We start from the raw sequence: 57,671 nt of genomic DNA on the forward strand, positions 1-57,671 counted from the left end.
CGGTTGCAGTTGGACGTCTCGTTGATGATAGTATCGTTGTCATCGAGAACATTTTCCGTCGTTTACAAAAAGAATCTTTCTCTAAAAATATTATTCTCGATGCAACGAAAGAGGTCTCCGTTGCAATTACTTCTTCTACTTTAACAACGGTCGCTGTTTTCTTACCTATCGGCCTCGTATCAGGAGTAATCGGAAAATTAATGTTACCTATGGTATTAGCAGTTGTATATTCTATACTATCATCCTTAATCGTTGCACTAACAGTTGTTCCACTTATGGCTTTTTTACTACTCAAAAAAACAAAACACAAAAAGCCAAGTTCTTCACCACGATATGTCGCTACATTAAAGTGGGCTCTTTCGCATAAATTCATTATTCTAATTACCGCCTTTTTATTATTCGCAGGATCGATTGCAGCCTATATATTACTACCGAAAGCGAACATAAAATCTGAAGACGACACAATGTTATCTATTAATATGACCTTCCCAGCTGATTACGCTCCTGAAACACAAAAACAAAAAGCCTTCGATTTCGAAAAGAAATTACTTTCTAATTCGGATGTAACGGATGTTATTTTACGAATTGGATCTAGCGCAGAAGATGCACAATGGGGGCAAACGACAAAAAATAATCTTGCCAGTATATTTGTAGTCTTCAAGAAAGGCTCTGATATTGATCAATATATTAAAGAGTTAAAGAAAGAACATAAAGCTTTCGAGCCTGCTGAACTAGATTATATAAAAACGAGTTATTCAAGCTCTGGTGGCGGCAACAATTTACAATTTAACGTAACAGCTACTAACGAAACGAATTTAAAAGCGGCTGCTACTATCGTCGAAACAAAACTAAAAGATATGGCTGCCCTTTCTAAAGTAAAAACAAATTTAGAAGACTCTAAGAAAGAATGGCAAATCCATGTTGATCAAACAAAGGCCGAACAACTAGGATTAACACCAGAATTAGCAGCACAACAAGTAGCATTCCTTATGAAGAAATCACCTATTGGTGAAGTTTCAATCAATAATGAAAAAACAACTATGCTAATAGAACACAAAAAAGAAAACATTGCTAAACAAGCAGACATTTTAAACACAAACATACTATCACCTATCAATGGACCAATCCCTTTAAAAGACATTGCAACTATTTCAGAAAAGCAACTTCAAACAGAAGTCTTCCATAAAGATGGAAAAGAAACGATTCAAATTACTGCCGAGGCCTCAAATGAAGATTTAAGTAAAGTAAGCGCAGAAGTAAACAAAACGATAGCTAACTTAGACTTACCTAGCGGCGCAAAAGTAACCATTGCAGGTGCAACCGAATCTATGCAAGAGAACTTTACAGACCTATTCAAAATTATGGGGATTGCAATCGGGATTGTATATTTAATTATGGTTATCACCTTCGGACAGGCGCGCGCCCCTTTTGCAATTTTGTTCTCCCTGCCATTAGCTGCTGTTGGCGGTATTTTAGGGTTAATCATTTCAGGAACACCTGTTGATGTAAATTCCTTAATCGGAGCATTAATGTTAATCGGGATTGTCGTTACAAACGCTATTGTATTAATAGAAAGAGTGCAACAAAATCGGGAACACGGTATGGAAACAAGAGATGCCTTACTAGAAGCGGGTTCCACTAGATTACGCCCAATTATTATGACGGCTATAACAACGATCGTCGCGATGCTTCCTCTCCTATTTGGTCAATCACAAGCAGGAAGCATGGTATCAAAAAGTTTGGCAGTCGTTGTTATCGGTGGTTTAGCGGTCTCAACCGTTCTTACATTAGTAGTCGTTCCAGTTATGTATGAATTATTAGATAAAATCGGGAGAAAAAGACGCTCTCGTAGAAAAATAAGCACTTCCACAGAAACACCTGATATTTAAAAGAAAAAGCGTTATCTTCATGAATGAAGATAACGCTTTTTCTCTATCTACTCATATAATCCATCATTTTTTCCACATACCGCTCTAGAGGTTCACTAGAATCCACAATAAGATATTCACTATTTAAAGGTCTTTCACTACCATCTAACCATTTTTTAAAAGCTACTTCCGAATCTACTCGTCCAATCTGACTGACCATACGCTTACGTATTTGCAGCCTATTATTAATCTCTTCCATATCATTAAGGTAACATTCGATATATTTATATTTTACACCATGTTTATCAGACAGTTTCATTCCCTTTTCAACCATCCCTTCATATAAACATGGACTATCCAATATCACACTATGCCCTTGTTCTAAATAAGAATCAATCAATACCCATTCAATATCGTATGATACTCCTCCAACAATCGTCGATTCAATCCCTTTCATTTCTAATGATTGTAACAATGCTGATTTCAAAACGTCATGATCTACAATTACAGCACCTGTTAACTTCCCTATATACTTAGAAACTGTGGATTTTCCCGATCCTGGAAATCCTGACATTTGTAGAAAAAACAAATTAACTTCCCCTCTCATCCGCACCTATTCATCTATATAATCAATTACAAATTCAACAACCCTTACATCCATTCCTTCTATATTAAAATACAAAAAGAACTCCCTACTTATAAATTGGGAGTTCCTCTTTATCATTTATGCCGCTTTTACTTTCTTCGTCGTTTTACTTTTTCTTTTCGTTCCTGTAAAACGTTTGTGCAATACAGATGCTACTAAGCGTGAAACAACGTTGAATAGTAATACCATAATAATTAATACAGCTGCAGATTTTGTCGCAATCAACTTTGCATCCGGAATAACTCCTTCAGAATTTAACTTCCAAATGTGAACCGCTAACGTTTCAGCTGGTCTAAATGGATTTAAAGGATGCGCAGGACTTGAGAAGTCCGCTGCTGAATTTAAAATCGGGGATGTTAAACCCGCTGTGTAAATCAACGCTGCCGCTTCACCAAATATACGACCCGCCGCTAAAATAATACCTGTAATAATTTGCGGTAATGACGACGGAATAATAATACGAGCAATTGTTTGCCACTTCGTTGCACCTAATCCAAGACTTGCCTCTTTTACATTATGAGGCACTTCTGAAATCGCATTTTCACAAACACGTGTTAAACCTGGTAAGTTTAAAATAGTTAAAGCAAGAGCACCACCCATTACCGTGTATCCCCAGCCTGTCATTGTAACGAACACTAACAAACCGAATAAACCAACAACAATAGAAGGTAAAGACGCCATTGTCTCAATACATAATCGAACAAAATTTAAAAAACGCCCTTGTTTTGCGTACTCTGCTAAATATATTCCAGCACCTAACCCAAGAGGAATAGATATAACAAGCGTTATAACAAGCATGTAGAAGGAATTGAATAACTGTGGACCAATCCCACCACCAGCTCTTGTATTACTTGGTTCTCCAAACAAGAAATTAGGATCCCAAAATCCCCATCCCTTTTGCAAAATTTCAAACACTAAGAATACTAGCAGAGCTACAACTAAAGCGGCAACTGCGTAAAAGATACCTGTCCAAATTTTATTTACCGTTCTTGCATTCATTATTATCGCTCACCTCTTTGCCCAATCGCTCGAATTACTAAAATAAACAGGAATGAAATAACAAGTAAAATCATCGCTAAAGTCCATAGCGCATTGTTCCAAGCAGTTCCGTTCAATGTATTTGTCATGTCCATTGTCAAAATACCAGTTAACGTTGCTGTCGGACTATATATTCCTTCTGGTAATTTAATTGTGTTCCCGATTACCATTTGAACCGCTAATGCTTCACCAAAAGCACGCGCTAAACCTAAAACAATACCTGTTAAAATCCCTTTTTTCGCAGCAGGAACAATCACTCGGCTAACCGCTTGCCATTTCGTTGATCCTAGACCGTAAGAAGCTTCTAAATAATCAAATGGAACAGAGCGTATTGCATCAGAAGCGATACTAGCAATAGTAGGTAAAATCATAATACTTAATACAACAATACCCGCAATTAAACTAAAGCCCACTCCCCCGAATGAATCACGTAATAGCGGCACTAAAATCGTAACCCCTAATAATCCGTATACAACCGAAGGAATACCAACTAATAATTCTAAAACAGGCTTCAATACTTTATTCCCAAACTTCGGCGAAATTAAATTCATGAATATAGCAAGAGCTATAGCAATTGGTGCACTAATAATAACCGCACCTAACGAAACTACTGTTGAACCTACAATGAAAATCAAAGCCCCAAAGGTTCCTTCGTCAGCATTCGGATTCCACTTTGTCGATGTTAACATCTCAGTAAATGAGATACCGCTTTGTGTAAAAGATTGAATACCTTTACCGCAAATAAACGCAATAATAGCTAATGTAATTAAAACAATAAAAATACCACAAAACGTAACAAGCGATCTTCCTATATATTCACTTTTTACGTAATTAATTTGTTTTTTCCCCTTCATCACAGGTCAGACCCCACTTCATAGATTGAAATGAACAGGACTGGCCTTGCAGCCAGCCCCATAAAATTTTATTACTTATTTAATTTAGACATTGGAATGTAGCCCATATCTTCTACTTGCTTTTCAAAGTCTTTACCTTTTACATAGTCAATGTAAGCTTTCGTTGCTTCTTTTGCCTCACCTTTTGTTACCATGTACTCGTAAGACCAGAATGGATATTTACCAGACGAAATATTTTCAACTTTCGGTTCAGAACCATCAATTTTCACTGTTTGTAGTGCACCTTTTTTATCGCCAACCATGTAAGACATTGCCAAATAACTTACTGATCCTGGCGTAGAATTGATTGCTTGCTCTACTGCACCGTTAGAATCTTGTGTAGTACCAGTTCCATCATTAATTTTCGCGTCTTTCATAACTGTCTTTTCAAATGTAGCACGTGTACCAGATGAAGCTGGACGGTTAATTACGTTGATTTTTTCATCTTTCCCGCCTACCTCTTTCCAGTTTGTTACTTTTCCAGTGAAGATATCTTGTACTTGTTGTACTGTTAAGTTATCAACTTTTACATCTTTATTTACGACAAGTGCGAATGCAATACCCGCAACCTTGTTATCTACTAATTCTTTCGCTTTTTCAGCATCTTTTATTTTATCTCCTGATGGAACATCTGAATTACCAATTTGTACTGCACCCGATGCTACTTGGTTAATCCCAGTTCCACTACCGCCACCTTGAACTTGAATAGAAACTTTCGAATTTTTTTCCATGAATTTCTTTCCAGCTTCCTCCGCAAGAGGTAGAAGAGCTGTAGAACCAGCCGCTGCAATCGTACCTGATAATTCTTGTTTTGTATTATCGCTTCCTTTAGCAGTTTCTTTACTAGCTGTATCATCTGCTTTCCCACATCCAACTAACGCTCCTGCCACCACTAAAGCCGCTAAAGAAAATTTAATACCTTTTTTCATAACCATGTCTTGTACCCCCATTTGGATTATCACTTTTCGAATTCATTTTCTTTCGAACACAAATTCATTGTAGGACAACAATATTATGTGAGTGTTAAGCAATCTTTAATTTTAAGTAAATGACGATAATAATCTTTAAAAGCTAGGAATCCCAACATTTATAGTTAAAGAACCCAACAAAATCCACACTAATTAAGCAGTAATGTAAATTTATTCTTAACAATGTAAATTCAATGTAAATGTTTTTTACTCTTTTCCCCTTTTACTTAAAAATACATTTACAAATCCATTATATTTTTTAACTTTTACACTCTTACTTCATTTACATTCAACAGAATTTCAGTAATATTTTTTAGTACAACTAAATAAATTGGAACAATTCTAAAAATAAATGAATATTTTTAAAGTACTAATTGACAGCATCATCCAATGTAGTCTACTATATTACTAACAAAAAGTTTACCTAAGGAAACTTTTTAAACTTAAACTAACAATATAGAGATGAGGTAACTTTTATGGTATCGGCTAATACAAAACCACTTTCTGAATTTAAGACAGGAGAGTTTGTACAGATTGAGAAGATACAATTAGAAGGAACTATGAAACGACGTTTATTAGATTTAGGATTTATCCCTGGGGCAACGATTAAAGTATTACAACGCAGTCCACTTGGAGATCCGGTCGCTTATCAAGTAAGCAATACAACTATTGCATTACGTAAGGAAGAAAGTTCCCTTATTTTCGGGGTATCAATAGGAGATGATTTCAGATGAGCAAACATCGCATTGCTTTAGCTGGCAACCCGAACACGGGGAAAAGTACATTATTTAATACTTTAACAGGCTTAAAACAACATACTGGAAACTGGACGGGAAAAACTGTTTTAAAAGCTGAAGGGGAATACGAACATAACGGAAGTAAATATACATTAATAGATTTACCTGGAACTTACTCACTATATTCAAATTCTGCGGATGAAGAAGTAGCAAGAGATTATATTATATTTGAAAAACCAGAAGTAACTGTCGTTGTTATAGATGCAACTGCAATGGAAAGAAATTTAAATTTAGCACTCCAAGTGATGGAAATGACGAACAACGTAGTCATTTGTATTAATTTAATTGATGAAGCGGAGAAAAAGGGCATCGTTATTGATGAAAAGAAATTAGCAAAATCGCTCGGTGTACCTGTAGTTAAGATTTCCGCTCGTAACCGAGTAGGTATTGGGCATTTGCTAAGCGTTATCGCTAAAGTAGCAAATAAAAAACTAATTCCAACACCAATTAAGGTTTCTTACAGTGAAAAAATTGAAAGTATGATTCAAGAATTAGAACCACAAATTTATAAAGTGTTCGGTGATACGTATCCAGCACGTTGGATTGCGTTACGTATATTAGATGGGGATAAAAATTTCTTAACTACACTTCAAAAACACCATAATGAACCACTTGTAAGGGAGGTCGTAATGAATGGAATCTCACTCAGCCAGTAAGGCTCTTCCATTAGACTATATTATTCAACATGCACAAGCACTCTCAAAAGAAGATATACGAGATGATATTGTCGGAGATATTTATCGAACATCTGCAAGCATATGTAAAGAGTCTGTTCAATATACAAATACTGATAAATTGTATCGTTCTGAAAAACTAGATAAAATTTTCACATCTCCCATCTGGGGATTCCCAATTATGCTCGGTATTTTATCTATTATTTTTTATCTTACAATTGCAGGCGCTAACGTACCGTCTGATATGATTGCTGAATTCTTCGGATGGGCCGAAGGATATTTAACATCTTGGTTCCAGGCAGCACATTCACCTGAATGGTTACATGGCATTTTAATCCTTGGTTTATTCCGTGGTATCGGTGCTGTTATTAGCGTTATGTTACCACCTATGGCAATCTTTTTCCCTATGTTCGCACTATTAGAAAACTACGGATACTTGCCACGTGTTGCATTTAATATGGACCGCTTATTCAAACGCTCCGGTGCACATGGCAAACAATCTTTAACAATGGCAATGGGCTTTGGTTGTAATGCAGCTGCTATTATGTCAACACGTATTATTGAATCACCACGTGAACGTATGCTTGCAATCTTAACAAACAACTTTGTTCCTTGTAACGGTCGCTGGCCTATGTTAATTTTAATGGCTTCATTATTTATGGCTGCTGGTTATACGGGTAGTATGCAAACATTAGTTACTGCTGGCGTTGTAGTTGGGATGGTTGTAATTGGTGTTATTATGACATTAACTGTTTCTTGGGTACTATCAAAAACAGCTTTAAAAGGTGTGCCAACTCACTACACTCTTGAGTTACCACCGTACCGTAAGCCAAAAGTTTGGAATACAATTGTACGTGCAACACTCGATAAATCTATTTATGTTTTAAAACGAGCTGTCGTTGTAGCTGCCCCTGCGGCTGCATTAACTTGGTTACTTGCTAACATTTTCATCGGTGACACAAGCTTACTTATGTATTTTGTAAACTTCCTAGATCCATTTGCTAAAATGTTAGGACTTGACGGGTTTATTCTAGCTGCGTTCATTCTTGGACTACCAGCTAATGAAATTGTTATCCCGATTTTATTAATGTCTTATTTATCAACTGGAGCTTTAACTGAAATAGATGATTTTAATCAAATTAAAAATCTATTCTTAGAAAATGGTTGGACTTGGTTAACAGCGTTAAACACAATGTTGTTCTCACTTCTTCATTTCCCATGTGGAACAACACTGGTTAACATATATAAAGAAACAAAAAGTGCCAAATGGACATTCTTATCGTTTGCAATCCCTACCGTTATCGCTATTGTTGTGACATTCCTCTCTACACAATTGGTACATTGGTTAGGGCTTGTATAAAAGCAAAGCATACATAGAAGGTATCCCCCTTCATATTTGCTTTGCACGAAAGAAACCTGAATTTATTCAGGTTTCTTTTTTTGTATATCAGTATTCCAAGGTTGTGCTCCATACGTTGTGATTTTTTTATGTATGTAGTATATGGCCCCCGGAAGAATTGCCATTAATATTGTGCAACTAATTCCTAATCCAGTAAACACCTTCCATCACCTTACTTTACTCTTTTTGGTAAAGCTGAACCTGAATGCTCAATTGTCGGATGAACATGAACAGTAATCTCAGCATTACTAAAGTAATTTTCACCTTGATCCCAATTCTTATCTATCTTCTTCCATTCTTTATAATTATGCCGCTTATATATTTCCCCTAACTCTAATACATCTACCTTATATTTTTTTTGAACAAGCTTAATCGATTTTTGAATGCGCTTCTCCATTTCCTCCGTGATGTTTTTCTTTAATCGCTTTTCGTTCATAATTTGTTTATGATCACTAAAATGCAACTCAGCCAATGTTCCTTCCAAAAACAAGTGAATATCGAACTTCGGTTTTGTAGCATTTTCTGTAGATACTTTAATCTTTCGACGCATTTTATGAATTTCATATGTAATAAGCTGGTCTTTTTTACGAATGGTAAAGAATCCTCCAATTTTCTTACCTATTATATAATTTATTCCAAATGTTTCTTCTCCATTCAAACTACCTACACACTTATTATCCTTCCCGCGAAACAACGCTGCCCCGTTCATTTGTACCCCTTGCTTTGTTAATTCAAGAATAGGTAATACGAAGCTTCGGTTGGAAATCATCTTTTCCTGAACTTCACCAATTCTTGCAGCCTCAATCATTTGAGCATTTTTCGGAGGATGTTCAGCTAACATATCAATATACTGCGCCGGTAAATTTTCAGGTTTAGCACTCTGCTTCAAAATAGCTTCTGCATTTTTCTTAGAAACGAACAAACGTATATTTCTTCTCATCTCATGATCACGAATATATACATCTAACGTATTTTGTAAAACATATGGATTCGACAATAAATCTTTAGAGAAAATGATCACTTGTATGTGCGGAAAGAATAGTGAGCGACTAATTTTTTTGGCAATAATTCGTATTTGCTCAAAGACACTATCTGCCTTCGCACTCACATTAATATAATTTTCGCTATCTCCACCACCTTGTCCACCTTGTTGCGACAATTTACTGGGGAGTACCATCTGATACGTCCCTTTCATAATTGGATTCGCTCTCTTTTTTTTCACAATATCATAGGCTGCACCTACTACAAATCCTCTTTCTTCTATTTCTTCTAACTCAGAGCACCCACTTATAGATCCAACTAAAACTATAAGCATTATGATTTTAAGAAGGTGTTTCATTTCTACCATTCCTTCTTTTTATTTTATATACAATAAAAACGAGCAAAGGCGCTAACACGACAAAGCCCATATCTATCCAAGCTAAATAAGTTCCGTAATTTGACAAGTCCTTCAAACTACTAGGTATCATATTCAGCATAAAAATAATCGGGGCACTTACGAAAATAAAAATATGTTTCTTCACTTTCGGAAACATAGCACAAAACAATAAAGATGCGACGTCATAATACATTGCTGTCGTGTTATAAATAGTAATAATCCAAGTAGTGAAAAAAATTGCATCAAATCTTTCTAAAAACCCTCCTCCAATTTCAATTTCTTTCCCTAATTCAATTGTTGGATACGTCAATCCACGGGTTGTCATATAAGTAAAAACACTAATACAAGTTACATAAATTAAAATGTATGACAACACGTTTACCATCACCGCTTTTGCAACTGCCATCGGTGCCTTTTTCACTGACTTATCGTTCAACATCACAGCATAAAACAGAGCTACCTCAAATCCGATAAATGTGAAAATAGAGTTTTTAACTCCTACAGCATATTGACTGACGTCCGTTTGAAAAGCTGGTAGTAAATTATTTATCTCCATTAAATTTATATTCAATAAAGAAAGCAGCACTATCGCAATTAAAACTATAGGTAAAAACAAAACGTTTAGCCTTACTAAAGCTGCTCTCGATCCTGCTATTCCATAAATAACAACTAATAGGAAAAAGAAAGACAATAGTTGCACTGGTGTATCACTAAACAAATACGTTTGTGAAATAATTGCAATCATTCGTGACTCATATGCTGTCAAAGCAGCAAACGTTAATACTAAAACGCTACTAATTGTGTATGCAACAGGCTTTGTTAAATGCGCACTCGTATATTGAACAAAGTTTTGTTTCGGGAATAAAATAGCTACCCTCGTTACAAACCAACCTAAAACTGCACATATCAATCCACCCAGAAGCAAAATAATCCAACCGTCTGAAAATAAAGTTTGCGTAGCAATATCTCGCGGCATAGATAATGCACCTATACCGATAATTGTTGACGATACCGCAAAACCAAGTTCCCGAGATCCAATTTCTTCATCCCCATATTCAAATGGTTTCAATTACTCTCGCTCCTTTGGACGTATTGTAGAATCTTTCGTTTGTAAGTACTCTGGTCTTTCTTTCAACATTGATTTTGGCAAGCGGATCATTTCTTCTTCCCAATCTTTATAAAATGCAGGAGCAATAGGCGTTGTATATGGCACCCCAACACTCTTTAAATTCGTAATATGAATCGCAAGTGCAATAAGAGCTAAAATGATTCCGTACAACCCAAAAGCAGTCGCTGCTAATACAAAGACAAAAAGTAAAATTCGAAACGTAATTGTTATGCTATATACAGGAAGTGAAAATGTAGCAATTGCAGTAACTGCAATAATAATTACTAAAAACGGATTTACAATCCCTGCGTTCACCGCAGCTTCTCCAATTACAAGACCACCTACAATCCCAATTGTTTGCCCCATCGGTTTTGGCAACCTAATTCCCGCTTCTCGTATTAACTCCATCGTTAATGCCATCATTAACGTTTCTATATATGCAGGAAACGGTACCCCTTCTCTCGCTCCCGCAATAGAATAAGCTAGTTTAGATGGAATAAGCCCTTGGTGGTATGAAACTAGCGCTACATACGTCGCTGGTAATAAAACCGCCATAATACCAGAGACCATTCGCAAAATCCTCAATAACGTCCCAATCACCCAGCGCTCGTAATGATCCTCTACAGATTGAAAAATATCAACAAATACTAGCGGAGCTATAAGGGCAAACGGTGATCCGTCCACCAAAATAGCTGCCTTTCCTTTCGCTAACGAGGCCACAATATTATCAGGCCTTTCTGTATTCAAAAACTGCGGAAACGGTGACAAATTATTATCTTGAATTAATTGCTCAATCGTACCCGTCTCAAAAACGACATCTGTCACTATGGATTGAAGACGCCGATCCAGCTCTTTCACAATATAAGGGTTAATAATATCTTCTATATATACTAGGGTTACTTCTTTCTGCGATCGCTTCCCCATAATATAAGATTGAAACCGTAAATTCGGATCACGTAAACCACGGCGAATTAACATTTTATTCACATTAATATCTTCATTTAATCCAACCCTCGGTCCACGTATTAAATCTTCTGTTACCGGCGGTTCTAAACTTCTTTTTTCCCAAGCTCTACTATTAATCACGATAGCAGTTTGAATATTATCAATTAATATAACCGTATCTCCTGCTAAAATCGCATTTATTATATCCGGAAATGTTGTCTTCTTACCGACTTCCGCAATAGAAATCAAACGATCCAATAATGTTTGAACAACATCTGCTTCTTTTTGTACTTCTTCATATTGAAGTGTACGAACTACATATTTATAAACATTATCCTTATCTGTTAGCCCACATAAAAAAATAACAGCACAGCGTGTAAAACTACCAGCAAGAGCAACCTCCCTAATTGTTAAATCATTAGGCGAACCTAACTCGTCCCTAATTTCTTTCATAACTTCAAATAAGTTACCTTTTAACTCTAACAATTCCCCCACCTAACTTCCTTTTCAACAAGTTTTTAGTTAGATTCCGCTAATAGAAGAAAATATATACAAAAAAGAGCTATCTCTTTTCAAAGATAGCTCTAGCACACGGATTACTTTTCTACTATTATATTGTCTGTCTTTATAGACACATTTTTCGTGAACCCACTAACGATAAACATCACAATCATATTCATTAACAATGCAACTATACCTACATTTAAATCTTTTATATATTGAGGGAACCCTGGAAACATCGTAGCTATAGTTGAACCAGATAAAGTAATATATGCAACCACTAACAATCCAATCCCCATGCCTGCAATTGCCCCTTGCTTCGTAATAACTTGCCGCGGAAACAAACTACATACAAGTGCAGGGAAAAGTTGTGTCACTATGCTATATCCCATTAAAAGAAGTGCTCCTATTGTTTCTCCACCTTTAAAAGTGAACAAAACAGCTACAAGAGTTACTACAGGAACAAATAACTTCGCCACTTTAGCAACTTGTCTGTCTGAAGCAGATGGGACCATTGTTCGGTAAATATTTTTTGCTAATAATGTAGAAGCGGCCATGACAAGCATAGAACCTGGAACTAATGCGGTTAAAACCCCAGCACTACCAATAATCCCAATAAACCACGGATCAAAAGTTTGAAGAGCCAGACGGAATAACGAAAGGTCTACATCCCCTCCCTTTAATCCAGGAACTTGCAAGATAGCTGCAAAGCCTGCAAAGAATACGAAAAGTAATACTAAAGAATACAGTGGCATAATTGCTGCATTTTTACGAAATACTTTTTCATTTTTTGCAGAAAAAGCAGAAGCGAATGTATGGGGCCACATATAGAAACCGAGAGCTGTTAATACAATAGTAGAAACAAACCAAGAAATACTCATTCCTTCATCAGGTAAAGATAAAAATCCTGGTTTCGCTGCTTCTACTGCTTCAAACATCGGCTGAAATCCTCCGTAATAATGGTACGGTAAATATATACCTAAAAACATAACGATAAACAGAATCATAATATCCTTCAAAGCGGCCGTCCAAGCAGAACCGTGTATACCTGAAACCATTACATATATCGTTATGACAATTGCACCAATCCAAACTGCAATAACCGGTGATACCCTTCCGTAAGATGCTTCCGAAACGATAATCCCCAACCCTTTTAACTGTAATACAAGGTAGGGGATTATCGAAATAACCCCAATGATAGAAACGATTATGCCAAGTGTCTGACTCTTGTATTTTTTCACAAAAAAATCTGGCTGTGAAACAAGATTATGCTCTTTCGCATACTTCCAAACTGGCGGCAATAAAAAGTAAGATAAAATATAAGCTAATGCCCCATAACCTAAAATATAGAAAGTAGGCGCTCCTTTACTATACGCCCATCCACTTCCGCCTAAAAATGTGAAAGTCGTATAAATTTCACCTGCCATCAGAAGAAAAACAAAAATAGTGCCAAACCCTCTTCCACCAACTGACCATTGCTCTAAATTCATATCTTTTCCGTGTTGTGCCCGAATTCCTAAAAATAGTGCGAGAAACAAAAATAATATAATGATAAGTAATGCGGTCATTTCACATCCCCCTTATTAGCAGGATCAAATACGTACACAAGTCCCATACAAAGAGACGTAATGAGCACCGATAATAATACCCAAAATAATAAAAATGGCATCCCTAATACGTAAGGAGTAACTGAATTAGCAAATACGGGGCCAACAACTAAACAAAAAACTGGAATAAGCGCTAATACGTGTATTTTCTTCATCTCATTCTCCTTTACTTATAAAATTCATAATGGATGATACAAAGACTTCCACGCCAATCGGTAATGCATCTTCATCAATCGTAAAACGAGGGTGATGGTGAGGAAATATAATTCCTTTCTCTTTATTTCCCGCTCCGATAAAAAAGAATGTCCCTGGCGCCTTTTGTAAAAACGCTGAAAAATCTTCCCCAGCCATCGTCGGCTGTAAACGAGTAACTTGTTCCCTTCCATAAAGCTGTAATGCTGTTTGTTCAATAACCTCTGTAACTTCATAATCATTTACTACCGGTCGATATCCATATTCATAAGAAAACGTATATTTCGCCCCGTAAGCTTCCGTCACATGCTTCACAATCCGTTCAATCCTTTTCTCTGTTACTTCTCGCAACTCATGTCTTAAACTCCGTACTGTCCCTTCAATCTCCGCTTGTTCAGGAATCACATTATGGGTTGTTCCCGCGTGAAATTGCGTAACAGATACTACAAGGGAATCTAACGGATCTGTGAGGCGAGATACAATTTGCTGAAGTTGCGCAACAACTTGTGTACCAATTGCAATACTATCAACCGTTTCATGAGGGATTCCAGCATGTCCACCTTTTCCTTCTATTGTAATTTTAAAAACATCTGGGGCAGCCATTGCAGGACCATAAATTACACCTATTTTACCAACCTGTAACGATGCCCAAAGGTGAGCACCAATAATATAATCCACACCTTCCATTACACCCGCTGCAACCATTTCCTCTGCACCGCCAGGAAAGTTTTCTTCTGCATGTTGGAAAAGAAAGCGAATCTCCCCTTTAACCTTCTCTCTTTCCTCTACCAACTTATGTACAACCCCAAGTAATATCGCAATATGTCCATCATGGCCACATGCATGCATCACACCTGGATATGTAGAAATAAAATCAAACTCATTTTCTTCGTGAATAGGAAGAGCATCCATGTCAGCACGAACCGCGATAGTTTTACCAGGCTGTTTACCAATTAACCTTGCCATTACACTATATTTAGTAGGTTTTGACACTTCTAAATGCTGGATTTTCCGAAGTATATCGAATACAAACTGTGATGTTTTTTCTTCTTGAAAAGATAACTCTGGATACTTATGAAAATGCCTTCTCCACTCAATCAACTGATTCTTTAATAAAACAAGTTCCTTTGCGACATCCATTTCTCTTCATCCCTTCTTCACTAAGTTAAATGTTATTATAACGTGAATTGCCCTCTTTTAAAAGAATCTTCTGAATTTTCTATTATATTGACTTAAAAAATAAAAAGCCATCAAAAAGATGACTTTTCAGTATTATAAAATAGTAATTGCTTGTTTCCCCATTTGCTCCCAAGCTTTCTCAAACTCTGCTCGCGGAACAGCAAAACGTGGATTATTTTTAAGTGGATCATTTACATATATAAAGTTTTGATCATACCCAACTATTACTACGCTATGTTCATAATATGTAATTTTCACTTCGCCAGAGCTTGTATTCCATGTTTCAAAACTACTCTCAGCTAGTGGTTTAAACGTTGTATTAATAATGACCCATACTGGCGACCCAGAACTAACTACTTTATACATATCTTGCACGTCTCTACCTGTTAAATTCACTACTTTTCCAGGAATATATTTTTCTGCTAAATTAAAAATAGGTTGATTATATACACCATATCCTGGCTCTGCCTTCGTATAAATATTTCCAACGAACCCCTCATAAGGATTTCCACGTAAACCATTTTGCTCAAATGGAACACGATGAATCTCGCTAGCAAGTTGCATCTTATCTACTTGTATACCTTTGTATTGCAGCAACATAGCCAAACTTGTAACTTCACATCCACGAGGTAATTCTGGCAACTGTTTTATAAACGGAACATTTTCAATCATAGTCGCTTCTTTCATTTCAGATAGAAACTCTAAACGGAACACTTGCGCCTTTTGCATAATTTTATCTTTCCCTATAAAAAACGCGGCAGCAAATATAATTCCAAAAACAAAAAGATATTTTAACTTTTTCATTTTAAACAAAACTCCATTAATTATTATTTGACAGACATACCTCTTATCATTGTACCTTTCTTCTTACTAGTTTGCTAGAAAGATTCTGTGAATTATTGTTCACACTTTAATCATTAAAAAATTCTAATTATTTTTAATAAAAAGAAAAAACGATATACTTTTCTGAATATTTTTGCTAAAATCGAAATAATTAACATAGTGAAGATATCACTTTGTTAACAAAAACATTCTTAGAGTATTTAGTCATAGTTCGCTTTTTACATACTCCATTCATTTCATAGTAAATAAACCGAGTATGTATCATATCCCCCACTAATGATTAAAAACTCGGAATGAAAATCAGTTCATACATACAGAAAATAACGGGGTGAGGGGTATATGAATCAACAAGTAGAACAAACAGATTTAAAACGAACAATGAAAAGTAGACACCTATTTATGATTGCACTTGGTGGTGTTATTGGAACTGGCCTATTTATGGGATCTGGCCAAATCGTCCATAACGCCGGTCCGGGTGGGGCTATTCTTGCATTTTTAGTCGGTGGATTTGTTATGTATTTAACGATGTTATGTCTTGGTGAATTATCAGTTGCTATGCCAGAAGCAGGTTCATTCCAAAGCTATGCAAGCAAATTTATTTCACCTGGTTTTGGATTTGTTGTCGGTTGGATGTATTGGTTAAATTGGGCTGTTACAGTTGGGGTAGAGTTAACAACTGTAAGTATTTTAATGAAACGCTGGTTTCCAGACGTTTCTTCGTGGATTTGGTGTGTTACATTTGCAGCAGCACTCTTTCTTGTAAACGCATTATCAGCAAAAGCATATGCAGAAGCAGAATTTTGGTTCGCAAGTGTAAAAGTCGCAACCATTGTTGTTTTCATCGTACTCGGTGGTGCAGTTATGTTCGGTCTACTAGACTTTAACGGAAAACCAGCGCCAATGCTTCACAATTTCACTGAAAATGGCGGATTATTTCCAAACGGTGCATTAGCTGTTCTTCTTACGATGATTACAGTAAATTACTCCTTCCAAGGAACAGAATTAATCGGGATTGCCTCAGGAGAAAGTGAAAACCCTGAAAAAACAATTCCAAAAGCGATTAAAAATACCATTTGGCGAACTCTCTTCTTCTTCGTCCTAGCAATATCAGTTGTTGTAGGTTTACTCCCATGGCAAGAGGCTAATCTAGTCGAAAGCCCATTTGTACTTGTATTTGATGTGGCTAGTGTTCCATATGCAGCTGACATTATGAACTTTGTTATTATTACAGCAGTATTATCCGTAGCCAACTCTGGTCTATACGCAAATTCTCGTATGCTTTGGGCGATGGCAAAACAAGGAATGGCAAGTCCAGCTTTTACGAAGTTAACGAAAAAAGGTGTGCCACTAAACGCATTAATTTTCAGTCTAATCTTTGCAAGTTTGTCTCTATTAACAAGTATATTTGCAGCAGATACTGTCTTTTTAGTTTTAACATCTATTGCAGCTATGGCCGCTGTCGTAGTGTGGATGTCAATCGCAGCTTCACAGTTTTTCTTCCGTAGAAACTTCTTAAAAAACGGCGGAGACATTAACGATTTAAAATATCGCACACCGCTTTATCCAATCGTTCCAATCTTAGCATTCTCACTCAATTTCATTACATTTGTTAGTTTAGCTTTCATCCCAGATCAGAGAATTGCTCTTTATTGCGGTATTCCATTTATGATTATTTGTTACATTTTATACCAAGTTAAATATAAAAAAGTTGTCACATTTGAACAACAAATAAGTCTAAAAAAAGAAGTAAACTAAATATACACAATATTCAGCTATCTTTCTTATCATAAGATAGCTTTTTTCTATTTATTGGATATCTTGGTATAACTTTATTTATCTTAAAATTTTCACAATCACGTTTTTCACTGGAAAATGGTTTACAATGTTATCAAGTTACAAATGATATTCACCTTAAAAAGTGTGCATTTGTGTCTATTTTTTAACAATATCACAAAAACTATTGCCATCTATAAATTAATAGGTTTATATTGTTTTATTGGCATAGTTTCAATCCAAGGAGAAAGGAGATTTTCAATCGTGCAACTAAAGAAAACGTTTTGGAAGCTGGCTTCGCTTCTTCCGTTATCATTACTTCTGTTCCTCGGCGGCTGTGATAAGAAACTCGCAGTATTAAATCCGCAAGGACCTGTTGCAAAAGCACAGTATGATTTAATTGTTTGGTCATTCTTGCTTATGTCATTAATTATCGCAATTGTATTCATCTTGTTTACAGTCATCTTGATTCGTTATCGTGAAAAACCAGAGAATATGGACTATGAGCCACCTGAACAACACGGTAACACATTATTAGAAATCATTTGGACGCTTGTTCCTGTTATTATCGTTATTGCATTATCGATTCCAACAGTAAAAGCAACTTATGCTTCGGAAGAGGTTCCGGCAGAGTCCAAACATATTAAACCAGTTGAGATTTATGTTACATCTGCAAACTGGAAATGGTTATTCAGTTACCCAGAGGAAAAAATTGAAACCGTTAACTATTTAAACATCCCTGCTGGTGTACCAATTCAATTCAAACTGACTTCTGTCGGTCCAATGAATGCTTTCTGGGTACCAGAACTTGGTGGTATGAAGTACACTATGGATGGTATGATTATGGATCTTTATTTACAAGCTGATAAGCCAGGTTCTTACCTAGGCCGTAGCGCGAATTTCTCTGGTGAAGGATTCACTCACATGGAATTCGAAGTTGAAGCAAAAACTAAAGAGAAGTATGACAAGTGGGTTAAAGAAGTACAACAAACTGCTCCTAAACTAACAGAAGATAAGTACAACGAAATTGTTAAACCTGGTGTAGTTGGTCGTATGACATTCTCTAGTCATCACTTAAGTTATGTAGATCCAAAATCACTTGAGTATTGTGATTACAACTACTACAAAAACAAAAAATAATAGCTATTATTCCAACAGATTGGAGTGAACACAGTGAAGCTTGATGAATTCTTTGTCACAGGTGATCCGATTATTTACGGTGCAGACGCTTCTATCGTTCTTGTGACATTAGCAATCATTTTCGTACTAACAAAGTATAAAAAATGGAAATGGCTTTGGGACGAATGGTTAACAACTGTTGACCATAAAAAGATTGGGGCCATGTATATAATTTCTGCGGTTATTATGTTATTCCGTGGTGGTATGGACGGTTTAATGATCCGTGCACAATTAACATTCCCAGAAACAACTTATTTAAATGCTGAACATTATAACGGAATCTTCACAACACACGGTACAGTTATGATTCTTTTCATGGCGATGCCATTCGTTATGGGATTAATGAACCTTGTAGTACCATTACAAATTGGTGCTCGTGACGTTGCATATCCGTTCTTAAATGCTTTAAGTTTCTGGTTATTCTTTGTCGGAGCAATGTTATTCAACATCGCTTTCGTAATCGGTGGTTCTCCAGACGCTGGGTGGACTTCTTACTTCCCAATGGCAGGTACAGAGTTTACTTCTGGTGTAGGAAATAACTACTACGCAATTGCATTACAGATTTCAGGTCTCGGTACGTTAATGACAGGTATTAACTTCCTTGTTACTATCTTAAAAATGCGTACACCTGGTATGACTTTAATGAGAATGCCAATGTTTACTTGGTCAATCTTAATTACAACGATTATCATTATTTTCGCTTTCCCAGTATTAACAGTTGCTCTTGCATTAATGACATTTGACCGTCTATTCGATGCTCACTTCTTTACGATGGCAAGCGGCGGTATGCCAATGTTATGGGCCAACCTATTCTGGGTATGGGGTCATCCTGAAGTATATATCGTTATTTTACCGGCATTCGGTATTTTCTCTGAAATCATTAGTACATTCTCACGTAAGCGTCTATTCGGTTACAGTGCGATGGTATACTCAATGGTTGCAATTTCTTTACTAAGTTTCGTCGTATGGCTTCACCACTTCTTCACGATGGGTGCAGGTCCAGCGGTTAACTCATTCTTCTCGATTTCGACAATGGCGATTTCGATTCCAACCGGGGTTAAGATCTTTAACTGGTTGTTTACACTGTATAAAGGACGTATCCGTTTTACAGTTCCAATGCTTTGGTCATTGGCATTTATTCCAAACTTCGTAGTCGGTGGGGTTACAGGGGTTATGCTTGGTATGGCAGCAGCTGATTATCAGTACCATAACAGCTACTTCCTAATTGCTCACTTCCACTACGTATTAATCGCAGGTACAGTATTCGCTATGCTTGCTGGATTCACATTCTGGTATCCAAAAATGACTGGTCATATGTTAAATGAACGCCTAGGTAAATGGACATTCTGGATCTTTATGAGCGGATTCAATATCTGTTTCTTCCCGATGTACTTCTTAGGTTTAGACGGTATGACTCGTCGTATGTACACTTACTCTGAAAGTCTTGGATGGGGATGGCTAAACCAAATCGCATCTGTTGGTGCCGTAATGATGGGTATTGGTTTCCTACTTCTTTGTTACAACGTAATTTGGAGTGCTCGTCACGGTGAACGTGACACAACTGGAGATCCATGGGATGGCCGTACACTTGAATGGGCAACTCAATCTCCTGTACAACATTACAACTTCGCGAAACTTCCTGAAATCAAAGAAGCTGATGCTTTCTGGTACATGAAAAAACGCGGAGAAACAGTTACACCAGCAGCAGAAGATATTAAACCAATTCACATGCCAAGTAACTCTGGCGTGCCTATTATTGCGTCTTTATTCTTCGGTCTTGCAGGTTTCGCATTAGTATTTAGCTGGTTCTGGCTTGCAGCAATCGGCGGCGTTGGTATTTTAGCTTGCTTAATCTATCGTTCATTCGATTATGATGATGGCTACTACGTAAGCGTTGATGAAATTAAAGAAACAGAACATATAGCATGAGAGGTGAAATGATATGGCGGCTTTAGATAAAAGCTTACCTTTGGAATATCAATCCGAGCAAAGCAGATTGAATATCCTAGGATTCTGGATTTTTCTTGGGGCTGAAATTATGCTGTTCGCAACACTTTTCGCCTCTTATCTAGTACTTGCTGGTCGTACGGCTGATGGCCCAACTCCAGCGCAACTGTTTGAACTTAAAACGCTTTTAATTCAAACATTACTACTTTTAACAAGTAGTTTCACATGTGGTATCGTAATTCACGAAATGCGTAAGCACAACCAAAAAGCAATGCTTGGATGGTTCATCCTTACATTACTTTTAGGTGCAGGTTTCCTATTCTTTGAAATCGAAGAGTTCATTATGTACATCGGTGAAGGCGCAACAATTCAAACAAGTGCTTTCCTATCTGCATTCTTCGTTCTTCTTGGAACGCACGGAGCCCACGTAACAGGCGGTATCATTTGGGCAACTTGTGTTATTATCCAAATTTTAAAACGAGGTTTAACACCAGTTACAGCGCGTAAAGTATTCATTATCAGCTTATACTGGCATTTCCTTGATCTAGTTTGGGTCTTTATTTACACACTAGTTTACTTGAACGGGATGGTGGCGTAAATGGATCAAAATAACAACCAAGCAAACGGGCATGCGCATAGCGGATTCCCTTGGTCACACGTTTTCGGATTTATTTTATCGCTTGCACTAACGTTTCTAGCGTTATACGTGGCACTTTATACAAACTTGCCACTTTCAACGATCTTAACAACTATTATCGTAATGGCTGTTGCGCAAGCGTTGTTACAATTAATTATGTTCATGCATTTAAAAGAAGGAGAAGGAAGAGTTCAAATTCTTACTATGATTTACAGTTTCTTCGTTGCAACTGCAACAGTTGGTTTAACTGTATGGATCTTCTTCTCAATGTAATGTACATGAAAAAGACTGCTGAGATTCCTCAGCAGTCTTTTTTTATTCCCTCCCCTATTACATCCACATTACGGAATTAACAACAGAATCATGAAAAATATACTTATTATGACAAATGTTAAGAAAACTCTTTCTTTATGAAATCGAATCCATATGCGTTGCTTTTCTACCTATTATATGGCTAAATAGGTACTATATTTATTTGAAGGGAGAGAACGCAATGGAACATCACACTTCTGTTCTATCACTTATGGTTGTCGTTGCAATCGCGTTTTTCGTTCCCCTTTTGTTACAACGCTTTAAATTAAAAGCACTTCCTGTCGTTGTTGCAGAAATCATCGCAGGAATCTTTGTAGGTAAAAGTGGGTTTAATATTATTGAGCCAGATATGTGGCTTCAAGTCTTATCGACACTAGGATTTATCTTTCTTATGTTTTTAAGCGGTTTAGAAATTGATTTTTCTATCTTTAAACAAAAAGGGAAAAAGAACACGACAAACGAACCAAACACATTCCAAGCAGCAAGTATTATCTTCTTATTTATTTTCATCTTATCTTATGCCCTATCACTACTATTCGTATGGCTAGGATTTGTGGATAATGCAATGTTTATGACTTTAATTATTTCAACTATTTCTTTAGGTGTTGTTGTACCAACATTAAAAGAAAACAACTTAGGAAAAACGGCAATCGGACAAATCATTTTATTAGTCGCTGTTATTGCAGATTTAGTTACAATGATTTTACTCGCTGTATTCGTCGGATTAAATTCCGAAAGCGGCCAAAGCATGTGGCTTCTTCTTCTTCTATTCGGCGCTGGTATTGTTATTTACTTCGTTGCAAAACGTTTTAAAAACATTCCATACTTGGATAGCTTAAAAGCTGGGAGTGTACAAATTGATACACGAGCTGTTTTTGCACTCATCTTAATATTAGTTGGGTTATCTGAATCCGTTGGAGCTGAAAATATTTTAGGCGCCTTCTTAGCAGGTGTACTCGTATCATTATTATCACCAAATGAAGATATGGTTGAAAAACTGGATTCTATCGGATACGGTTTCTTCATTCCTATTTTCTTCGTAATGGTTGGTGTAAATTTAGAGGTTTGGTCTATTTTTAAAGAGCCTTCTAGTATGCTAATGATTCCAATTCTAATTGTAGGACTCTTTATCTCAAAACTGTTACCATCACTCGTTTTACGAAAATGGTATCCACGTAATATCGTACTGGGGAGTGCCATCTTATTAACATCGACACTTTCTTTAGTTATTGCAGCTGCACAAATTGGTGAAAAGCTAGGGATCATCAGTCCAAGTTTATCTGCTTCCCTTATTTTAAGCGCAGTTATTACTTGTATTTTTGCGCCTATATTATTTAAAAAGATGTTCCCAAAAGTAGAAACGCCAAAACCAAAAGTTTCTATTATTGGTGCGAGCAGAATTACCCTTCCGTTATCACTTGATTTAAAACGAGAAGATTATGACGTAACACTTTATATGATGCGTCAAAATAAAATAAATGATGAGGAAGCGAAATCACATGACTTCCCTATCGTAAAATTAGATGACATCACAATCGCATCATTAACTGAACAAACAGCATTTATCGCAGACCGCGTTGTTGTTGCAACAAGCGATGATGAACAAAACTTATTATTAGCAGAACATGCAAAAGAACTAGGTGTTGAACATGTTATTGCAAGTGTAGAAGATCCACTTCTACAAGAAAAAGCAACGCAAGAACATATCGCCGTATTCTCAACAATTAACTCTACACGCATTCTATTACGTGCACTAATTGATAAACCGAGTCTCGTTCGCTTAATTACAACAGCAAACGAAACAGTCCGTGAAGTTGAACTACGCAGCAATACATATAACGGTGTTGCACTTCGTCGTCTTCCGTTTTTAGGCGATGTACTCGTCATTCAAATTTACCGCGGTAATAAAGCATTAATCCCGCATGGTGATACGAGACTACAACATGGTGATACATTGCTTGTCACAGGTTCAAAAGAACATATTGATACGTTGAAAAACATATTAGAATAGAAAATGCCCCTCACATAATTGAGGGGCATTTTTTTCCATTTAATATGGTAAAATGTTACTATCACATATTATGAGGATGGATCACATTATGTCTATTGTAACTTTAGCTCTTTTATTATTAGCGGAAATACTCGTTGCCATTATTCTCATCGGTGTTAGCATTGAAATTTGTAGTTACGGATGGAAAAAATCGAATGGAATAAAATACTCTTGCCTCTTACTTTCACTCCTTCTCGGAACTGCTAGCATACTCGGACTTTTCGCCGCACCTGCCTATTTCTTTATACAACTAACAGAAAACGCCTTATAAGAAAGGATGTTCATATGATTACTGTGAAAAATATTGAGGGATCTGAAACTTACGTATTACGTCAAAAAATTTTACGCCCGAATCAAACATTAGCAGATTGTAAATACTCTTCCGACTATGAAACAGACACCTTTCACTTAGGCGCATTTATAAACGATGAACTAATTAGTATCGCTTCCTTCTCAAAAGAGATATACCCTGACTTACTAGCAGGTGTTCATTATCGTCTACGAGGAATGGCCACATTACCTGAATTTCGAAACAAACGTGCTGGAAGCTCCTTAATTCAGAAGGCGGAGCAAGTCTTGCAAGAACGTAAAGCAAATATATTATGGTGTAATGGCCGAATTACTGTAGCTGACTATTACAAGCGCTTAGGCTTTCAGGAACATGGTGAAATCTTTGAAATTGAACCGATTGGTCTTCATAAAGTACTGTATAAAAGAATATAAGAAAAGCTTTCCCGCAATACGGGAAAGCTTTTCTTATATTTCAATCTTCATTTTTTATTTTTTTCATATATATGTATATAAACAAACTAGGAACTAAAAAACAAGCAAGCATAATAAGTCCTGTCATACTAATTTCCTTTATCGAAATATCTGGTGTTACAACGATACAAATAGCTAAAATCCCAATAACAATACCTACCGGAATGAATAATAGCTTCATAAAATAACTACGCGATACTCCACCCGTATGCTCATACACTTCCACCGAATTTTTTAAGTTTAAAAAGTTAATAACTATTATCCCGCACATAAATACCATTAATAAATCTGAAACACTTTCATATCCTGCACCTTGCAAAACGTAACGATAAAAAACAATACCTAGTATGACGATATTTTGTAAGATGAAAACGAGTCTAATATGTTTTAGCCCCTCAATCATTAACCGTTCATCTTTCACGATTCTCATCCCCTCACTCCTCTTCCTCCCAAAATAAATCATTCAATGTTTTGTCTACCACATAACAAATTTTCAAACATAAATCTAAAGACGGATTGTATTTCCCCTTCTCAATTAAACTAATCGTTTGCCTTGTAACCCCTACTTTTTCTGCTAATTGTTGCTGTGTTAAATCTAACTGAACACGCGCGACTTTTATTTTACTTACAGCCATTCATGTTCCTCCTCTACCTATATTGTAACATATATATTCCATTAAGTAATTTATATTTTACACGTTTAATTTGATTTCCACCTTATTATACACAAAAAAAGAGCCTCTCATAAGAAGCCCCCTTTTCTATATTATAAGAATAAATGACATCCAAATAAAATTGTAAATAAGTATAGTAACGGATGTACTTCCATCCCTTTCCCTTTCACAATTTTTAAGACTGGATACACTAAAAATCCAATTGCAATCCCATTCGCAATACTAGACGTTAACGGAATACCAATAAAAATTAAAAATGCTGGTAATGCATCTTCAAATTCATTCCAATTAATATCACGAAGACTTTGCGCCATTAAACTGCCTACAATAATTAATGAAGGAGCTGTAATAGCGGCTACACTTGATAAAGAAGCAATGACAGGGCTGAAGAATGCCGTTATAATCGTTAGACCGACAACGACAATACCTGTTAATCCTGTTTTACCACCTGCAGCAATACCAGCTGACGATTCAATCGTCGCTGCTGTTGGGCTTGTTCCAAAGATAGAGCCTGTAGTTCCACCAATTGCATCTGCAATAAACGCTTTACCAAAACGTTTCTCTGTATTATCTGTAATTAAACCTGCTTGTTTAATTAAACCAAGTAATGCACCTGTTGTATCAAATAACAGTACAAGTAAAAATGAAAATACAACACCATATAATCCGTATTCAATTACATCTGAAAAGGCGTTGATTGGGTTTGAAACAATAATACCTTCTGGTAAATGAGGCATCGCAACAATTTTATCCGTAAACTTCAGTTGCCCTGTAAAGAAGGCGATAACTCCCGTCACAATCATACTAATAAATAATGCACCGCTCACACGTAATGCCATTAATACCGCCGCTAATATTAGACCAATTAAAGTTAAAATAACGGCTGGAGAATGAAAATCACCAATCGTAACTAAATTAGATGGATGATCGACGATAATTCCAGAAAGGCGTAATCCAATAAAAGCAATAAATAGTCCAATTCCACCTGCAATTGCATGTTTTAAACTATCAGGAATTGCGACAATTAGCTTTTGCCTAAATGAAGTGAAAGATAATAAAAGAAAAATGATACCTGTTACAAATACTGCTGAAAACGCAATGACATATGTAATCCCCTCTGCCTGTTGAACAACAGAATAAGCAAAATACGCATTCATTCCCATAGCTGGAGCAATAACGATTGGATAGTTAGCTAAAAACGCCATACATAGCGTCCCTACAACCGTCGCAATAATAGTTGCTGTAAAAGCTTGATCAAATGGTACACCTGCATCAGATAATATTTTCGGATTGATGACAAGAATATACGCAAATGTAAAAAAAGTTGTGATGCCAGCTAAAAGCTCTTGCTTCACAGAAGTGTTATATTTTTGTAATTGAAACATGGTTATGTACCCTTCCTACATCTGAATTATTATCACACATTCTTTTCTTACTAGTATGTGAGAAAATATAATACTTAATCTTAACAATCAATAAAAAGAAGAGTCAATATATTCGCTAATAGTTCGAATTTTAAGTTTAAGTCTGACAAATACAGATGTAGTACAGTTAACTATGTTTATTTTTGTAGCATAACAGATAGAAATGTTTTATAATTTTAAATAGTTAAATATTTAGTAAACGCATTCAAATATCGTTCACTCTACAAGGAGGATTCTTCTTATGCAGCACACAAACAAATCTGAAACTTTAAATCGAGGTTTAAAAGAACGACATATTACTTTAATGTCGCTCGGCTCCGCTATTGGCGTTGGACTATTTTTAGGATCTGCCTCTGCTATTAAACTAGCTGGCCCTTCTATTCTACTAGGTTATATGATTGCTGGACTCGTTATTTTTTTCATTATGCGAGCACTTGGAGAAATGGCAATTGAACAACCTGTTGCCGGTTCTTTTAGTAAATATGCTTCTGATTACCTTGGACCACTAGCTGGCTATATTACGGGCTGGAACTACTGGTTCTTATGGGTTGTTACTTGTATGGCTGAAATTACAGCAGCTGGCATTTACATGCAGTACTGGTTCCCAGATATCCCGCGCTGGACTTGGGCGTTACTCGCTCTATTATTAATGAGTGCTTTCAACTTCTTATCCGTAAAAGTATTTGGAGAACTTGAATTTTGGTTTGCTCTCATCAAAATTGTCACAATTATCTGTATGATAATTATTGGAGCTGGTATTATTTTATTCGGATTCGGAAACGGTGGTATCGCTACTGGCATTTCTAATCTTTGGTCACATGGTGGCTGGTTCCCAAATGGTTTTTCTGGGTTACTACTCTCCATGCAAATGGTGTTATTCGCTTATTTAGGCGTTGAATTAATCGGTGTTACAGCGGGTGAAGCGCAAAACCCGAAAAAAACACTCGCAAAAGCAATCGATAACGTATTTTGGAGAATATTATTGTTCTACGTTGGGGCGCTATTCGTTATGATGGCAATTTATCCATGGAACGAACTTGGTGAAAAAGGAAGTCCATTCGTATTAACATTCCAGCAAATCGGTATCGCAAAAGCAGCAGGGATTATTAACTTTGTCGTATTAACAGCAGCTCTTTCTTCCTGTAATGGTGGTTTATTTAGTACAGGCCGTATGCTATATACATTAGCTCAGCAGAAGAAAGCTCCTGAAAGATTCGGTCGTTTAAATAAAAATGGGATTCCAAGTCAAGGAATTGTAGCAACAGCTATCGTTTTACTCGTTGGTGTTATATTAAACTATCTTGTGCCCGCAAAAGTATTTACATGGCTCACTAGTATTTCAACTTTCGGAGCAATTTGGACTTGGGGTATTATATTAGTCGCTCAAATTAAGTTCCGTAAAAGTTTGCCTACGCAAAACAAACAAAAGTTATCTTATAAAATGCCTTTATACCCATTAAGTTCATATTTCTCACTCGCTTTCCTTGCACTCGTATTAGGTATAATGGCGTATTCAGAAGATACAAGAATTGCATTAATTGTAGGACCAATTTGGCTTATTGGTTTAGCTGTCGTGTATTACATGAAAGGTTTTCATAAAATTGATGAAACACCTAATTCAAAAATTAGTTAAACAAAACATCCCTTCCTTATTACTTGGAAGGGATGTTTTTAAATCTCTATAAATATTTCTCAACAAAATTCACGGTATTTTTACAAATTTTTAATATTTTTTATGTTTTCCGTCTTTATTTTTACAGAAAAATAAATTACATTATTAAAGCACATATATTTATTATTAGGGGGATTCTTCTATGAAGAATAAAAAATGGATTACATTTTCTTTAGCAACAGCAATTACACTAAGTATAGGGACTTCGTTCATACCGTCTACTTATGCAGAAAGCTCTGTAGACCCAGCTCCTGAAATTGCTGCAAAAGTTGTAAATCAAAACAATGGGAAAAAAGTATTATTCGATAATACACACGGTCAAACTGCCGGAACCGCTGACTGGGTTATTGATGGCGGCTTTTCTGACTTCGGAAACGGTATTGCCCAAAACGGATATCATGTAAAAGAACTTCGTAAATCAACACCGTTTACGTATGAAGATTTAAAAGACTACAATGTGTTTATCGTTCCAGAAGCAAATATTCCTTACAAAAAATCTGAACAAGATGCTATGTTACAATACGTGAAAAATGGCGGTAGTATCTTCTTCATTGCCGATCATTATAATGCAGATCGTAATAAAAATCGTTGGGACTCTTCTGAAGTATTTAACGGATATAGACGCGGCGCTTGGGATAATCCTGCAAAAGGAATGTCTACTGAGGAAGTAAACTCACAAGCTATGCAAGGAGTAGAAAGCTCTGATTGGCTATCTGACAACTTCGGTATTCGCTTCCGTTACAATGCAATCGGTGATGTTTCTGCTAAAAATATTGTGTCACCTGAACAATCGTTTGGAATTACAAAAGGTGTTTCATCTGTAGCAATGCACGCTGGTTCAACTCTAGCAATTACAAATCCAAAACTAGCAAAAGGACTTGTTTACCTTCCAGAAAACCCGTCAAAATGGAATAACGCTGTTGATAGCGGTGTTTATAACGGCGGTGGTGTTGCAGAGGGTCCTTATGCTGCTATCGCTAAAGTAGGACTTGGAAAAGCTGCCTTTATCGGGGATTCTTCTCCTGTTGAAGATGCATCGCCAAAATACGTTCGTGAAGATTCTGGTCAAACAAAGAAAACTTACGATGGATATAAAGAAGAAAACGATGCTATCTTACTAGAAAACATCGTAAATTGGCTATCGAATAAAGAAACATTTACAAGTTTAGATCAAGTAAATGGTTTACAACTTGATTTACCTACTACTTTACAAACATTTGAACAACCAAGCTTATCAACTGAGCCACAACCTGAACCTTGGAGTGCGCCAAATGCAGGTTATCAATGGTTTAATACAAACACTTTCAAACCAGGTTCATACGGTTATAACGGTGCTGTAACAGCAAACGACTACGTAGTTACACACCCTAACACTCTACCAAACAATGAAGTGTTCCAAATAAAAATTCAAGTAAATAACTTATTACCGAACACAACATACGATAATTACTCTTTAGGTATATTCACTACTGGCGGTACACAAGTAGCAAAAGTTCAAAATACAAATGGTACTTGGCCATCTACTTTCGGATATAGTAGTACATTCTCTTTCACAACAAACAGCTTAGGTTCTGCTGAGAAAATTGTGAACGTACAAATCGATCCAAATACAACTGGACAAGCAACACTTCGTCTACGCCAAAATACAACAGCGAAATATAATGAAACTGTAACGATTAATAAGAAATAATGAAAAAGGCAATCCGGATATGGATTGCCTTCTTTTCACTTCTCTTCTTTTGAGAAAAACACTCTTGAAATAACGATACCTATACTACCTACGATTAAGAATAACACTGCCCTGATCATCATTGAAACTTCTGGTAAGTCTAGAAGGAATAGCTTTCCTATCGTTACGACTAACACGACTAATCCAGCATACAATATTTCATTCATATTTTTATTCCGTCCAAACCAAACTGCAAATAATGCATATACCATCCATAATAACGATACAGATACACTTATTATGCTTCCATCTGTAGACAAAACTTCACCAATTCTAGTAATTGTAATGAATACAATCACCATAAACCAATAGAGTATTATAGAATACACATACTTGCCAAAGCTCGCTAATACTTCTTTCGCCTGTCTCATGCAATAATAGAACGTTCCTATTAAAATAAGATGAGCAACAAATCCTGCTGAAATAAATTGATCAAATGGGCTAAAAATTGTCTGTACCATTCCAATCGCGTAAATCGTCGCACTAACATACAATTTTATTTGTTGTTTTACTTTAATAGCAGTCACCATACCGAGGAAACCTTGTAATAATAATACAATTGCTGCATTCACTAAACTATACTCATACAAAATCGCTAAACTAAATGCACCCATTGCGAAACCAAATAAAAGATTTGTAAATGTAGAGTGTCTATTCTTCCTATATTCAAACACGAACATAGTAGCGTGTACGAGTGCACTAATTATTAATCCCCATGTTGTAAATTCCGGTATTTTTGAAATGGCTAATATAAAGAAAACTGCATTCGCACTAAATATCGCCAAACGTGGCTCTAATATAAAACTTCTCTCCGTAAACATATGCCAAAATAATAGTAAGTGAATCAAACCATAAACAACCGTTAGCTGTACTTGTAAATCCTTTACTAACATTGACATAATAGCAAAGAAGACGAAAAGCACAATAGCAGCAACAGCATAAGAAATCATATATAAATACTGATAACGATTTTTCAACGCATACCATAACAAACTAAGTGTTAGTATCGTCTCATATCCAAAGAAAATATAAGGATTAGGAGTCGTACTATTTAATAAGAATGGTACGAAGAAAGCTCCTACCGCTACGAAGATAGTAAGATATTCCGATTGATATCTCCTCGCTACATAAATACCTAAAATGACCCATGCAATATTACATACAAATGCAACACTTGCTGGAATAAATCCATATAAATAATGTGCCGCAAATGTCGTTAAAACTATACCCGTTATACTTCCTCCTGCTAATACTAATCCTAACGCTTGCCGCTCTCGTTTTATTTGAATATCCCCTATATAATAAAAACCGATTGATAGGACAATACCAAACACAATTCGTATTGCTGGTGTTAATAATCCGGCATCTACCCCTGCTTTAAATAACCAGATTACTCCAAGTAACATAATGCCAACAAATATGCGTGGTAACCAAGTTTGGCAAAACTTAATAATATTAAATGGTTCTGGTTTAAAAGCAGATATATCTACTTGTTTTATCTCACGTTCTTGCACCGGCTCTTTTATTGTAACTACTTCTTCTTTTGGTTTTTCCTCTACCACCGTTTCAATATATTCTTTCTTTTCCTTCCTCACATGTTGCTGAGCATTTTCTACTTCTCTTTCTCTTTGTTTTGCTTTCAATTCAAAAAGTGCTTCTTGCATCGTTTCAATTGTCGTTTCCAGTGCTTCTATTTTCTTATTTAAATCCTCCTTCATACGCTCCCCCCTCACCATTCATTCGAAACCTATATATTACCAATTATCTTTATCATACTCTTAGTCTATTCATTTTCAATACCATTTTTCCCAAAAAAGAAAGGTGTTTTCCGAAATAGGAAAACACCTCTTACTTATTTCTTCTTATTGAAAACAATACTCACGATAACACCAATACAAGCACCTATAATAGCCGGAACAATCCATCCTACACCTTCTGTATAAAACGGAATGTATTTCAATACTAGTGTCCACTGATTCATCATCACATTTTTATTGAAAATATCGATCGCACTAAATACCGCTACAATCCCAACTGTTACTGCATATACGTATGCATACTTTCCAATATACTTATGAAATAACCCTAAAATAATAAGCGTCAATGCAACTGGATAAATAAATCCAAGAATCGGTACTGATACTTTTAAAATTTGTGTTAATCCTAAATTAGCTAAAATCATACTAACAAAACTTAATATAAATGCCCAAACTTTATAAGTTACTTTCGGAAATGCGCTTGCGAAAAATTGACTACAAGATGTAACAAGTCCAATTGAAACACATAAACACGCGATCGTAAAAATAAGACCTAATAAAACGACTCCACCTTGTCCAAATAACGTCGTCATCACTTGTGCTAATACGTTCGCCCCATTATCAAATGTACCTAACGAACCACTAATTGAACCAACATATCCAAGTATGACATAAATAATAGATAATAATAGTCCTGCACCAATTCCAGCAATACTCATATATTTCGCTAAATCTTTATCATCTTCAATACCTTTTGCACGTAAAGCATTTGCAATAACAATCCCAAAAATTAAAGCTGCTAATGCATCCATCGTTAAGTATCCATCTAAAAACCCTTGGAACATAGGAGCTTGTCCATAGTTTCCAGCAGCCTCTTTTACATTACCTACTGATGTAAACATGCTCTTTATAAAGATAAGGGCAATCATACCTAATAATAATGGTGTTAAAACCTTTCCGAACAACCCCATTAATTTAGACGGTGATAAACTTAACCAGTACACAATACTAAAGAAAATAACCGTGTAACATAATAAAACTATACTTCCTGATTCTGTGAAGAACTGACCTGGTCCCATTTCAAACGCTAAACTTCCTGCACGTGGTATACCAAGACCTGGTCCAATAAATAAATACACGATACACGGAAAAATAATGGCGAATGAAGAATGAACTCTACCCGCTAGCGTTTGAAAACTTCCTGCTTTTGCAATCGCAATAACGCCCAATATAGGAAGACCTGTTGCTGATATAATAAATCCTATTAATGAAACCCACACATGTTCTCCTGCTTCATATCCAAGGAAAGGTGGGAATATAAGATTTCCCGCTCCAAAGAACATCGAGAATAACATAAGACTAATAAGTAAAATTTCTTTTTTCTGTAACAATTTCATTTCTTTCTCCTTCTTTAATTCCATCTTTTATGAAATCAATTTCACATATAAAAAAAGTGCAATAACCCGCTTCCTTACAAAGAAAACATAGTCCATAGTCTATCACAAAAGAAATACCCATTCTATAGCTATGTCCCTTTTCCAATTTCTTCTGAAAAATCAACCTTTATTGACTTATAATAGTTAATAAGGTAAAATATTAAATATACAAAATTATTAACTTTGTTTTTGTTTGTGTCAGGAGGAAAATAACATGGAATCAGCGATACAACTAGAAAGAGAACAACAAAGAAAAAAGAAACATCCTCCAGGTTTATACTTACTCTTCTTTACAGAAATGTGGGAAAGATTTAGTTACTATGGATTACGAGGATTATTAACATTATATTTAACGACAGCTTTAGTAAGCGGTGGTCTTGGGTTTAGTCCCGCATGGGCACTCTCCATTTACGGATTTTATACTGGAGCCTGTTATTTCACACCAATGATTGGTGGATACTTAACAGACCGGTTCCTAGGTAGACGAAAAGCCATCACAATTGGTGGTATAACAATGGCAATCGGTAACCTTACACTATTTGCCATGCAAAACCAATTAGGCCTATACCTCGGATTAGCGCTTATTATTATCGGTAACGGATTCTTCAAACCGAATATCTCTACACTTGTTGGAGAATTATACGAAGAGAACGATCCAAAACGTGATAGTGCATTTACCATTTTCTATATGGGTATTAACGTCGGATCATTTTTAGCTCCACTCGTTTGCGGATTTTTATCAGAAAATTTATTCAAAACGACGGTTGATGGCGTTGTACATTACGGATTCCGTTACGGATTCTTAGCCGCTTCAATCGGAATGATCATTGGACAAATTTTATTTACAACACTATCAAATCGCTTCCTTGGTGATATCGGTAAAAAACCAACTCGCGATTTACAAACAACAGATGGACAACCATCAGTAGGAGATACACCGTTAACAAAAAAAGAAAAGCAGCGTACTGCAGTTATCGTCATTTTAACATGCTTCGTTGTCTTCTTCTGGGCTGGCTTTGAACAAGCTGGTAGCTCATTAACATTATATACAAACAAATTTGTAGACCGCTCTGTGTTCGGATGGGAAGTTCCAACATCTTGGTTCCAATCGGTCAATCCATTATTTATTATTTTACTTGCTCCAGTCATTTCAGCATTATGGGCAAAACTTGCAACTCGCAAGCGCGGGGATTTAAAAATCCCAACAAAAATGGGACTTGGTATGATCTTGCTCGGTATCGGTTATATCATTCTCGTTATCGCTACATTAAAAACAGGTAGCGATGAACATAACATTACAGAAAAAGCAAACTTACTATTTATCGTCTTTACGTATCTTTTTCATACGTTAGGTGAGCTATTCTTATCGCCTGTTGGACTATCAATGGTTAGTGCACTTGCCCCAGTAAAACTTGCTTCCTTATTAATGGGAGTATGGTTAGCAAGCTCAGGAATCGCCAACATTTTAGGTGGACAACTGGCAAGCTTCACAACTTCACTTGGATATGCTGAAGTATTTACCGTAATCGGAGCTGTAGCAATTGTATTAGGTTGTGTTTTATTACTAATTTCTAAGAAATTAGTGAAATGGATGGATTAAAAAAGATGAGGGATTTCCCTCATCTTTTTTTATGCACTCTTACCTTTTTCTATCGCTTGTACGTACAGCTCTTTATGTTCTTTATATTCACTCGGCACAAAATTCTTATAGAAGAATGCAAGCCAACTATCTCCTTTTTTATATCCTTCTTCTCTAATTTCTCCTGCTTTTTTATTTGATTTAAATCCTTCAATAAACCATTTCTTTAACGATTCATTTTTTTCATACTTAGCAGGAACTTTCCAATCATAGTTTTCAAATGCATACTTGTAGCCAGCCTTTTCTACTGCTTTTTTTGTAGACTTATAACCCTTTTCATAAGCTGTTTCATACGCCTTCACGTACACATCTTTCTCTCTATTTCCAGGGGCCTTTCCAGCTAGTTCCTTACCTGCCTTTTCCCCTAGTTCAGCTTGCTCTTTTTCAATTTTTTCTGTTCTTTCTTTATTCCCTACTTGGAAACCTTCTGCAAAGTTCGGCTTAAACTCCGGAGCAATTTGACTATCTTCCATCGTCTCTTGTGCTAAACCTTGCTCTTTTCCTTTTTCAAAATACGTTTTCTTCTGCTCTTCTAAAGACCAAGATGCAGCATAAGCAATTTTGAATGCTTCTTTATATGTATCTGATTTTCCAGCTAAATGTGATTCTGTATCATTTTTCCCTGCTTTAAAATCAGTCTCTCCACTTTTTTGTCCCTCAAGCTGCCCTTTTTCCATATCAGCTTGACGCTGTGCTTCCTCTCGCTTACGTGCCTCTTCAGCTACACGTTGTCTCTCTTCCTCTGCTTTTCTTTGTTCCTCCGCTACACGTTGTCTCTCTTCTTCAGCTTTACGCTGCGCCTCTGCGGCACGTTGTTTTTCAGCCTCAGCATTGCGCTGCGCTTCTACTTGTCTTTCAGCCTCTACAGCACCATTACTATTTGAGCTAGGAGCTGGACTCGTTGCACCACTACTAGAAGCTGGCTTATTGTGATAATGATATTCCCCGTACTGCAATCCCCATTTTTCACAATTTGTACGACACGTATGTCCCCCATTAGCATCTGTACGCCCTGGATGCGCATAGGCTGAAATTGGAGCTACCAATAACGCTACACTTGTTGTTAAAAGAAGTTTCTTCAGCTGTTGTTTCACTCTTGTTCCTCCCGAAATCTTGAATTCTAACTTTATTATACATAAATAGAAAAATACTTAAATACCAACTAAAATATTCTATTATTTCTCAACATTAGTAAAAAAGAAGGTCAACTCTTTAAAGAGTTGACCTTCTTTTTTACTTTTTCGCCTTCGTTCCTAATAAATCACCAGCAACAACGTAACGCTTAGAATTATCCTTCACAGATACACATGTAATAAGCGTTATTTCATCTTTCCCATGATCCTCAACAACTTCCCACTTATCAGGCGTTACTTCAGATACACCAGTAACCGCATATTCATATTCGTTTTCATTATCATACAAATAAATTTTGTCGCCTTTTTTTAAAGAGGCTACATCACTAAATAAAACACCTTTTTTAGACATGTTATGTCCTGCTAATGCATAATTCCCTTTTCCCATTACTTGATTTTCTTTTACTGTTGCTGCACCTGATAATAGGTTTTTCTCAGTAGAAGATTTTAAAACAGGAAGTTCTAATGAAACACTCGGGATCGAAATACGACCAATTACTTGTTTCTTATCTAATGATGCATTCGCTACTTCTGCCAAGTCTGGTTGATCAATTTTCGAAGCATCTACAAATTCCGTCTCATGTTTTTCATAATCCATTTTTTGAACAGCCTGTACATTTTCAGTCTGTTTCTTTTCAGCCTGATATCCATCATAAAATGGCTTTCCGATTAACACACCACCTACAACAAATAGAAGGATTGCTACTATACTATAAATTCTTTGCTTATTCATATACAATTCCTTTCCCTTACAAAATCTTACTCTATATAAAATGATAAGATAATATTGCTATATGTACAAGTGTAAGCTGAAAAGAAACCTTCTTGCCGATGCAAGAAGGTTTCTTTTTAAGCTAATTTATTTCTGTATAGTGATACGTGGAATACTGTCATTTGAATAAAGAAAATAGAAAATAGAATATACAATGGGTATCCAGGAAGATATTCATTAATAATAGGCGAAAAAGTTAAAAATCCAACTGCACAAGGTAACACAAACCATAACGATACAAATGTTGTTCGACAAGCTTTATCCGTAATGGCTTTTTCACGTTCATCTTCTAGTGGAAATAATAATGGATACATCCAAAAAGATAAATTCTTGTACTTTTTCTTTTGAATTCTATAAAAAATTGTAACTATAATAGCTCCAATAAATAATAAAATGAATGGCACTCCATTAAACCATACTTCAAATGGGAATCTCTCGTTTTTAATTATATCTGCCAACTCTGTAATAACACTATAAAATTCAACAAATGTCCAGCATGCTAAAGCAGTATAAAGCACATTTATAATATAAGAAAAACCAATCCTATTCATCCTCTTCCCCCTCCTTATTTAAAACAAACACATCTTCCATCTTTAACTCAAATACATCGCAAATCATAAGCGCTAATAATAATGAAGGAACATAATCCCCTTTTTCAATTGCAGCGATTGTTTGTCTCGTCACTCCAACCTTTTCTGCTAATACACTTTGCGAAAAATTAAACCGAGCTCTTAATTCCTTCACTCTATTTAAAATGGTCAAATTTACCACCTCTCGATTATATTGTATGCTAACCTTAACAAAATGTAAACTCAACTTAACATTATTTTTGTAAAAAAATCCAACTTTACGTTTTGTAAAGTTGGATTACATGTTAGTTTAAAATTGTAACTTTAACTGTTCTTCTGCCCCAGCTACTTGATGAACCTTTATCTGGCATTAAAACATCAATTCTGTGACCTTTAATAGCTCCGCCAGTGTCTGCTGCAATAGCAACTCCATACCCGTCAACCTTTACAGTAGAGCCTAATGGAATAACAGCTGGATCAACCGCAATTAATTTCATTCCTGGGTTTGCAGTTAAATTATAACCTTTACCACCTGGTCCCCATGCAGAAAATACTTGTTGACCTGGCGCATAACCATTTTCAGCTGGATCCGCTGTATAAGCTGTAGCTTCTACATAGATCTCTCTTCCACCAGCAGTTGGCTTCGAAGGCTGTTCAGGTTCTACCTTCGAATTATTATTAGCAACTGGTTCGGCTGGTTTACTAGCTTGTTCTTGCTTTTTCTTTTCAGCAATTTCTGCTTGTGCTTTTACTAAAGCTTCTTGCTCTGCTTTTGCAGCCGCTTCTGCTTTTGCACGCTCTTCCGCTGCAATTCTTGCTGCTTCTTGCTCACGAGCAATCGTTTCTTGCACTGCCTTCATGTTTGATTCGATTTTAGCTTTTTCTTCTGCAGCTAAATTAAGTTGGCTTGCAACCTGATTATATTTAGCTTGAACTGTTTGTAAGTTAGCTTGACGCTTTTTCAAGTTATCTTGCAGTTCAGCTTGTGCTTTTGCTAATTTTTGTTTGTCTACTACTAAAGATGCTTCTTTCTCGTCAATTGTTTTCTTATCTTCCTCAATTTGACGAAGGTCTTGTTCTTGTAGACGTAAAATCTCTTTATCAGCTTCTAGAATAGTAGAAACTGCGTTCATACGTTGTAGGAAATCAGCAAAGTTTTTTGACTCTACAACAACTTCTACTACTAAACTTGTATTTGAACTGTTTTGAACAGAAACCATACGTTTTCTCATAATGTCCTTGCGCGCAAGAACTTTATCTTCTAAAACGACAATCTCTTTCTTTTTTTGTTCAATCTGCTTATGTGTTTCATCAATTTTACGTTGAATAGCAGCTTGATCCTCTTTATTTTTTGCAATTGTATTATTTAAATTATGTAGTTCGTTTTCGATACCTTGAATTTCTTTATTAACAGCTTGCTTCTCTTGCTCTTTCTTTTGCATTTCTGCATCGTTTTGCTGCAATTGCTGTTGCATGTTGTTAAGTTTCTCGTCGTTTGACTCTGCTTTAACAGCGACTGTACTAGAAAGACCTATAATTCCTGCTAATACTAGACTACTGATTCGCTTAAAATAGTTCATAATCCGACTCCCTTCTTATACAGTTATACATGATTTATTTTACAGTTTGTTTACAATATCATTAAATACAGTTTATTTTTCATGACGAAAAAAAGGGAATTATGCATAAAATGTAATAGATTCTTAAATATTTAACAATTCCTATATTTAAAAATTATAAAAGATGCTAAAATCCAAATATAGAGAAAATATAACTTCTAAAGGCGGTTGAAATAAATATATGTTTACTCAAAAGAAATCACTCCAACATAAAATTGATCAATTAGAAAGTCGTATACAAGAACTAGAAGCAGAATTAAAACAAAAGGATATCGAACAACAAGAGACTATTTCTTCTATCCACGATCGTGTACAAAGCGTTGTTCAAGAACATAAACTTGTAAATAGCCAGCACCATACACTTCAAAATTTAGTTCAACAATTAAACTCATGTTTCGAAAATGTTTCAACGCGCACGACACATTCCAATGAATTGAATAACGAAATGTTACAAAAAGAACAAAGCTTAATTCAATCTATTGAAGAAATTATCGACTGTTCTAATGAAGGAAAAGAATCTGTTCACCGTTTACTTATTGTAATTAACAAATTAGGTGAACAATCTCAACGTACGTCTAATAGTATGAATCATTTAAGTGAGCGCTCAAAAGAAATTGAGCAAATTGTAGAAGTCATTCAAAACATTGCAGCACAAACAAATTTACTTGCTTTAAATGCGAGTATTGAAGCTGCGCGTGCTGGAGAGCACGGTAAAGGATTCGCTGTCGTTGCCAATGAAGTAAGAAAACTAGCGGAAAGTACCGCTGAAAGTACGAAAAACATCGGCAACTTAACGAAAAAAATTCAAGAAGAAATTGAAAAAGCATACGATAACACGAAAGATAATTTGCATTTAGTCGATGAAGGTGTAGAAATGAGTGCCGATACAAACGCTAGAATTGAAAATATTTTAATTATGATTCAAACGTTACAAAACGGTGCTACAAATGTTATTAAAGCTATCGAAAACCAAAAATCTTGTAATGATGATATATTACGAGAATTCGCTAATACACAACAAATGTTCCAAAAATTAAATACTACTATTATGAACCATATTCATGATGCTGAAAAAGTCGATGTTCAATTGACTAAAGGTCTTCAAGAAACAGCAGCTTCTCATTAATAGTAAAAACCCCTATAGCGGCGCTATAAGGGGTTTTTATTATATTTCGAATATTTATTTCTTCTCAATATTCATCCGTATCTTTGTTATAATGGACAAGTTGTTTCTTTCGACTAATAAACAAGGAGGTTATTATGGAACAATTTTACTACATTTTAAAATATTTAATTCTTGGTCTGTTCCAAGGACTAACAGAACCAATTCCCATTTCTTCAAGTGGTCACCTCGTTTTAGCACAGCATTTGCTAGGACTAAAAATAGAAGGGTTTAGCTTCGAACTACTTGTTAATTCAGCTTCATTATTAGCTGTATTACTTATTTATAGAAATGATTTAATTCGTCTAACTAAGAATGGTCTATCTTATATATTTACAAGAGCAGAAGACGCAAAATCAGATTTCTTCTTTATTATTTACCTTGTTATTGCGACTATTCCAGCAGGCGTTATTGGGGTTTTATTTAAAGACTATATCGACCAGTACTTAAAAGGCGTGAAGATGGTTGGGATTTCCCTTCTTATTACTGCTGTCGGCCTTTGGATTATTAGAAACCTGCGTGGACGTAAAAATGATGGCGATCTTTCTATGAAAGATGCAATTATCATCGGATTAGCACAAGCTTGCGCACTAATTCCTGGAATAAGCCGCTCAGGTGCAACAATCGTAGCAGCGATGTTACTTGGTATGAAGCAAGAAACAGCTCTTCGTTTCTCATTCTTATTATACATCCCCGTTAGCTTAGGTGGTTTATTACTAAGTATTACAGACATTGCAAAAGATCCAAACCTAGATACATTATTCGTACCCTATGTCGTTGCATTTATCGCAACATTTATCATGACGTATATTTCATTAAAATGGTTTATGAACATTATGGCAAAAGGAAATTTAAAATATTTCTCTTTCTATTGCATTATCGTAGGTGTACTTACTCTTATTTTCTTATAAAGTGAAACTTACAAAGCGAAAAGCGAGTCATTCTATTAAACTACTAGGATGACTCGCTTTTTTATATCTTTATAATGATAAAGCCCCTCTTACTTTTTTATACAGTAAGAGGGGCTCTCTCTTATGCGTATACTTTCTTTTCTTGACAATACAAACGAATAACATGTTTATTTTGTTGAAATACATCATGCGTTAGGCGGATAATAATAAAATTTCGTTTTGTTTGATCATCATGAACAAAAATCTGTTCTCCCTCCTGAAAATGCCATGCACTTTCAAAAGTTGTAATATGATCCCCACTTACAGAAAAAAGCTCATATCGCATATCTTGTACCCTCTCTCAACTTATAATAATCACAATATCCTTATATTAAATTTAGTATAACTTAATCCCGTTTAAATTTGAAATTTTTTCTATTTCGAAATATTTTAATTTTGTTTTCAAGTTCTTTTAACGTTATAATGATAAACGAATTTTCATTGAAAGGAGCTTCATTTTGACTGCATATTTATTTCCAATAAAAACAGCATTTATTTTATTTCCTATTTTAGCAATGTTTCTATTAATCCCTTTTTTAATATTTAATTATCGTAAATACGGTTATTTAAATAAATGGCGTTCATTTATTTTATATTCATTATTACTTTACTTATTAAATGCCTATTTTCTTGTGATTTTGCCATTACCACAAACGTATGATACTTGTAGCCTACAACCGGCTAATACGCAACATATGCAACTCTCGCCATTTTATTTCATACAAGAGATTAGTAATCATACCTCGGCAATTTTAACGAAGCCAGCTACGTACTTCTATTTATTAAAGGAATCTGCGTTTTTACAAGTCGCTTTTAACGTTCTACTAACCGTTCCATTTGGTATGTACTTACGTTATTATTTCCGACGTAGCTTCTTACAAACAGTGTGTATTTCTTTTTGCCTTTCACTGTTCTTTGAATTAACACAAGTAACTGGATTATATGGTATTTATAATTGTGCCTATCGCTTATTTGATATTGATGATTTGTTTTTAAACACACTAGGCGGCGTAATTGGTTTTATCATTGCACCAATATTTACGTACTTCCTTCCGAAAACGAGTGAGCTAGATATTCATATTGATTTAAAAACGAAACCAGTCGGATTCATTCGTCGTCTCATCGCTATGCAAATTGATTGGATTTTCTTATCTATCATTGTACCGTTCATTAAAAACAAAGGAAATTCACTATTTATCGCTAACATCCAATCTTATACAAATGTATACGAACTCCTTTTCATTACATGTTCAATCTTAATTTACTTTATTATCATTCCATACTTTACAAATGGAAGAACAATAGGAAAAGCGTTGCTTCGGATTTACATTAAAGGACAAGCAGAGCGTATTACACTAAAAGAATTATTCATTCGTTACGGTATATTCTATTTCATTCTAGGCGGAATCAATTACATTCTTTCGAGTAGCTCTATCTTAAATCATACAGAGCCTTTAGTATTACTAGTTATACTATTATTCCAATTTGTAATTAACGGTCTATTTATTATTCATGTTTTATTACATGTATTTAGCCGTGATAAATTACTATTTTACGAGCGTATTAGTCAAACAAGAAATGCGATCATACTAAAAAAAGCTGACAAGTAATAATTTGTCAGCTTTTTTTCATAATCGTAAATAATTTTTCTGTGTAAGGATTTGAAAACATTTCTGTTTCATCTAATAACTTCTTCACCTTGAGAAACGAATGTAATTCTGGATATATATTTTGTAATTTTTCGTACGTTAACGTATGCATTTTCCCCCAATGTGGGCGCCCTTCATACTTTAGAAAGATTCTCTCCACCTCACCAAAATAAGCAGCATACTTCATACCTTTATACATATGAACAGCAATATACGCTGAATCCCTTCCGTACGCTGGACTGAGCCATATATCATCACTTTTCACATAACGGCATTCAATTGGGAAGTGCACTTTATACTTTTTCTTTTCAATAAGGTTTGAAATTTCTTCTACAACGGCCCGCATATACTTTGCAGGAACACTATACTCCATTTCATAAAATGGAACCGCACGCGATGTAGCAAATACTTCATAACTCGGACCAATTATTTTTGTATTCGGTACAGCTTTAGCCGATAATCGACTTACGCCTTTACTTATAGAAGGAAACCATTTACATCCTTTAGATAACAAAGAAAACATCTTATTTTCAAGCAACTCTACCTTTAGTTTATGCCATTTCAAATCACTTTTTTTACCCGTTGTTTCATTTGTAAATTTCACTTGCACTTCATCTGAATAAGGAAAAACGAAAAATTCAAAATGGCGATTCTTCTTATATTCTTCTAGCTTGTTCATTACAGTAGATAATGACTGTTTTTCACTTTTATAAACGAGTGAATAGGCTGGAATAACCTTCAATTTTATTTTTACAATAATACCTAACATTCCAAGCGACAACTGAAAGGCTCTCCAATATTCCACATTCTCAGTTTCCGAACAAACTATGCTCTCACCTGTAGATAAAACTGCGGTAATCTCTATAACTTGTGTTGATAAACTTCCAAAGGTAATACCCGTCCCATGAGTCCCTGTACTAATCGCTCCTGCAATAGATTGTGAATCAATATCCCCTAAATTTTCTTGTGCATAACCTTTTTCTTCAAGTAATCTCCCTAAATCATGTAACTTTGTTCCTGCCCATACTTCAGCAACCATCTTCTCTTCATCGATATTCATAATACCTTTCAATTCATCTAAAGAAACTAAAATTTCTTCAGTTTGTACAAGAGGTGTAAACGAGTGCCCTGAACCAACAACACGAATTTTCTTCCCTTTTCTTCGTGCAAGTCCCACCACTTCTACTACATCTTGTATACTTTCTGGATACATCGTATAATGCGGTGTTCCTTCTACATTCCCCGTCCAATTTCTCCATTTTTGTCCCTTTATAGAAAGCATTGGCCATCCCCCCGATATGTTGAATACTCCCCAACAATCTCTCCTTCTTTCACACGATATAAAAACGGAAACCGCTCACATAACTCTCCAGCTTTACTGTGGCGAAACAAGATAGAATCTCCTATCTCTATCCGGTCCTTACCGTTATAAAAAATCGGTGTTTGTACCTCGCCAGCACCTTCTAAAGCTAATAATTCCGCACCATTTGGTCTCCAAATCTCAGGTTCTTTATCTTTACCAATTGCGCCTGAAGCAATATATCCACCACCTAGACAAGTGTAAATATACGGGGCTGGTTTACGTACAACTGGTAAAGCAAATCCGACAGCTGGATGAAATTGCACCTCTTTATAGTAATCAAACAGCTTCGGGGCATAAAAAGCAGAACCTATTGTAATCTCTGAAACTGAATTATCTTGCTCGGTTGTTTTTATACTTCCTGTTCCTCCCCCATTTACAAACCTTAGTTCAATACCCAGGTTTTGTATTTCTTTTACGATACGTCCTCTTCTTTCGTTAACTTCTAACACTGATTTCTTTTTTAAATACGAAATCACTTTACTTTTCACTCGCTGATTTGGTATGTGATCTCCTACCCCAGCAATTTGGGCTTCATATCCCATTACACCATCTAATATTAAAAATGATGATTCTTTCACCCTTTTTACTATTTTCAAAGCACCTTGCACACCTTTTACCGGTGATCTGTTTACCCCAAAATGAAATTGAAAAAAACGACTACTCATATCAATATCCAAACAAACACGAAAACACCCTTTAGACTTCTCAGCAATTTTTTCTAAATAAACAATATGGTCTTCACAATCCACCATACAAGTTATAATGAGCCCTTGCTTTGTTAGCAAACTTATTTCATGTAAAGCTCTTTCATCATAAGCAGGATATCCGAGTAATAAATCATTGAATCCTTGTGCAATTAAAAACAAAGCCTCCCTAGGTGAGAAACACATAATACCTTGAAATCGATCGTTTGCCGCTAAAATCTTTTGCATAACCGGAACAGAACGTAACGATTTACTCGCTATACGAATCTTCTTATTTCCACTTAATTCTATAATCCATTGAATATTTCTATCTAAAGCCACTTCATCCAAAAATGCACACGGTAATGGAACTTCTTTAAAAATTCCTCTATCCACATTTTTTCTCTCCTCTTCTCAACATGTCTTATACATATTGGAAAGAAAGTTAGAATTTCCTCTACAAAATAAAAAAGTTTCTTCCTATTTAAGAAGAAACTTTTTTAGGACTACTTCATAGAAATAGTTGCCTCTACTGGATAATGATCAGAATAATCATCATACGTATATTTTTTGAGCCATGATGTAACAGTCCACTGTGGAGATTTCGGTTGTAATACTTTATTCTCTATAAATGATGGATTCGCATGATCTTTACTTGCAATAATATAATCTAAATGTTCAGCAGGTGCATCTGGATAATTGTATTTCGCAATACTGTTTGTCGTCGCATCCCAAGTTGCTGTATGTCCCGTATAAGATGGAACTGACGCATGCAATGTTTTAAACATGGATGCGTACTCTGAGTCACTATTGTTCTCTGCATTTATTTTATTCACGTTCATATCGCCACCAAATAAGACGTACTCGTCATTTGGTATATTCTTATTTTTTATAAAATCTTGAATTTCTTTTAGCTGATTTGTACGTACAGATGCAGGTGAAGTTTTTCCGCACATACTATCTTCAGCCTGCAAATGCGTCCCAATTACATGAACGAAACGATCATTTTTCTTGATTTTCGTGTATACAAATCCTTTATTTGATAAATTATCTGGCCCGCATCCTTTTGCAAATACATATTGAATCTTCTCAACAATCGGCCATTTACTCACGATTGCAACGCCCCCATCTTCAGGCGTTGAAGATGAATAGCTACCTAACGTTTTATCCCATTCATTTCCGTTACTACGACCTAATACCGCTGTTTGATTTGGATATTCTTTCTTTAAATTCCCTAACAAGCGATCTGATGCGCTATTATCAAACACTTCATTTAATATAACAACGTCTTGATTCTTTATATAATCTGCCGCCCCAATTAAATCAGCACGATCACTTTGTCCCCAGTTCGGATATAAATTTGTTGATAGCATATACACGTTATGCGTCATCACTTTCAAAGTATTATTTTGATTTGTAGACGTTTCTGCTTGAGCTGAAGATCCTCCGTATAAAACTCCTAAACCAATCCCAAAGCTAAGTACACCTTTTAGCAATTTACCTTTCACGTTTCATACCTCCATGTGTATAGTGATAAAAAGGCCAAATACTCTATTATGAGATTTGACCTTTTTTAAATACTTAACGATCTCCGTACGTATCAAACCAGAGCTGAATGTATCCAGCGGTAACACGTTGTGCATCCATTAATCGCTTACCAGTCATTGGTGTAACTTCAGCGCGCCATTTATCGGCATATTCTTGTGATACAGCTGCTTTTACGAACCAATCTTTCGTATCATCATTTACAATGCCAGCGTAATCTTGTTTCGCAACTACTGCTGCTCCGTGAATCCAATCTTCTGGATTTGTACCTTTCCAGTTCCAATATCCATTTCCATCCGTTACCTTATAATTATCTTTTATCGTATCTACAAAGTTTTCATATTTAGAATGGAATCCTTGTGGGTACGAAAGATTTGTAAAGTTTGCCGCATGCATCGGTTGATTTACATCTCCTAAATAATGAAGAGATAATCCTAAATAGAAGAATGCTTGTTTCATATCTTTATTTTTATATGATTCACCAGCTAATTTAAAATATTTAGCTCCAGTTTCTTTTGCTTGCTTTGCAAATGGAATATATGTTTTTCCATTGTCTGGATCATAGAAATGTGAAGCAAATGTGCTATTATCATAATAAGGATTTTCATAGTCAGCAGCATAAATACCATTTTCTAATTCCGTACGCCATTCATTTAATTGTGCAACTCGATCTTGTTTTACAAGTGTTGTATTGCGAGACATAATATCAATGGCACGGTTTACAATCCATAAATGAGAGTTTACGCCTTCTTTATGTTTATCTTCAGCAGACCAGCGGTGAACTATTTTTATTTTACTTCCCCCATCATTTTCATGTGCAAATGCAACACTTTGTAACGGAGCTACTAATGTAATAGCTGCTGCTAAAGCAAGTACTTTCTTTTTCATCTGAAATCCTCCATTTTATAATTGAATTATTGTAAACTTTTTTGTTAGGATCCTATGATGTCGTCCGGTTAACCTATGACTAGAATATCCCACCTTTCATGAAATTTCTATTAATAAATTAAAATATGCAAATTTTCATATCATTATAACTTTATACATAGTGAATATAATGATTGAATGCACTTATATTGTAATAAAGTATTGTTAAGCTACTACAAATGATTGTCTAAACTAATGTAAAAAAAGAGTAAAGCATCCACATGCTCTACTCTTTTTTTCTACTTGATAATATACTTGGCAATTGTACATTAACTGCCAACTTATGAATAAATCCAAATACTAGTCCAATCCCAATAAATATGTATAAGATTGTAAATACCTTTCCGAAATCCGTTTGTGGACTAAAATTCCCATCACCGACAGTCGTCAACGTGACCACACTAAAATATAAAGCGTCAAGAGGACGTAATCCTTCAACTGTACTATAAAAAATTGTACCAGATGTTAATGTTAGAAATGTTAATACGAATAATACTTGAAATTCTTTATCTTTCCACGCTCGTAAACAAGCTTTTAGCATCCGTTTTAATGTCAACATAAATGAAAGCATTCGACTTCCCCTTCCAAACAAAATACCTGTAGTTAAAGGAAAGTCTATCACCTTTCTGTATAGAAAAAAAGTAGCCCTCTTCTATTTCTAGAAAAGGGCTACTTTTTACTAGTCTCTATTATTTAGGTGAAACAAGAATTTTCACTTGTGTTTTATCTTTTACAAGTGCTTCAAATCCTTCTTCAACAACTTGATCTACTGTGATTTTTTTCGTAATTAATTTCTCTGCTTGAATTTGGCCAGAGCTAATTAATTTAATAACAGCTGGGAAGATATGACGGTATCCAAGAATACCGATAACTTCTTTTTCTTTTAGTACAAGGTTGTTTGGCGTAATTGTTGCGTCTTTTTCCCATACACTAACAATTACAGTTTGTCCTTCAAAGCTTGTACTTTCAATCGCTTGACGAAGTACTACTTCAACACCTGTTACTTCAAAGCTCACATTTACACCTAAACCATTTGTTAAATTACGAATTTCTGCTAGTACATCTTGAGTAGCTGGATTTAATACGTAATCCGCACCTGCTAATTTTGCTAACTCTTGACGTTCTTTAGAAAGTTCTACTGCAATAACAGGAGTTGCTCCTGCTGCTTTAGCTGCTTGAATGACAAGAAGTCCAATTGGACCACAACCAAATACTGCTACAGCTTCACCTTCTTTTAATTTACTTTGACGTACTGCATGAACGGCTACTGCTGCTGGTTCTACAAGTGCACCTTGTTCATACGTCATTTCATCAGGAATATGGTGAACCATATCTTCTGGTACTACTGTATATTCAGAGAAACCGCCGCCTTCTCCGCCTAGACCGTGGAAAACAAGTTGTTCACAAACATTGTAATGTCCATGTTTACAAGCTTCACATTTACCACAAGAATAAATAGGTTCTACAACGACGCGATCTCCCACCTTATGAGAAGTAACGCCTTCACCGATTTCAACTACCTCACCACTAAACTCATGACCTAAAATAACCGGTGCTTTTACGTGTGTTAATGGGTGCTCTTCTGTTGGAATAAAAATAGGTCCTGCTAAATATTCATGCAAGTCTGTTCCGCAGATACCACACCATTTAACTTTAATCTTAACTGCTCCTGGTCTTACAGTTGGTTCTGGTACTTCTTCTACTCGTACATCACGTTGATTATGCCAAAGTAGTGCTTTCATTTTATACATCCCTCTCTACGTATATACTTAACCTGGTGAAGTTTATAAATCTATTATAATACTTTCATCCATATATTTCAAAAAAACAATCTCATTTCCACTAAATTTTAACAAATAACGTTCAATATTTTGTCACTTTGTACTTTTTCCCACATCTGTTAATGCTAATTTCATTGCGGTTGAAATTAGCATTATGCCATAATAGCATAGGAGAGGTGAATATCGCTTGAAATATTTTATTTACTTTATTGTTATCGTAGCGTTTCTAGATACATTTTCACAATTACCTATTATGAGTACGTTCGCTCAAAGTCTGGGAGGATCTCCTCTTATTATTGGACTAGTTGTCGGTATGTACTCATTCGCTAATATGATTGGTAATATTATTGCTGGCGCTGCTGTCGATAAATTTGGTGCAAAAAAAATACTTTATATAAGCATGGGACTTACGAGTTTCATAGTCTTGTTATACACCGTTGTTCAAAGTGGCGAACAACTATTAGTTGTTCGCTTTATGCACGGCTTTAGTGACGGATTTTTAATTCCTGCTGCCTTTACGTTTTTATCAAAACAAACAAATGCAGCAAGACAAGGTAAGGCAATGGCTCTATCTGGTGCTGCTGTTGGAACAGCGGCAATCGTAGGACCTGCGTTCAGTGGAATTATGAAAGCAACTGCTGGTATAGAGTGGGTGTTCATTACCATTTCTATTTTAATGGTCCTTGGTACAATCGTATCTCTATTCTTCTTACCAAATAACGTATCAAGAAAAGATAATTCAAGAACACAAATGATGAACAAAGAAGATATGATTGAACTATTGAAATCAGAACCTTTATTACAAGCATATATTGGTGCTTTCACGCTAATGTTTTCACAAGGAATTGTTACGTATATGCTACCAGTGAAAGTTGAGGCATTAGCACTTAAAGCATCTACAACAGGTATGATGTTAAGTGTATTCGGAATTACCGCTATCCTATTCTTCTTGCTGCCAACAAACCGTATTTACGATCGATTTAATCGTTCAAAACTAATGTTAATTGGGATTGCAGTAATGGCATTCGCGTTATCTTTACTTGGATTATTCGCAACAAAAGGCATGCTCTTTATCGTTATGATGATTTATGGCATTGGATTCGCTATCCTTTTCCCATCAATAAATGCATTACTTGTTGAAAATACAACTGATGATAAACGCGGAAAAGCATTCGGATTATTTTATGCTTTCTTCTCATTAGGAGTTGTTGCTGGATCCTTTACAGTTGGAGCAATCGGGGCATCCCCTAGCATCAGCTTCGTTATCGGAACTGCATTCTTATTAACATTCGCTGGAATGATTTATGTAAGAAGCAAAATAAAAAATAAAGCAAAAAGCAAAGTAAAAAAGACAATGATGGGTTAATTCCATCATTGTCTTTTTTTAATGATAAGCTCCTATTCAACTTTTAATTTTCAATAATCCGTATTTAATAAACAATATGGCATTATATTTTTCATAGAGATAATACAATGGGTAACAAAATAAGAAGAAAATAAGTACAGTTGGTATATCGTCTATAATAGAAAAATATTTTACTAGTAATTCCTTAATACTCTCTCCAATTATAATAAACAGTGGAATTATACAAATTGCCGCTAATATTAAGCATGGTGTGATCCTCATTTCTTTTAGCCCCACCTTACAGTGTGGACACCTGAATGAAAAAGGATGCGGGAGATCCATAATATGTTGCGCAGTAATATTCCCTTCACACTGTGGACATTCAATTATTTCTTTCATTTAACTCACTCCTTTCTATCCATAAAAAAGAGCACTATCTAATAGTGCTCTTTTTTGCCAAATATATTACTTTTGTGTGTAGCTAAGTAACAATGTAAATAAATTGAATGGTAAAGGCAATACTACATTTCTTCCTTTACAAAAAAAGTGTATAAATACCGACGATACTTCGACAATTTCCTCGGAAATATTTCCTTTCCCCACATAATTTGATACACTACATGTGAACAAACACTTGTATTACATAAGCTAAAATAATAACTTACTGTACAAATTAAAAAGCACACTCTTCATAGGAAGAATGTGCTTCTATGTTATTAACGTTTAATCCAAACAGCGCCTGCCGATTTATCCTCTGCCTGTCCAACAACTTGGAATTTAAGTCCAAGGTTTGGAACTTTTCTTCCTGCGTCTGCAATTTGTTTGTTACTATATACTTTTGAATCATCAAAAGTTGTAACACCTTGTAATCCAGAATAGTTAAACTGTCCACGTGTTAATGAATTTGCACTCCATGCTGGTGTTTGATCAAATGAAAATGCAGCGTCTGCAATTTGCATACCTGTATTACCGTAAGTTGGTCTTCCGTTTAAATTTCCAACAAATGCCTCTGGATGAGAATCTACCACGCCAAGGAATCCTTCACCTGGATGCACCCCAACCCAGTTATCTTTGAAGCTATCATCTGCATACCAAACGACAAGACCTGTATTATACACTGGACCTTTTCCTGCTTTTAATCCGTTATCTGACCCCGCATAGTTTCTCCACTCTAAGTAGTAATAATGAGCTTTCTTTTCTGTCCCATCAGAAACAACAAAACCATTTAAATTCATTTTAGATTGTCCTTCTGCATCATCAGAAAATACAACTTGTCCATCAACAGTTACATTTACATTATCCATCGCAAAACCTTTATATGTTACAGCTGGATCTGTAATATAGTCGAATTGCAGTTTCACTTTTTTCCCTTTAAATTGACTTAAATCATATGATTTATCAATCCATTTTCCACCTGTTGTATCTTTATCTTCTTGGACTATTTTTTCTCCAAGTCTATCAATTAATGTTTTCGTTCCATCTTCTGTTACTGCATGCACTTCGACAAAATCGCACTCTGCTTCTAACTCATAATTTGCTTTATAATCGAATTTCGCATTTGTTCCTTTTGTTAAATCAAAGAATGGTGTTTCTAATGTTGTATGCATATCATCACCTCTTGTACTATAATATGCATGTTTTCCCAACTCAGGTTTAATCGTTTCAACACTTTTACCTGGCAAGTTAACACGTACAACGCCTGGACGATTGGATTTCGTAACACTTTGATCGATATATGTAGGAACTCCTACACCACGCTTAATTTTATCGTAATCTACTTCTAAAATTTTTGCCCAGTTGCCACCCATATTCTTTTGTAAGAAGTCTTTATTTTGTGGTGAGAAACTAGTTGGCTCTGTTCCTGCAATTTTCCCTGTCCAACTACCTCCACTCATTAATGACCAAGCTTCGACAGGTGAACCAGTTCCAGTATATTTCGTATCATATTCATCTGGTAAGCCAAGGTCATGTCCAAATTCATGCGCAAATACACCTACTGCTCCATCTTCTGGTTCAATTGTGTAATCATGCGCCGCTACTTTTCCACCAAAGTAATCTACCTTTGATTTCGTACCTTCAACCGCTACTGGATCTATTGCTAATTTTGAACGATGTGACCAAATTGCATCATCACCTAATTTACCGCCACCAGCTTCTTGACCAACACCAGCATGGATTACCATTAAATGATCAATTACACCATCAGGTTCATTTTGATTTCCATCACCATTTGTATCATATCTATCGAATTGATCAAATTGAGATAAATCTAACCCTTTCTCAGCGGCTGCATGTAAAGCTTCTTTCACTAAATCACGTGCGCCTTTTGGTCCTTTATTATCGTGACCACTGCTACCATCAGCACCATAATCAGACGCTTTTCCTGGAACAGTTAGCCACTCCGTTACATATCCATCTGTCGTATAACTTCCACCAGACTGCTCTTCATAATATTGTTTAAATGTTTTTACTTTCGAACCATCAAATAACGTGTATGGTTCATTACCAAATAACATTTTTTGATAATGCTCTCTACTAAAGTCTTTCGAATACATATACCCTGGCGTTTGATCAATATTATTATGTTTATAATCACTAAATTCAACGAGTAATACTAATACTTTATCATTTCGAACCGGTCCATTATATGGCGCTTGCTTTGCTTTAGAAGTTGGAACTTGCCCATTCAATTGCTTTTTATTTGGTTCCGGTTTTTGTTCAGGACTAACATTTTTTTCAGGTTTCTTTACTTTCTCCTTTTCCTCCATTTTTTTCTCTTTTACTTTTTTCACAAAATCAGATGCCTCTTTAGCAGTATCCGCTGGAAGAATTTCTTTATTTGCCTGATCGCCTTGTTTCTTTTCAATATACTTTTCGACAGCTTTTTTCGTTTCTTCTTTAGATGATGCTGGATTAATTGTTCCTCTTTCTTTCAATGCTTCCGCTAAACGATCTTCTTGAATTAAATTGTAATCAATTGGTGTTGTAGATACATTTTCTTTCTCTTTTGCTGGCGTTTCTGCGTATGCTAGCGGAGTACTCATTACAGATGTACATCCGATAATTGCCGCAATTGCTAATGATGATAACACTTTAAATGGCGCTTTTCTTCTCATTCTATTTCTCTCCTTTTGTATATAAAACTTAAAATTCAGATAAATAAGTGCGTTTTTGTCAAAATCTCTGTTTACTACCCTCCCTATATAAAAAAGCATAATTCTATAAACGTTAAGCTTTCTGTTATAGAATCATGCCCTCCAGTTTTCTGGTCAGACCCTCTATCTTCTTATATCAAAATATGAAAAATAAAGAGTGATTTGTATATATTAAATAGTTTATATAACAAATTTAAAAGACAATATGCAAAATTGCATGAAAATTCTTTTAAATAAAAAAGAACCCTAGTCAATTAAACTAGGATTCTTGATTTTCTATTATTTCTCTTGTGTTTTTTCCCAATCAGCTAAGAATTTTTCAATTCCTTGGTCTGTTAATGGGTGCTTCACTAATGAAGCAATTACGTTTGCTGGGATTGTTGCAATATGTGAACCGTTTAATGCTGCTTCAGTTACGTGAACACTGTGACGTACAGATGCTGCAATGATTTCTGTTTCAATGCCATGAATTGCAAAGATCTCTGCGATTTGGCGAATTAAGTCCATACCGTTATGGCCGATATCATCTAAGCGACCTAAGAATGGTGAAACGTATGTCGCACCAGCACGAGCTGCAAGTAATGCTTGAACTGCTGAGAATACTAATGTAACGTTTGTACGAATTCCTAAGTCAGAGAATGCTTTTACTGCTTTTAAACCTTCTGTTGTCATCGGAACCTTTACAACAACGTTTGGAGCAATTTTCGCTAATTCTTTTCCTTCTTCAATCATTTTATTAGCTTCTAAGCTAATTACTTCTGCACTTACAGGACCTTCTACAACGCTGCAGATTTCACGAATACGCTCGTGGAAATCTACACCTTCTTTTGCTACAAGTGATGGGTTTGTCGTTACTCCAGCTAATACGCCTAATGCATTTGCCTCTTTAATTTCGTTAATGTTTGCTGTATCAATAAAGAATTTCATTTGTTATTCTTCCTTCCTGGTTTTCATTTTATATTTATTTGTTTTTCTTAATAAGCTCTAATTCAATCGGAATAGATTTGTCCACTTTTTTACCTTGCGTGATCTCTTTTGCTGTTTGCATCGCCTTCTCCCCGATTAATTCCGGTTTTTGAGCAACTGTTGCAGCCATACGCCCATCTTTAACCGCCTTTACAGCATCTTCTGTTGCATCAAAACCAACAACGACTACATCTGTTTTTCCAGAAGACTTCAATGCTTCAAGTGCCCCTAATGCCATTTCATCGTTATGCGCAAACACGGCTTTAATATCACCATTTGCTTGCAAAATGTTTTCCATAACAGATAATCCTTTTGCTCTATCAAAATCAGCTGCTTGTTTTGCAACTACTTTTAAAGACTTATCCGCTACGTTATGGAATCCTTTCCCACGCTCACGAGCAGCAGAAGAGCCAGGAATTCCTTCTAATTCAGCAACATTTGCTCCCTCACCAACTAATTCACGAATGTAATCACTAGCCATTTGACCACCTTCAATATTATTAGAGGCAATGTGAGAAACAACTTTACCTGAATTTGCAACGCGGTCTACAGTAATAACAGGAACATTCGCTGCATTTGCCGCACTTACTGCTGAAGCAACAGCATCTGAATCGGTTGGATTAATAACAACTACATCGACACCTTTTTGAATTAAATCTTCAACATCATTTGTTTGCTTTGCTGCATCATTTTGTGCATCAACAGCAATCAATTCAATGCCGCTTTCTTTCGCCTTCTTTTCTGCCCCTTTTTTCAAAGTCACAAAAAATGGATTGTTTAAAGTTGAAACAGAGAATCCAACTTTAATAGTTTTATTTCGACCTTTATCGCTAGAATCCTTTGCCCATTCTGGTGGTTCCATTGAACAACCAGCAGTAATGACCATAATACATGCAACGAGTATAAGTAACCATTTCTTCATAAACTATCCCTCCATTACGCTTCTTTTCGACGATCAATTAATACAGCTAGTAAGATTACAAGTCCTTTTACAACTTGTTGGAAGAAAGAAGATACACCTAATAAATTTAAACCGTTATTTAGTACACCGATAATAAGTACACCGATGAATGTACCAACGATCCAGCCTCTTCCCCCAGAAAGACTTGTTCCACCTAATACAACTGCTGCAATTGCATCTAATTCGTAAGAAGTACCTGCAGTTGGCTGTGCAGAATCTAGTCGTGATGTTAAGACAATACCTGCAAGCGCTGCCAAAATTCCGGAAAGACCATAAATCATTACTTTAATTCTCGTAACATTAATACCTGATAGTGCTGCTGCTTCTTCATTTCCACCAATTGCAAATGTACGGCGGCCAAATGTCGTTTTCTTCAAAATGAAGTACAGTACTGCGAAAGCGATCATCATTGTAACAGCTGGTACCGGAATACCGAGAAAATAACCGCGGCCAAACATTTGGAACATTAAATGATCACCAAGACCAGTGATCGGACGTCCGTCCATATAAACAAGCGTCAACCCACGAAAAATAGTCATTGTTGCTAACGTCGCAATAAATGGAGCTACTTTTCCCTTCGCAATAATGATACCGTTTACAATCCCCATTACAAGACCAGCCAATAATCCAACTGCCATTGCAAGAAACGGATCCATGCCACTTGCCATCATTCCAGCAACAAGTGCACTTGCTAATGCTAAAATAGAACCTACCGATAAGTCAATACCCCCTGTTAAAATTACAAAGGTCATTCCGAATGCAATAAGCGCATTAATCGATACTTGACGCAGTATATTAAATAAATTTGGAATTTCAATAAATGCTGGATTTAAAGCTGTAATTACGACGATAATTAATACTAAACCGATTAAAGAACCGAGTTGTTGTAATACATTCCCCTTCTTAGCCATTCTTACTCTCCCCCTGTAGCTAATGCCATAATAGACTCTTGTGATGCCGCATCTTTCTCTAAAATGCCTCCGACTTTTCCTTCATGAATGACAAGAACACGATCACTCATTCCTAAAACTTCTGGAAGCTCAGATGATACCATAATAACGGCATCGCCTTGCTCAGTAAGCTTATTCATAATAGAGTAAATTTCTTTTTTCGCTCCAACATCTACGCCCCTTGTTGGCTCATCTAAAATGAGTAACTGCGGGTGGATACCTAGCCATTTTGCAATAACAACCTTTTGCTGATTTCCACCAGAAAGAGATTTCACTGCTTGTTCTCCACTAGATGCTTTCACATTAAGTAACTTCATCATATCCGCTGTAAACTGTTGTTCTAGTTCGTTACTTAAGACACTTCCCTTTGAAAGACTCTCTAAATTCGGTAAAGCTAAATTTTCTCGAATTGAGAAATCTAACACTAACCCTTCAGATTTTCTATCCTCTGTAATGAAGGCTATTCTTTGTCTAATCGCATCTATCGGACTATCAATCTTTACTTCTTTTCCATTTATGAAAATTTGGCCAGAATCTAACGGTTCGTATCCAAATATCGCTTTCATAATATCTGTACGACCAGCTCCCATCAAGCCAGCAACACCAAGTATTTCACCTTTTCTCACTTGAAACGATACATTTTCAAACTTCCCTTTTTTCGTTCCATTACGCATTTCAAAAATAACATCACCAATTTGACTATTCCGTTCTGGGTAACGTTCACCTATGCTGCGCCCCACCATCATACTCACTACTTCATCAAACGATGTTTCCGGAATCAATCTCTTTCCAACGTATTCCCCATCACGTAAAATCGTAATCGCATCACATATTGAAAAAATTTCTTCCATTCGGTGTGAGATATAAACGAATGACACGCCTTCTTTACGTAATTTATTAATGACAGTAAACAACGTTTCAATTTCACGATCTGCTAATGCCGCTGTCGGTTCATCCATAATAATAACACTCGCGTTTGTCATTAATGCTTTCGCAATTTCGATAATTTGCTGTTGTCCGACCGATAACTCTCCTGCCAACATAGCGCCTTTTACATGTAACCCTAACTCTGCTAGTTGCTGCTGCGCAATCGCGTTCATTTGACGCGTACGCA

Annotated in this window: 53 protein-coding genes (2 of these 53 running past the window's edge); 19 read left to right on the plus strand and 34 right to left on the minus strand. The window is 35.8% G+C overall.

What is annotated here, in order from left to right:
• On the plus strand, window positions 1-1,889 hold the 3' portion of the coding sequence (locus tag AABL52_RS23455) for an efflux RND transporter permease subunit (RefSeq protein ID WP_341518535.1). 1,156 nt of this gene lie to the left of the window's left edge; only the last 1,889 of its 3,045 coding nucleotides appear in the window; its start codon lies beyond the left edge, outside the window; it ends in the stop codon at window positions 1,887-1,889.
• 43 nt (window positions 1,890-1,932) lie between these two features.
• Here the strand turns inward: AABL52_RS23455 and AABL52_RS23460 are convergent, their stop codons facing one another.
• The 4 genes from AABL52_RS23460 to AABL52_RS23475 all read right to left on the minus strand — a co-directional run bounded on the left by AABL52_RS23460 (window position 1,933) and on the right by AABL52_RS23475 (window position 5,380).
• A complete protein-coding gene (locus tag AABL52_RS23460) occupies window positions 1,933-2,457 on the minus strand; it encodes an AAA family ATPase (protein ID WP_341518536.1) in 525 nt (174 codons plus the stop codon).
• A gap of 135 nt (window positions 2,458-2,592) precedes the next feature.
• Entirely contained in the window at window positions 2,593-3,513 is a 921-nt protein-coding gene (gene pstA / locus AABL52_RS23465) for a phosphate ABC transporter permease PstA (RefSeq protein WP_000994130.1), read from the minus strand.
• A 2-nt stretch (window positions 3,514-3,515) separates the two neighbouring features.
• On the minus strand, window positions 3,516-4,406 hold the full coding sequence (gene pstC / locus AABL52_RS23470; protein ID WP_000676674.1) for a phosphate ABC transporter permease subunit PstC: 891 nt from the start codon (window positions 4,404-4,406) through the stop codon (window positions 3,516-3,518).
• 71 nt (window positions 4,407-4,477) lie between these two features.
• Complete coding sequence (locus tag AABL52_RS23475) at window positions 4,478-5,380, minus strand: phosphate ABC transporter substrate-binding protein PstS family protein (protein ID WP_000245096.1); 903 nt, start codon at window positions 5,378-5,380, stop codon at window positions 4,478-4,480.
• A gap of 509 nt (window positions 5,381-5,889) precedes the next feature.
• Here AABL52_RS23475 and AABL52_RS23480 point away from each other — a divergent pair.
• Genes AABL52_RS23480 through AABL52_RS23490 form a run of 3 tightly spaced genes read left to right on the plus strand, consistent with a single transcriptional unit; the run spans window position 5,890 to window position 8,244 of the window.
• Window positions 5,890-6,147, plus strand: coding sequence for a FeoA family protein (locus AABL52_RS23480; protein ID WP_000252990.1), 258 nt, complete (start codon window positions 5,890-5,892; stop codon window positions 6,145-6,147).
• Window positions 6,144-6,866: a FeoB small GTPase domain-containing protein gene (locus tag AABL52_RS23485; protein ID WP_000033846.1), complete on the plus strand. Its 723-nt coding sequence runs from the start codon at window positions 6,144-6,146 to the stop codon at window positions 6,864-6,866. The genes AABL52_RS23480 and AABL52_RS23485 overlap by 4 nt, the downstream gene beginning before the upstream one ends.
• Window positions 6,844-8,244: a nucleoside recognition domain-containing protein gene (locus AABL52_RS23490; protein WP_000443588.1), complete on the plus strand. Its 1,401-nt coding sequence runs from the start codon at window positions 6,844-6,846 to the stop codon at window positions 8,242-8,244. The genes AABL52_RS23485 and AABL52_RS23490 overlap by 23 nt, the downstream gene beginning before the upstream one ends.
• A gap of 211 nt (window positions 8,245-8,455) precedes the next feature.
• On the opposite strand, the gene AABL52_RS23495 is transcribed toward AABL52_RS23490, so the two are convergent.
• The 7 genes from AABL52_RS23495 to AABL52_RS23525 all read right to left on the minus strand — a co-directional run bounded on the left by AABL52_RS23495 (window position 8,456) and on the right by AABL52_RS23525 (window position 15,997).
• Window positions 8,456-9,622 (minus strand): Ger(x)C family spore germination protein, encoded by a 1,167-nt coding sequence (locus AABL52_RS23495; protein WP_341518537.1) that lies wholly within the window; start codon window positions 9,620-9,622, stop codon window positions 8,456-8,458.
• A complete protein-coding gene (gene gerLB / locus AABL52_RS23500; RefSeq protein ID WP_341518538.1) occupies window positions 9,606-10,730 on the minus strand; it encodes a spore germination protein GerLB in 1,125 nt (374 codons plus the stop codon). Before gerLB ends, AABL52_RS23495 begins: the two co-directional genes overlap by 17 nt.
• On the minus strand, window positions 10,731-12,209 hold the full coding sequence (gerLA, locus tag AABL52_RS23505; RefSeq protein ID WP_341518539.1) for a spore germination protein GerLA: 1,479 nt from the start codon (window positions 12,207-12,209) through the stop codon (window positions 10,731-10,733).
• Between the two features lie 101 nt (window positions 12,210-12,310).
• Entirely contained in the window at window positions 12,311-13,783 is a 1,473-nt protein-coding gene (locus tag AABL52_RS23510; protein ID WP_098586375.1) for a sodium:solute symporter family protein, read from the minus strand.
• Window positions 13,780-13,977: a DUF3311 domain-containing protein gene (locus tag AABL52_RS23515; protein WP_000719861.1), complete on the minus strand. Its 198-nt coding sequence runs from the start codon at window positions 13,975-13,977 to the stop codon at window positions 13,780-13,782. The genes AABL52_RS23510 and AABL52_RS23515 overlap by 4 nt, the downstream gene beginning before the upstream one ends.
• A 1-nt stretch (window position 13,978) precedes the next feature.
• Window positions 13,979-15,154: an amidohydrolase gene (locus AABL52_RS23520; protein ID WP_341518540.1), complete on the minus strand. Its 1,176-nt coding sequence runs from the start codon at window positions 15,152-15,154 to the stop codon at window positions 13,979-13,981.
• 132 nt (window positions 15,155-15,286) lie between these two features.
• Window positions 15,287-15,997: a C39 family peptidase gene (locus tag AABL52_RS23525; RefSeq protein WP_341518541.1), complete on the minus strand. Its 711-nt coding sequence runs from the start codon at window positions 15,995-15,997 to the stop codon at window positions 15,287-15,289.
• 378 nt (window positions 15,998-16,375) lie between these two features.
• Between AABL52_RS23525 and AABL52_RS23530 the strand changes: the two genes are divergently transcribed.
• The 8 genes from AABL52_RS23530 (at window position 16,376) to AABL52_RS23565 (ending at window position 24,657) form a co-directional block, all read left to right on the plus strand.
• A complete protein-coding gene (locus tag AABL52_RS23530; RefSeq protein WP_341518542.1) occupies window positions 16,376-17,791 on the plus strand; it encodes an amino acid permease in 1,416 nt (471 codons plus the stop codon).
• Between the two features lie 282 nt (window positions 17,792-18,073).
• Window positions 18,074-18,949 (plus strand): cytochrome aa3 quinol oxidase subunit II, encoded by an 876-nt coding sequence (locus tag AABL52_RS23535; RefSeq protein ID WP_046957295.1) that lies wholly within the window; start codon window positions 18,074-18,076, stop codon window positions 18,947-18,949.
• A gap of 33 nt (window positions 18,950-18,982) precedes the next feature.
• Window positions 18,983-20,917, plus strand: coding sequence for a cytochrome aa3 quinol oxidase subunit I (gene qoxB, locus AABL52_RS23540; RefSeq protein WP_000762374.1), 1,935 nt, complete (start codon window positions 18,983-18,985; stop codon window positions 20,915-20,917).
• 13 nt (window positions 20,918-20,930) lie between these two features.
• Window positions 20,931-21,533, plus strand: a complete 603-nt coding sequence (gene qoxC / locus AABL52_RS23545) for a cytochrome aa3 quinol oxidase subunit III (protein ID WP_000729314.1) — start codon at window positions 20,931-20,933, stop codon at window positions 21,531-21,533.
• On the plus strand, window positions 21,534-21,845 hold the full coding sequence (gene qoxD, locus AABL52_RS23550) for a cytochrome aa3 quinol oxidase subunit IV (protein WP_000372611.1): 312 nt from the start codon (window positions 21,534-21,536) through the stop codon (window positions 21,843-21,845).
• Window positions 21,846-22,065: 220 nt separating this feature from the next.
• Window positions 22,066-23,895: a monovalent cation:proton antiporter family protein gene (locus AABL52_RS23555; protein ID WP_071720139.1), complete on the plus strand. Its 1,830-nt coding sequence runs from the start codon at window positions 22,066-22,068 to the stop codon at window positions 23,893-23,895.
• A gap of 52 nt (window positions 23,896-23,947) precedes the next feature.
• Window positions 23,948-24,205: a DUF4022 family protein gene (locus AABL52_RS23560; protein WP_000926994.1), complete on the plus strand. Its 258-nt coding sequence runs from the start codon at window positions 23,948-23,950 to the stop codon at window positions 24,203-24,205.
• 14 nt (window positions 24,206-24,219) lie between these two features.
• Entirely contained in the window at window positions 24,220-24,657 is a 438-nt protein-coding gene (locus tag AABL52_RS23565; RefSeq protein WP_000633772.1) for a GNAT family N-acetyltransferase, read from the plus strand.
• A 40-nt stretch (window positions 24,658-24,697) separates the two neighbouring features.
• Here the strand turns inward: AABL52_RS23565 and AABL52_RS23570 are convergent, their stop codons facing one another.
• From AABL52_RS23570 to AABL52_RS23580, 3 genes are all read right to left on the minus strand, one after another.
• Window positions 24,698-25,126: a hypothetical protein gene (locus AABL52_RS23570; RefSeq protein ID WP_033665078.1), complete on the minus strand. Its 429-nt coding sequence runs from the start codon at window positions 25,124-25,126 to the stop codon at window positions 24,698-24,700.
• A gap of 4 nt (window positions 25,127-25,130) precedes the next feature.
• Window positions 25,131-25,331, minus strand: coding sequence for a helix-turn-helix transcriptional regulator (locus AABL52_RS23575; RefSeq protein WP_000301187.1), 201 nt, complete (start codon window positions 25,329-25,331; stop codon window positions 25,131-25,133).
• A 131-nt stretch (window positions 25,332-25,462) separates the two neighbouring features.
• Window positions 25,463-26,755: an NCS2 family permease gene (locus tag AABL52_RS23580; RefSeq protein ID WP_087983292.1), complete on the minus strand. Its 1,293-nt coding sequence runs from the start codon at window positions 26,753-26,755 to the stop codon at window positions 25,463-25,465.
• A 280-nt stretch (window positions 26,756-27,035) separates the two neighbouring features.
• Between AABL52_RS23580 and AABL52_RS23585 the strand changes: the two genes are divergently transcribed.
• Together AABL52_RS23585 and AABL52_RS23590 are read left to right on the plus strand one after the other, a co-directional pair.
• Entirely contained in the window at window positions 27,036-28,427 is a 1,392-nt protein-coding gene (locus AABL52_RS23585) for an amino acid permease (protein WP_341518543.1), read from the plus strand.
• Window positions 28,428-28,608: 181 nt separating this feature from the next.
• Window positions 28,609-30,156 carry a DNA-binding protein gene (locus tag AABL52_RS23590; RefSeq protein WP_341518544.1) on the plus strand — a complete coding sequence of 516 codons (1,548 nt, stop codon included), beginning with the start codon at window positions 28,609-28,611 and terminating at the stop codon, window positions 30,154-30,156.
• 35 nt (window positions 30,157-30,191) lie between these two features.
• On the opposite strand, the gene AABL52_RS23595 is transcribed toward AABL52_RS23590, so the two are convergent.
• Together AABL52_RS23595 and brnQ1 are read right to left on the minus strand one after the other, a co-directional pair.
• A complete protein-coding gene (locus AABL52_RS23595; RefSeq protein ID WP_341518545.1) occupies window positions 30,192-31,913 on the minus strand; it encodes a DUF2339 domain-containing protein in 1,722 nt (573 codons plus the stop codon).
• Window positions 31,914-32,047: 134 nt separating this feature from the next.
• Entirely contained in the window at window positions 32,048-33,349 is a 1,302-nt protein-coding gene (gene brnQ1 / locus AABL52_RS23600) for a branched-chain amino acid transport system II carrier protein BrnQ1 (protein ID WP_098258540.1), read from the minus strand.
• Between the two features lie 253 nt (window positions 33,350-33,602).
• Between brnQ1 and AABL52_RS23605 the strand changes: the two genes are divergently transcribed.
• Window positions 33,603-34,988: a peptide MFS transporter gene (locus AABL52_RS23605; protein WP_000443150.1), complete on the plus strand. Its 1,386-nt coding sequence runs from the start codon at window positions 33,603-33,605 to the stop codon at window positions 34,986-34,988.
• Window positions 34,989-35,017: 29 nt separating this feature from the next.
• On the opposite strand, the gene AABL52_RS23610 is transcribed toward AABL52_RS23605, so the two are convergent.
• The 5 genes from AABL52_RS23610 to AABL52_RS23630 form a co-directional block, all read right to left on the minus strand.
• On the minus strand, window positions 35,018-36,121 hold the full coding sequence (locus AABL52_RS23610; protein ID WP_341518546.1) for a YHYH domain-containing protein: 1,104 nt from the start codon (window positions 36,119-36,121) through the stop codon (window positions 35,018-35,020).
• 139 nt (window positions 36,122-36,260) lie between these two features.
• A complete protein-coding gene (locus AABL52_RS23615) occupies window positions 36,261-36,893 on the minus strand; it encodes a class A sortase (protein WP_001041719.1) in 633 nt (210 codons plus the stop codon).
• 116 nt (window positions 36,894-37,009) lie between these two features.
• Window positions 37,010-37,483, minus strand: coding sequence for a hypothetical protein (locus tag AABL52_RS23620; RefSeq protein ID WP_001079697.1), 474 nt, complete (start codon window positions 37,481-37,483; stop codon window positions 37,010-37,012).
• Complete coding sequence (locus AABL52_RS23625) at window positions 37,476-37,694, minus strand: helix-turn-helix transcriptional regulator (RefSeq protein WP_046197156.1); 219 nt, start codon at window positions 37,692-37,694, stop codon at window positions 37,476-37,478. Before AABL52_RS23625 ends, AABL52_RS23620 begins: the two co-directional genes overlap by 8 nt.
• A gap of 112 nt (window positions 37,695-37,806) precedes the next feature.
• Window positions 37,807-39,081 carry a 3D domain-containing protein gene (locus AABL52_RS23630; protein WP_001105806.1) on the minus strand — a complete coding sequence of 425 codons (1,275 nt, stop codon included), beginning with the start codon at window positions 39,079-39,081 and terminating at the stop codon, window positions 37,807-37,809.
• Window positions 39,082-39,565: 484 nt separating this feature from the next.
• Between AABL52_RS23630 and AABL52_RS23635 the strand changes: the two genes are divergently transcribed.
• Entirely contained in the window at window positions 39,566-40,246 is a 681-nt protein-coding gene (locus AABL52_RS23635) for a methyl-accepting chemotaxis protein (protein ID WP_370458311.1), read from the plus strand.
• 134 nt (window positions 40,247-40,380) lie between these two features.
• Window positions 40,381-41,193, plus strand: a complete 813-nt coding sequence (locus AABL52_RS23640) for an undecaprenyl-diphosphate phosphatase (RefSeq protein WP_097817871.1) — start codon at window positions 40,381-40,383, stop codon at window positions 41,191-41,193.
• A gap of 121 nt (window positions 41,194-41,314) precedes the next feature.
• Here AABL52_RS23640 and AABL52_RS23645 read toward each other — a convergent pair whose 3' ends face one another.
• A complete protein-coding gene (locus AABL52_RS23645; protein WP_001268328.1) occupies window positions 41,315-41,518 on the minus strand; it encodes a hypothetical protein in 204 nt (67 codons plus the stop codon).
• Between the two features lie 172 nt (window positions 41,519-41,690).
• On the opposite strand from AABL52_RS23645, the gene AABL52_RS23650 reads away from it, so the two are divergent.
• Entirely contained in the window at window positions 41,691-42,842 is a 1,152-nt protein-coding gene (locus AABL52_RS23650) for a VanZ family protein (RefSeq protein ID WP_341518548.1), read from the plus strand.
• 7 nt (window positions 42,843-42,849) lie between these two features.
• Here the strand turns inward: AABL52_RS23650 and AABL52_RS23655 are convergent, their stop codons facing one another.
• From AABL52_RS23655 to bdhA, 6 genes are all read right to left on the minus strand, one after another.
• Window positions 42,850-44,163: a D-arabinono-1,4-lactone oxidase gene (locus AABL52_RS23655; protein ID WP_341518549.1), complete on the minus strand. Its 1,314-nt coding sequence runs from the start codon at window positions 44,161-44,163 to the stop codon at window positions 42,850-42,852.
• The gene (locus tag AABL52_RS23660; RefSeq protein ID WP_341518550.1) at window positions 44,151-45,323 is read right to left on the minus strand and encodes an amino acid deaminase/aldolase; all 1,173 of its coding nucleotides are present in this window, start codon (window positions 45,321-45,323) and stop codon (window positions 44,151-44,153) included. The genes AABL52_RS23655 and AABL52_RS23660 overlap by 13 nt, the downstream gene beginning before the upstream one ends.
• Before the next feature lie 110 nt (window positions 45,324-45,433).
• Window positions 45,434-46,435 (minus strand): sphingomyelinase C, encoded by a 1,002-nt coding sequence (gene sph / locus AABL52_RS23665; RefSeq protein WP_341518551.1) that lies wholly within the window; start codon window positions 46,433-46,435, stop codon window positions 45,434-45,436.
• Window positions 46,436-46,508: 73 nt separating this feature from the next.
• Window positions 46,509-47,360, minus strand: a complete 852-nt coding sequence (cerA, locus tag AABL52_RS23670) for a phospholipase CerA (protein WP_341518552.1) — start codon at window positions 47,358-47,360, stop codon at window positions 46,509-46,511.
• A gap of 265 nt (window positions 47,361-47,625) precedes the next feature.
• Entirely contained in the window at window positions 47,626-47,970 is a 345-nt protein-coding gene (locus AABL52_RS23675) for a potassium channel family protein (protein WP_073517263.1), read from the minus strand.
• Between the two features lie 118 nt (window positions 47,971-48,088).
• Entirely contained in the window at window positions 48,089-49,141 is a 1,053-nt protein-coding gene (gene bdhA, locus AABL52_RS23680; RefSeq protein WP_000645834.1) for a (R,R)-butanediol dehydrogenase, read from the minus strand.
• A gap of 226 nt (window positions 49,142-49,367) precedes the next feature.
• Between bdhA and AABL52_RS23685 the strand changes: the two genes are divergently transcribed.
• On the plus strand, window positions 49,368-50,546 hold the full coding sequence (locus tag AABL52_RS23685; RefSeq protein ID WP_341518553.1) for an MFS transporter: 1,179 nt from the start codon (window positions 49,368-49,370) through the stop codon (window positions 50,544-50,546).
• Window positions 50,547-50,582: 36 nt separating this feature from the next.
• On the opposite strand, the gene AABL52_RS23690 is transcribed toward AABL52_RS23685, so the two are convergent.
• From AABL52_RS23690 to rbsA, 6 genes are all read right to left on the minus strand, one after another.
• A complete protein-coding gene (locus AABL52_RS23690; protein ID WP_341518554.1) occupies window positions 50,583-50,924 on the minus strand; it encodes a hypothetical protein in 342 nt (113 codons plus the stop codon).
• Window positions 50,925-51,241: 317 nt separating this feature from the next.
• On the minus strand, window positions 51,242-53,641 hold the full coding sequence (inhA2, locus tag AABL52_RS23695; protein ID WP_341518555.1) for a M6 family metalloprotease immune inhibitor InhA2: 2,400 nt from the start codon (window positions 53,639-53,641) through the stop codon (window positions 51,242-51,244).
• 318 nt (window positions 53,642-53,959) lie between these two features.
• On the minus strand, window positions 53,960-54,607 hold the full coding sequence (gene fsa / locus AABL52_RS23700; RefSeq protein WP_000667665.1) for a fructose-6-phosphate aldolase: 648 nt from the start codon (window positions 54,605-54,607) through the stop codon (window positions 53,960-53,962).
• Between the two features lie 34 nt (window positions 54,608-54,641).
• Window positions 54,642-55,568, minus strand: a complete 927-nt coding sequence (gene rbsB / locus AABL52_RS23705) for a ribose ABC transporter substrate-binding protein RbsB (RefSeq protein ID WP_000758988.1) — start codon at window positions 55,566-55,568, stop codon at window positions 54,642-54,644.
• A 14-nt stretch (window positions 55,569-55,582) separates the two neighbouring features.
• On the minus strand, window positions 55,583-56,518 hold the full coding sequence (locus AABL52_RS23710; protein ID WP_001074638.1) for an ABC transporter permease subunit: 936 nt from the start codon (window positions 56,516-56,518) through the stop codon (window positions 55,583-55,585).
• A 2-nt stretch (window positions 56,519-56,520) separates the two neighbouring features.
• A protein-coding gene (gene rbsA / locus AABL52_RS23715; RefSeq protein WP_341518556.1) for a ribose ABC transporter ATP-binding protein RbsA crosses the window boundary here: on the minus strand, window positions 56,521-57,671 show its 3' portion. 334 nt of this gene lie beyond the right edge of the window; 1,151 of the gene's 1,485 nt are visible here — the last part of the coding sequence; its start codon lies off the right edge, out of view; it ends in the stop codon at window positions 56,521-56,523.

Source organism: Bacillus paramobilis (assembly GCF_038096195.1).
GTDB classification, from domain to species: Bacteria; Bacillota; Bacilli; order Bacillales; family Bacillaceae_G; genus Bacillus_A; species Bacillus_A mobilis.

Excerpts from the sequence above, each read along its gene's own strand:
- pstA (WP_000994130.1), bottom strand. The coding sequence starts at position 3,513 with ATGAATGCAAGAACGGTAAATAAAATTTGGACAGGTATCTTTTACGCA.
- pstC (WP_000676674.1), bottom strand. The coding sequence starts at position 4,406 with ATGAAGGGGAAAAAACAAATTAATTACGTAAAAAGTGAATATATAGGA.
- AABL52_RS23475 (WP_000245096.1), bottom strand. The coding sequence starts at position 5,380 with ATGGTTATGAAAAAAGGTATTAAATTTTCTTTAGCGGCTTTAGTGGTG.
- AABL52_RS23480 (WP_000252990.1), top strand. The coding sequence starts at position 5,890 with ATGGTATCGGCTAATACAAAACCACTTTCTGAATTTAAGACAGGAGAG.
- AABL52_RS23485 (WP_000033846.1), top strand. The coding sequence starts at position 6,144 with ATGAGCAAACATCGCATTGCTTTAGCTGGCAACCCGAACACGGGGAAA.
- AABL52_RS23490 (WP_000443588.1), top strand. The coding sequence starts at position 6,844 with ATGGAATCTCACTCAGCCAGTAAGGCTCTTCCATTAGACTATATTATT.
- AABL52_RS23495 (WP_341518537.1), bottom strand. The coding sequence starts at position 9,622 with ATGAAACACCTTCTTAAAATCATAATGCTTATAGTTTTAGTTGGATCT.
- AABL52_RS23510 (WP_098586375.1), bottom strand. The coding sequence starts at position 13,783 with ATGACCGCATTACTTATCATTATATTATTTTTGTTTCTCGCACTATTT.
- AABL52_RS23515 (WP_000719861.1), bottom strand. The coding sequence starts at position 13,977 with ATGAAGAAAATACACGTATTAGCGCTTATTCCAGTTTTTTGTTTAGTT.
- AABL52_RS23520 (WP_341518540.1), bottom strand. The coding sequence starts at position 15,154 with ATGGATGTCGCAAAGGAACTTGTTTTATTAAAGAATCAGTTGATTGAG.
- AABL52_RS23525 (WP_341518541.1), bottom strand. The coding sequence starts at position 15,997 with ATGAAAAAGTTAAAATATCTTTTTGTTTTTGGAATTATATTTGCTGCC.
- AABL52_RS23530 (WP_341518542.1), top strand. The coding sequence starts at position 16,376 with ATGAATCAACAAGTAGAACAAACAGATTTAAAACGAACAATGAAAAGT.
- qoxC (WP_000729314.1), top strand. The coding sequence starts at position 20,931 with ATGGCGGCTTTAGATAAAAGCTTACCTTTGGAATATCAATCCGAGCAA.
- qoxD (WP_000372611.1), top strand. The coding sequence starts at position 21,534 with ATGGATCAAAATAACAACCAAGCAAACGGGCATGCGCATAGCGGATTC.
- AABL52_RS23555 (WP_071720139.1), top strand. The coding sequence starts at position 22,066 with ATGGAACATCACACTTCTGTTCTATCACTTATGGTTGTCGTTGCAATC.
- AABL52_RS23560 (WP_000926994.1), top strand. The coding sequence starts at position 23,948 with ATGTTACTATCACATATTATGAGGATGGATCACATTATGTCTATTGTA.
- AABL52_RS23565 (WP_000633772.1), top strand. The coding sequence starts at position 24,220 with ATGATTACTGTGAAAAATATTGAGGGATCTGAAACTTACGTATTACGT.
- AABL52_RS23570 (WP_033665078.1), bottom strand. The coding sequence starts at position 25,126 with ATGAGAATCGTGAAAGATGAACGGTTAATGATTGAGGGGCTAAAACAT.
- AABL52_RS23575 (WP_000301187.1), bottom strand. The coding sequence starts at position 25,331 with ATGGCTGTAAGTAAAATAAAAGTCGCGCGTGTTCAGTTAGATTTAACA.
- AABL52_RS23580 (WP_087983292.1), bottom strand. The coding sequence starts at position 26,755 with ATGTTTCAATTACAAAAATATAACACTTCTGTGAAGCAAGAGCTTTTA.
- AABL52_RS23585 (WP_341518543.1), top strand. The coding sequence starts at position 27,036 with ATGCAGCACACAAACAAATCTGAAACTTTAAATCGAGGTTTAAAAGAA.
- AABL52_RS23590 (WP_341518544.1), top strand. The coding sequence starts at position 28,609 with ATGAAGAATAAAAAATGGATTACATTTTCTTTAGCAACAGCAATTACA.
- AABL52_RS23595 (WP_341518545.1), bottom strand. The coding sequence starts at position 31,913 with ATGAAGGAGGATTTAAATAAGAAAATAGAAGCACTGGAAACGACAATT.
- brnQ1 (WP_098258540.1), bottom strand. The coding sequence starts at position 33,349 with ATGAAATTGTTACAGAAAAAAGAAATTTTACTTATTAGTCTTATGTTA.
- AABL52_RS23605 (WP_000443150.1), top strand. The coding sequence starts at position 33,603 with ATGGAATCAGCGATACAACTAGAAAGAGAACAACAAAGAAAAAAGAAA.
- AABL52_RS23615 (WP_001041719.1), bottom strand. The coding sequence starts at position 36,893 with ATGAATAAGCAAAGAATTTATAGTATAGTAGCAATCCTTCTATTTGTT.
- AABL52_RS23620 (WP_001079697.1), bottom strand. The coding sequence starts at position 37,483 with ATGAATAGGATTGGTTTTTCTTATATTATAAATGTGCTTTATACTGCT.
- AABL52_RS23630 (WP_001105806.1), bottom strand. The coding sequence starts at position 39,081 with ATGAACTATTTTAAGCGAATCAGTAGTCTAGTATTAGCAGGAATTATA.
- AABL52_RS23635 (WP_370458311.1), top strand. The coding sequence starts at position 39,566 with ATGTTACAAAAAGAACAAAGCTTAATTCAATCTATTGAAGAAATTATC.
- AABL52_RS23640 (WP_097817871.1), top strand. The coding sequence starts at position 40,381 with ATGGAACAATTTTACTACATTTTAAAATATTTAATTCTTGGTCTGTTC.
- AABL52_RS23645 (WP_001268328.1), bottom strand. The coding sequence starts at position 41,518 with ATGCGATATGAGCTTTTTTCTGTAAGTGGGGATCATATTACAACTTTT.
- AABL52_RS23655 (WP_341518549.1), bottom strand. The coding sequence starts at position 44,163 with ATGCTTTCTATAAAGGGACAAAAATGGAGAAATTGGACGGGGAATGTA.
- cerA (WP_341518552.1), bottom strand. The coding sequence starts at position 47,360 with ATGAAAAAGAAAGTACTTGCTTTAGCAGCAGCTATTACATTAGTAGCT.
- AABL52_RS23675 (WP_073517263.1), bottom strand. The coding sequence starts at position 47,970 with ATGCTTTCATTTATGTTGACATTAAAACGGATGCTAAAAGCTTGTTTA.
- bdhA (WP_000645834.1), bottom strand. The coding sequence starts at position 49,141 with ATGAAAGCACTACTTTGGCATAATCAACGTGATGTACGAGTAGAAGAA.
- AABL52_RS23690 (WP_341518554.1), bottom strand. The coding sequence starts at position 50,924 with ATGAAAGAAATAATTGAATGTCCACAGTGTGAAGGGAATATTACTGCG.
- inhA2 (WP_341518555.1), bottom strand. The coding sequence starts at position 53,641 with ATGAGAAGAAAAGCGCCATTTAAAGTGTTATCATCATTAGCAATTGCG.
- fsa (WP_000667665.1), bottom strand. The coding sequence starts at position 54,607 with ATGAAATTCTTTATTGATACAGCAAACATTAACGAAATTAAAGAGGCA.
- rbsB (WP_000758988.1), bottom strand. The coding sequence starts at position 55,568 with ATGAAGAAATGGTTACTTATACTCGTTGCATGTATTATGGTCATTACT.
- AABL52_RS23710 (WP_001074638.1), bottom strand. The coding sequence starts at position 56,518 with ATGGCTAAGAAGGGGAATGTATTACAACAACTCGGTTCTTTAATCGGT.